The organism is Streptomyces sp. NPDC003077 (assembly GCF_040611095.1).
Classification (GTDB): domain Bacteria; phylum Actinomycetota; class Actinomycetes; order Streptomycetales; family Streptomycetaceae; genus Streptomyces.
On the sequence record NZ_JBEXNM010000040.1, the window covers coordinates 1 to 55,432 of the forward strand.

The 55,432-nt window shown below is 70.8% G+C and carries 52 protein-coding genes, 5 pseudogenes and 1 CRISPR repeat array (1 of these 58 cut by a window edge); of the genes and pseudogenes, 25 read left to right on the forward strand and 32 right to left on the reverse strand.

The window, feature by feature from the left end; genetic code table 11:
- Positions 1 to 89 precede the first annotated feature (89 nt).
- From ABZX96_RS24115 to ABZX96_RS24125, 3 genes are all read right to left on the reverse strand, one after another.
- Entirely contained in the window at positions 90 to 1,097 is a 1,008-nt protein-coding gene (locus ABZX96_RS24115) for a DMT family transporter (protein ID WP_355548008.1), read from the reverse strand.
- A gap of 69 nt (positions 1,098 to 1,166) precedes the next feature.
- Positions 1,167 to 1,472, reverse strand: coding sequence for a hypothetical protein (locus tag ABZX96_RS24120; RefSeq protein ID WP_355548011.1), 306 nt, complete (start codon positions 1,470 to 1,472; stop codon positions 1,167 to 1,169).
- 193 nt (positions 1,473 to 1,665) lie between these two features.
- Positions 1,666 to 2,488: a CRISPR direct-repeat array (repeat unit 29 nt; unit sequence GGGACCATCCCCGCACGCGCGGGGACCAC).
- A 182-nt stretch (positions 2,489 to 2,670) separates the two neighbouring features.
- Entirely contained in the window at positions 2,671 to 3,585 is a 915-nt protein-coding gene (locus ABZX96_RS24125) for an MBL fold metallo-hydrolase (RefSeq protein ID WP_355548014.1), read from the reverse strand.
- A gap of 564 nt (positions 3,586 to 4,149) precedes the next feature.
- On the opposite strand from ABZX96_RS24125, the gene ABZX96_RS24130 reads away from it, so the two are divergent.
- The 4 genes from ABZX96_RS24130 to ABZX96_RS24145 all read left to right on the forward strand — a co-directional run bounded on the left by ABZX96_RS24130 (position 4,150) and on the right by ABZX96_RS24145 (position 7,189).
- Positions 4,150 to 4,344: a hypothetical protein gene (locus ABZX96_RS24130; protein ID WP_355548188.1), complete on the forward strand. Its 195-nt coding sequence runs from the start codon at positions 4,150 to 4,152 to the stop codon at positions 4,342 to 4,344.
- On the forward strand, positions 4,331 to 5,758 hold the full coding sequence (locus ABZX96_RS24135) for an amidase (protein ID WP_355548017.1): 1,428 nt from the start codon (positions 4,331 to 4,333) through the stop codon (positions 5,756 to 5,758). Before ABZX96_RS24130 ends, ABZX96_RS24135 begins: the two co-directional genes overlap by 14 nt.
- Before the next feature lie 306 nt (positions 5,759 to 6,064).
- On the forward strand, positions 6,065 to 6,631 hold the full coding sequence (locus ABZX96_RS24140; RefSeq protein ID WP_355548020.1) for a TetR/AcrR family transcriptional regulator: 567 nt from the start codon (positions 6,065 to 6,067) through the stop codon (positions 6,629 to 6,631).
- 36 nt (positions 6,632 to 6,667) lie between these two features.
- Positions 6,668 to 7,189 (forward strand): GNAT family N-acetyltransferase, encoded by a 522-nt coding sequence (locus ABZX96_RS24145; RefSeq protein ID WP_355548023.1) that lies wholly within the window; start codon positions 6,668 to 6,670, stop codon positions 7,187 to 7,189.
- Positions 7,190 to 7,241: 52 nt separating this feature from the next.
- On the opposite strand, the gene ABZX96_RS24150 is transcribed toward ABZX96_RS24145, so the two are convergent.
- From ABZX96_RS24150 to ABZX96_RS24180, 7 genes are all read right to left on the reverse strand, one after another.
- On the reverse strand, positions 7,242 to 7,925 hold the full coding sequence (locus ABZX96_RS24150; protein WP_355548025.1) for a class F sortase: 684 nt from the start codon (positions 7,923 to 7,925) through the stop codon (positions 7,242 to 7,244).
- A gap of 9 nt (positions 7,926 to 7,934) precedes the next feature.
- Positions 7,935 to 8,978 carry a DUF4142 domain-containing protein gene (locus tag ABZX96_RS24155; protein ID WP_355548028.1) on the reverse strand — a complete coding sequence of 348 codons (1,044 nt, stop codon included), beginning with the start codon at positions 8,976 to 8,978 and terminating at the stop codon, positions 7,935 to 7,937.
- 386 nt (positions 8,979 to 9,364) lie between these two features.
- Positions 9,365 to 10,399, reverse strand: a complete 1,035-nt coding sequence (locus tag ABZX96_RS24160) for a DNA topoisomerase IB (protein ID WP_355548031.1) — start codon at positions 10,397 to 10,399, stop codon at positions 9,365 to 9,367.
- 211 nt (positions 10,400 to 10,610) lie between these two features.
- On the reverse strand, positions 10,611 to 12,851 hold the full coding sequence (locus tag ABZX96_RS24165; RefSeq protein WP_355548033.1) for an enoyl-CoA hydratase-related protein: 2,241 nt from the start codon (positions 12,849 to 12,851) through the stop codon (positions 10,611 to 10,613).
- A 349-nt stretch (positions 12,852 to 13,200) separates the two neighbouring features.
- On the reverse strand, positions 13,201 to 14,367 hold the full coding sequence (locus ABZX96_RS24170) for a GDSL-type esterase/lipase family protein (protein WP_355548035.1): 1,167 nt from the start codon (positions 14,365 to 14,367) through the stop codon (positions 13,201 to 13,203).
- A 495-nt stretch (positions 14,368 to 14,862) separates the two neighbouring features.
- Positions 14,863 to 15,300, reverse strand: a complete 438-nt coding sequence (locus ABZX96_RS24175; RefSeq protein ID WP_355548038.1) for a recombinase family protein — start codon at positions 15,298 to 15,300, stop codon at positions 14,863 to 14,865.
- Between the two features lie 52 nt (positions 15,301 to 15,352).
- Positions 15,353 to 16,573, reverse strand: a complete 1,221-nt coding sequence (locus tag ABZX96_RS24180; protein WP_355548041.1) for a helix-turn-helix domain-containing protein — start codon at positions 16,571 to 16,573, stop codon at positions 15,353 to 15,355.
- Positions 16,574 to 16,684: 111 nt separating this feature from the next.
- Here ABZX96_RS24180 and ABZX96_RS24185 point away from each other — a divergent pair, with 111 nt between their 5' ends.
- A complete protein-coding gene (locus tag ABZX96_RS24185; protein WP_355548044.1) occupies positions 16,685 to 17,359 on the forward strand; it encodes an HAD family hydrolase in 675 nt (224 codons plus the stop codon).
- A 187-nt stretch (positions 17,360 to 17,546) separates the two neighbouring features.
- Here the strand turns inward: ABZX96_RS24185 and cutA are convergent, their stop codons facing one another.
- The 4 genes from cutA to ABZX96_RS24205 form a co-directional block, all read right to left on the reverse strand.
- Positions 17,547 to 17,873 (reverse strand): divalent-cation tolerance protein CutA, encoded by a 327-nt coding sequence (gene cutA / locus ABZX96_RS24190; RefSeq protein ID WP_355548047.1) that lies wholly within the window; start codon positions 17,871 to 17,873, stop codon positions 17,547 to 17,549.
- A 176-nt stretch (positions 17,874 to 18,049) separates the two neighbouring features.
- Positions 18,050 to 18,517, reverse strand: a complete 468-nt coding sequence (locus ABZX96_RS24195; protein WP_355548050.1) for a DUF6188 family protein — start codon at positions 18,515 to 18,517, stop codon at positions 18,050 to 18,052.
- A gap of 84 nt (positions 18,518 to 18,601) precedes the next feature.
- Positions 18,602 to 19,240, reverse strand: a complete 639-nt coding sequence (locus ABZX96_RS24200) for an HAD family hydrolase (protein ID WP_355548053.1) — start codon at positions 19,238 to 19,240, stop codon at positions 18,602 to 18,604.
- A gap of 114 nt (positions 19,241 to 19,354) precedes the next feature.
- A complete protein-coding gene (locus ABZX96_RS24205) occupies positions 19,355 to 20,014 on the reverse strand; it encodes a class I SAM-dependent methyltransferase (RefSeq protein WP_355548190.1) in 660 nt (219 codons plus the stop codon).
- Between the two features lie 377 nt (positions 20,015 to 20,391).
- On the opposite strand from ABZX96_RS24205, the gene ABZX96_RS24210 reads away from it, so the two are divergent.
- The 3 genes and pseudogenes from ABZX96_RS24210 to ABZX96_RS24220 all read left to right on the forward strand — a co-directional run.
- Entirely contained in the window at positions 20,392 to 20,958 is a 567-nt protein-coding gene (locus ABZX96_RS24210) for a TetR/AcrR family transcriptional regulator (RefSeq protein WP_355548056.1), read from the forward strand.
- A gap of 323 nt (positions 20,959 to 21,281) precedes the next feature.
- Positions 21,282 to 22,667 (forward strand): carotenoid oxygenase family protein, encoded by a 1,386-nt coding sequence (locus ABZX96_RS24215; protein ID WP_355548059.1) that lies wholly within the window; start codon positions 21,282 to 21,284, stop codon positions 22,665 to 22,667.
- Positions 22,668 to 22,724: 57 nt separating this feature from the next.
- Positions 22,725 to 22,985: pseudogene (locus tag ABZX96_RS24220) on the forward strand (zinc-binding dehydrogenase); the annotation flags it as partial.
- Positions 22,986 to 23,158: 173 nt separating this feature from the next.
- Here the strand turns inward: ABZX96_RS24220 and ABZX96_RS24225 are convergent.
- Both ABZX96_RS24225 and ABZX96_RS24230 read right to left on the reverse strand, forming a co-directional pair.
- The gene (locus ABZX96_RS24225; protein WP_355548062.1) at positions 23,159 to 24,085 is read right to left on the reverse strand and encodes an SDR family NAD(P)-dependent oxidoreductase; all 927 of its coding nucleotides are present in this window, start codon (positions 24,083 to 24,085) and stop codon (positions 23,159 to 23,161) included.
- 294 nt (positions 24,086 to 24,379) lie between these two features.
- The gene (locus tag ABZX96_RS24230) at positions 24,380 to 24,988 is read right to left on the reverse strand and encodes a TetR family transcriptional regulator (protein ID WP_355548065.1); all 609 of its coding nucleotides are present in this window, start codon (positions 24,986 to 24,988) and stop codon (positions 24,380 to 24,382) included.
- Between the two features lie 340 nt (positions 24,989 to 25,328).
- Here ABZX96_RS24230 and ABZX96_RS24235 point away from each other — a divergent pair, with 340 nt between their 5' ends.
- Positions 25,329 to 26,468, forward strand: coding sequence for an NAD(P)/FAD-dependent oxidoreductase (locus ABZX96_RS24235; protein ID WP_355548068.1), 1,140 nt, complete (start codon positions 25,329 to 25,331; stop codon positions 26,466 to 26,468).
- 70 nt (positions 26,469 to 26,538) lie between these two features.
- A protein-coding gene (locus ABZX96_RS24240; RefSeq protein ID WP_355548071.1) for an IS5 family transposase occupies positions 26,539 to 27,356 on the forward strand; the annotation gives its coding sequence in 2 pieces (ribosomal slippage) (positions 26,539 to 27,241 and positions 27,241 to 27,356; 819 coding nt in all).
- A 67-nt stretch (positions 27,357 to 27,423) separates the two neighbouring features.
- Here ABZX96_RS24240 and ABZX96_RS24245 read toward each other — a convergent pair.
- The 3 genes and pseudogenes from ABZX96_RS24245 to ABZX96_RS24255 all read right to left on the reverse strand — a co-directional run.
- Positions 27,424 to 28,374 (reverse strand): annotated as a pseudogene (locus tag ABZX96_RS24245) (lantibiotic dehydratase); the annotation flags it as partial.
- 148 nt (positions 28,375 to 28,522) lie between these two features.
- On the reverse strand, positions 28,523 to 28,672 hold the full coding sequence (fxlA, locus tag ABZX96_RS24250; protein WP_355548073.1) for an FxLD family lanthipeptide: 150 nt from the start codon (positions 28,670 to 28,672) through the stop codon (positions 28,523 to 28,525).
- Positions 28,673 to 28,961: 289 nt separating this feature from the next.
- Positions 28,962 to 29,222 carry a hypothetical protein gene (locus ABZX96_RS24255; RefSeq protein ID WP_355548075.1) on the reverse strand — a complete coding sequence of 87 codons (261 nt, stop codon included), beginning with the start codon at positions 29,220 to 29,222 and terminating at the stop codon, positions 28,962 to 28,964.
- Positions 29,223 to 29,422: 200 nt separating this feature from the next.
- Between ABZX96_RS24255 and ABZX96_RS24260 the strand changes: the two genes are divergently transcribed.
- From ABZX96_RS24260 to ABZX96_RS24270, 3 genes and pseudogenes are all read left to right on the forward strand, one after another.
- Complete coding sequence (locus tag ABZX96_RS24260; protein WP_355548193.1) at positions 29,423 to 29,914, forward strand: DUF5753 domain-containing protein; 492 nt, start codon at positions 29,423 to 29,425, stop codon at positions 29,912 to 29,914.
- A complete protein-coding gene (locus ABZX96_RS24265) occupies positions 29,911 to 30,141 on the forward strand; it encodes a DUF397 domain-containing protein (protein WP_355548077.1) in 231 nt (76 codons plus the stop codon). Before ABZX96_RS24260 ends, ABZX96_RS24265 begins: the two co-directional genes overlap by 4 nt.
- A gap of 280 nt (positions 30,142 to 30,421) precedes the next feature.
- Positions 30,422 to 30,790, forward strand: a pseudogene (locus tag ABZX96_RS24270) (transposase); the annotation flags it as partial.
- Positions 30,791 to 31,431: 641 nt separating this feature from the next.
- Here the strand turns inward: ABZX96_RS24270 and ABZX96_RS24275 are convergent.
- Positions 31,432 to 32,022, reverse strand: coding sequence for a helix-turn-helix domain-containing protein (locus tag ABZX96_RS24275; RefSeq protein WP_355548080.1), 591 nt, complete (start codon positions 32,020 to 32,022; stop codon positions 31,432 to 31,434).
- Between the two features lie 68 nt (positions 32,023 to 32,090).
- Between ABZX96_RS24275 and ABZX96_RS24280 the strand changes: the two genes are divergently transcribed.
- Positions 32,091 to 32,864 carry an oxidoreductase gene (locus tag ABZX96_RS24280; RefSeq protein ID WP_355548083.1) on the forward strand — a complete coding sequence of 258 codons (774 nt, stop codon included), beginning with the start codon at positions 32,091 to 32,093 and terminating at the stop codon, positions 32,862 to 32,864.
- Between the two features lie 388 nt (positions 32,865 to 33,252).
- Positions 33,253 to 33,735, forward strand: a complete 483-nt coding sequence (locus tag ABZX96_RS24285) for a hypothetical protein (RefSeq protein ID WP_355548085.1) — start codon at positions 33,253 to 33,255, stop codon at positions 33,733 to 33,735.
- Here the strand turns inward: ABZX96_RS24285 and ABZX96_RS24290 are convergent.
- Positions 33,635 to 33,931 carry a PT domain-containing protein gene (locus tag ABZX96_RS24290; protein ID WP_355548088.1) on the reverse strand — a complete coding sequence of 99 codons (297 nt, stop codon included), beginning with the start codon at positions 33,929 to 33,931 and terminating at the stop codon, positions 33,635 to 33,637. The two genes, ABZX96_RS24285 and ABZX96_RS24290, sit on opposite strands and share 101 nt — an antisense overlap.
- Positions 33,852 to 34,307: pseudogene (locus ABZX96_RS24295) on the reverse strand (PT domain-containing protein); the annotation flags it as partial. The pseudogene ABZX96_RS24295 and the gene ABZX96_RS24290, both read right to left, overlap by 80 nt.
- Before the next feature lie 683 nt (positions 34,308 to 34,990).
- On the opposite strand from ABZX96_RS24295, the gene ABZX96_RS24300 reads away from it, so the two are divergent.
- From ABZX96_RS24300 to ABZX96_RS24315, 4 genes are all read left to right on the forward strand, one after another.
- Positions 34,991 to 36,247, forward strand: a complete 1,257-nt coding sequence (locus ABZX96_RS24300; protein ID WP_355548091.1) for a cytochrome P450 — start codon at positions 34,991 to 34,993, stop codon at positions 36,245 to 36,247.
- A 23-nt stretch (positions 36,248 to 36,270) separates the two neighbouring features.
- Positions 36,271 to 36,468: a ferredoxin gene (locus ABZX96_RS24305; protein WP_355548094.1), complete on the forward strand. Its 198-nt coding sequence runs from the start codon at positions 36,271 to 36,273 to the stop codon at positions 36,466 to 36,468.
- A gap of 350 nt (positions 36,469 to 36,818) precedes the next feature.
- The gene (locus ABZX96_RS24310) at positions 36,819 to 38,645 is read left to right on the forward strand and encodes a fatty acyl-AMP ligase (protein WP_355548097.1); all 1,827 of its coding nucleotides are present in this window, start codon (positions 36,819 to 36,821) and stop codon (positions 38,643 to 38,645) included.
- A gap of 183 nt (positions 38,646 to 38,828) precedes the next feature.
- On the forward strand, positions 38,829 to 39,029 hold the full coding sequence (locus ABZX96_RS24315) for a type II toxin-antitoxin system VapB family antitoxin (protein WP_355548100.1): 201 nt from the start codon (positions 38,829 to 38,831) through the stop codon (positions 39,027 to 39,029).
- Positions 39,030 to 39,066: 37 nt separating this feature from the next.
- Here the strand turns inward: ABZX96_RS24315 and ABZX96_RS24320 are convergent, their stop codons facing one another.
- The 5 genes and pseudogenes from ABZX96_RS24320 to ABZX96_RS24340 all read right to left on the reverse strand — a co-directional run bounded on the left by ABZX96_RS24320 (position 39,067) and on the right by ABZX96_RS24340 (position 44,426).
- Positions 39,067 to 39,963, reverse strand: coding sequence for a methyltransferase domain-containing protein (locus tag ABZX96_RS24320; RefSeq protein ID WP_355548103.1), 897 nt, complete (start codon positions 39,961 to 39,963; stop codon positions 39,067 to 39,069).
- Between the two features lie 489 nt (positions 39,964 to 40,452).
- Positions 40,453 to 40,910: pseudogene (locus ABZX96_RS24325) on the reverse strand (transposase); the annotation flags it as partial.
- Between the two features lie 195 nt (positions 40,911 to 41,105).
- The gene (locus ABZX96_RS24330; protein ID WP_355548105.1) at positions 41,106 to 41,711 is read right to left on the reverse strand and encodes an SMI1/KNR4 family protein; all 606 of its coding nucleotides are present in this window, start codon (positions 41,709 to 41,711) and stop codon (positions 41,106 to 41,108) included.
- Between the two features lie 6 nt (positions 41,712 to 41,717).
- Complete coding sequence (locus ABZX96_RS24335) at positions 41,718 to 42,398, reverse strand: DNA/RNA non-specific endonuclease (RefSeq protein ID WP_355548108.1); 681 nt, start codon at positions 42,396 to 42,398, stop codon at positions 41,718 to 41,720.
- Between the two features lie 234 nt (positions 42,399 to 42,632).
- Positions 42,633 to 44,426, reverse strand: a complete 1,794-nt coding sequence (locus ABZX96_RS24340) for a CocE/NonD family hydrolase (RefSeq protein ID WP_355548196.1) — start codon at positions 44,424 to 44,426, stop codon at positions 42,633 to 42,635.
- Between the two features lie 235 nt (positions 44,427 to 44,661).
- Between ABZX96_RS24340 and ABZX96_RS24345 the strand changes: the two genes are divergently transcribed.
- Positions 44,662 to 45,381 carry a TetR/AcrR family transcriptional regulator C-terminal domain-containing protein gene (locus ABZX96_RS24345; protein ID WP_355548111.1) on the forward strand — a complete coding sequence of 240 codons (720 nt, stop codon included), beginning with the start codon at positions 44,662 to 44,664 and terminating at the stop codon, positions 45,379 to 45,381.
- Between the two features lie 529 nt (positions 45,382 to 45,910).
- Entirely contained in the window at positions 45,911 to 46,339 is a 429-nt protein-coding gene (locus ABZX96_RS24350; protein WP_355548114.1) for a hypothetical protein, read from the forward strand.
- A 276-nt stretch (positions 46,340 to 46,615) separates the two neighbouring features.
- Here the strand turns inward: ABZX96_RS24350 and ABZX96_RS24355 are convergent, their stop codons facing one another.
- Positions 46,616 to 47,380, reverse strand: coding sequence for an NAD(P)-binding domain-containing protein (locus ABZX96_RS24355; protein ID WP_355548117.1), 765 nt, complete (start codon positions 47,378 to 47,380; stop codon positions 46,616 to 46,618).
- Positions 47,381 to 47,826: 446 nt separating this feature from the next.
- Complete coding sequence (locus ABZX96_RS24360) at positions 47,827 to 49,293, reverse strand: DUF2079 domain-containing protein (protein WP_355548199.1); 1,467 nt, start codon at positions 49,291 to 49,293, stop codon at positions 47,827 to 47,829.
- 671 nt (positions 49,294 to 49,964) lie between these two features.
- Here ABZX96_RS24360 and ABZX96_RS24365 point away from each other — a divergent pair.
- Both ABZX96_RS24365 and ABZX96_RS24370 read left to right on the forward strand, forming a co-directional pair.
- On the forward strand, positions 49,965 to 50,711 hold the full coding sequence (locus ABZX96_RS24365; protein WP_355548120.1) for a phosphotransferase: 747 nt from the start codon (positions 49,965 to 49,967) through the stop codon (positions 50,709 to 50,711).
- Positions 50,712 to 51,302: 591 nt separating this feature from the next.
- Positions 51,303 to 52,931, forward strand: coding sequence for an amidase (locus ABZX96_RS24370; protein WP_355548123.1), 1,629 nt, complete (start codon positions 51,303 to 51,305; stop codon positions 52,929 to 52,931).
- Positions 52,932 to 53,051: 120 nt separating this feature from the next.
- Here the strand turns inward: ABZX96_RS24370 and ABZX96_RS24375 are convergent, their stop codons facing one another.
- From ABZX96_RS24375 to ABZX96_RS24385, 3 genes are read right to left on the reverse strand one after another with little or no spacing between them, the layout of a single operon-like run.
- Positions 53,052 to 53,414: a hypothetical protein gene (locus ABZX96_RS24375; RefSeq protein WP_355548125.1), complete on the reverse strand. Its 363-nt coding sequence runs from the start codon at positions 53,412 to 53,414 to the stop codon at positions 53,052 to 53,054.
- 50 nt (positions 53,415 to 53,464) lie between these two features.
- Positions 53,465 to 53,686: a hypothetical protein gene (locus ABZX96_RS24380; protein ID WP_355548128.1), complete on the reverse strand. Its 222-nt coding sequence runs from the start codon at positions 53,684 to 53,686 to the stop codon at positions 53,465 to 53,467.
- Entirely contained in the window at positions 53,673 to 53,885 is a 213-nt protein-coding gene (locus tag ABZX96_RS24385) for a hypothetical protein (RefSeq protein WP_355548131.1), read from the reverse strand. The genes ABZX96_RS24380 and ABZX96_RS24385 overlap by 14 nt, the downstream gene beginning before the upstream one ends.
- A gap of 173 nt (positions 53,886 to 54,058) precedes the next feature.
- Between ABZX96_RS24385 and ABZX96_RS24390 the strand changes: the two genes are divergently transcribed.
- Entirely contained in the window at positions 54,059 to 54,811 is a 753-nt protein-coding gene (locus ABZX96_RS24390; protein ID WP_355548134.1) for a DUF6879 family protein, read from the forward strand.
- 14 nt (positions 54,812 to 54,825) lie between these two features.
- On the forward strand, positions 54,826 to 55,432 hold the 5' portion of the coding sequence (locus ABZX96_RS24395; RefSeq protein WP_355548137.1) for a helix-turn-helix transcriptional regulator. It continues 242 nt past the right edge of the window; the window shows 607 of its 849 coding nt (coding positions 1-607); its start codon is at positions 54,826 to 54,828; its stop codon lies off the right edge, out of view.

A 55,432-nucleotide genomic window follows, 5' to 3' on the forward strand; every position in this document is an offset into this window, starting at 1 on the left:
GTCCGCGCGCCCCCCCTGCGGGCGTCACCGCCGGCGCGGGGCCCGCCCCCCCCCCCCCCCCCGCGCGCCTCCGCACCCCCGGGGCCCCGTCAGCGCCCGTCCGAACCATCCGAACCGTTCGATTCGACCTGAGCCCCAGCCCTGCGACTGCCCGTACGCACCGCCCCCGCACTGGCCGCGATCACCAACGCGATCGCGACGCACTGCGGCAGCGACAGCCCTTGGTCCAGCACCAGGAAGCCCGCCAGCGCGGCGACGGCCGGGGCCAGGCTCGTCAGCACCGCGAACGTCGCGGCGGGCAGCCGGCGCAGGGCGAGCAGTTCCAGGGTGTAGGGAATGCCCGAGCTCATCACCGCGATCCCCAGACCCAGGCCGAGCACCGTCGGCTCCCACAGCGTCCCGCCCGCCGATCCGACGCCCAGCGGCAGGCTGACCAGCGCGGCGACGGACATCGCGATCGCCAGCCCATCCAGCCTCGGGAAGCGGGCGCCTGCGCGGGCGTTGAGGACGATGTACGCCGCCCACATCACCCCGGCACCCAGCGCGAAGGCCACGCCTGCTGCGTTGAGGTGTCCGAAGTCGCTACGGCCCAGCAGGTAGACACCGGCCAGCGCGAGACCGGCCCACAGCAGACTGGCGGCGCGGCGCGAGGTCACGACCGACAGGAGCAGCGGCCCGAGCACTTCCAGCGTGACCGCCGCCCCCAGCGGGATCCGGTCGATCGCCTGGTAGAAGAGCATGTTCATGCCGCCGAGAGCGAGGCCGAACCCGGCGACCACCGCCCAGTCGGCACGCGAGTAACCCCGCAGCCGGGGCCGGGTGACGACCAACAGCAGCAAGGCGGCGAACGTCACCCGCAGCGCGACCGTGCCGAGCGCCCCGGCACGAGGGAACAGCAACGCGGCAAAGGCCGACCCGAACTGGACGGACAACGTCCCGGCCAGCACCAGGCCGATCCCGCCGACGGTGCCGCGCCCGGCGGCGTGACGGAGAGGACCGGACGCGGACGGCCTCTTGGGCGTATCGGGAACTGGCGACGCCGCAGGCGAGGTGGGCGATGTGGGCGTTATGGATGAGCTGGGCTCCGTGGATGTCATGTCCTTCACACTAAGGACTGTCCCGTACCGCAACGACGAGTCGACGCCCACCGCCCACCGTTACGGCCATCACTCCACTTCCACTTCGAAGGCCGTGTCATCCTGCGGGTTCTCCACGGCCTCACGGATGCGCTCCGGCGTCCAGTACTCCCGCAGTCGGCGCTCCATCTCCTCCGGTTCCTCCGAAGACGTCCATATGGTGACCCCGTCCCGCTCAGTAACCGTGCCCGGCGGACCCTCGCCGTCATCCGCACGCCCGACGGCGAGGGCGGTGCCGGCCACTGCGGCGGCGAGCGAGACGGTCAAGGCGGTGATGAAGACCGGCCGTAACCAGCGTTTGGTCCGTGCGCGCCCACGAGGCGTGTCAGGTGTCATGCGGAGATCCTACGAACGCCTGCGCGTGACGACAGACCCGCCTGTGGCCAACTTGGGCGCTCTGGAGGGAAGTTCGATCAATTGCGGCCTGACGGGCAGCGAGGAGCGGTTCCGGTGCGGGATGGTGCGCAATGGCGCTTGTCCCGGTATACGCGGGGACCACGTTCCCTCGGCGGCGGCGATCGTGCTGCGCGTGGGACCATCCCCGCGCGCGGGGACCACCGCGAGGACGGCTTCCACGTCACCCGTCACACGGGACCACCCCCGCACGCGCAGGGACCACTCGCCGAGCTGCAGCATCTCCTCGCACATGCGGGGACCACCGCCGCACACGCGGGGACCACTGGAAGGCCGTCGTGGAGGCCGAAGAGCGGCTGGGACCACCCCCGCACACGCGGGGACCACAGCGCCGACGTCTCCCGCGCCCGCTCGAACGGGGGACCACCCCCGCACGCGCGGGGACCACCCTTCGTCCGGGATGATGCCGTCGGTGTAGCCGGGACCATCCCCGCACGCGCGGGGACCACCCGTCGACGGCGGCCTTGAAGGTGGGGTACCAGGGACCATCCCCGCACGCGCGGGGACCACTACCGCCCTCAGCCGGCCGACCCGCCGGCCGTGGGACCATCCCCGCACGCGCGGGGACCACTTGTCGTCGAGCCGCTTGACGGCGTAGTGCACGGGACCATCCCCGCACGCGCGGGGACCACACTTACAGGCTTTCACCCGCTCGATGGCGCCCGGGGACCATCCCCGCACGCGCGGGGACCACGAGGCACGCTCCCCTCGGCGGGTGGTCAGGCCGGGACCATCCCCGCACGCGCGGGGACCACACCGATCGCATGATCCACACGTACACGTACCTGGGACCATCCCCGCACGCGCGGGGACCACAGATTGGGTGTAGTCGACACGATTCTCAAGGTGGGACCATCCCCGCACGCGCGGGGACCACTAAGTCTGTAGGGACGGTGCGAAATTCGACGTGGGACCATCCCCGCACGCGCGGGGACCACAGGCCGCGACCTGCGGGTTTAGGCGAGCAACACCCGGATTTTACTCACTTCCAAAGAATTACTCATAACGGTCACTCCGCAGCTTCACGGCCAATAACCCCCGCAACGAGCCCCCGCCCCCTCCCCCAACAAGCACACCCGCCACCGAGTATGCCGACCGACCCCACCCCCGGCACAGCGGATCACCACCCCACCGGCAGCACAGGCACCAGCCGATACCCATCCCCCCGCCCGACCACACGCCCCGCCGTCGGAGGCGGGAAATGGGTCCCGAGGACGACGGTGGCCGTGTCGGCGAGGGAATCGAGCAGGGAGCGGCGGGTGGCCTCAGCCTGTGCCGGGTGGATGTCGACGCAGCTACCGATGGCGGGGTGGGCGAGCTGCACGGGGTGGTGGAGGCAGTCGCCGGTGATGAGTGCGGTTTCGTCGTGGCTGGTCAGCTCGACGGCAACGTGGCCAGGGGTGTGGCCGGGGGTGGGTAGCAGGCGTACACCGGGGACGAGCTCGGCGCCGGTGGCCGGAACGTCGACGAGGTCGAGCAGGCCCGCGTCCTCGACCGGGAGTACGGAGTCGCGGAACATTTGGCGCCGCGGCTCGTCCATGGGGTATCCGGCCCAGAATTCCCGCTCGACGCGCGAGGTGAGGTAACGGGCGTTGAGGAAGGTCGGAACCCAGGTGCCGTCCGGCGCTTCCCGGGTGTTCCAGCCGACGTGGTCGGTGTGGAGGTGGGTGAGGATCACCAGGTCGATGGTGTCCGGGTGGAATCCCGCCGCGGCGAGGCGCTGGAGGTAGTCGGTGCGCAGGTCGTGCCATGCCGGGTTGGCCCGGGTCTTGCCGTTGCCGATGCCGGTGTCTATGAGGATGCGCCGTCCGCCGATGGTCAGCGCGAAGCTGTGGCTATCGAGGCGCAGGGTGCCGGCGTCGTCCGCGAAGTCGGGGTGCAGCCAGTCCTCCCCGGTGACCACGTCCGTGGTGGCCGCGGGGAGCAGCCAGGGGCCGGTTTCGGGCGGTAGGGGGGTCTCGTCGATGCGGTGGATGGTGGCGTCGCCGATGGTCCAAGCGGTGGTGTGGGGGCTGTTGGCCGGGGTGGTGTTCATGGTCGCGGTGTTGCCTTTCGTCTGTCGGATGTCGGAGTGGCGGTTCGAGAACGGCGGGGGGCGTTCGAGAGCGGCAGGGGTCGTTTGAGCGCGGTGGGGCGGAGCCTTGGAGGGTTCGGTGGCGAGGCGGGGCCCGGAGAGGTTTGGCGGCCGGACTGACGGAACTCGGGGAGCCCGCACCCGGAACTCGGTAGCCCTGGCCGCCGAGTTCCGGGCGGCCTGCGACTGAGCGGCTCGGGTCGCCGACTGCTGATCCCGATCGGATTCGCTGATCCCGGTCGGATTCACGGAGCTAAACGCAATTGGTTTGCGTTTAGTCACCGTAGGACCTAACGTCTCCTAACGCAAACGGTTAGCTTTTGAGTCTGGCCGGGTCGGCGGGGTTCGACGACACACGCCCTGACCCCACCCACCCCCGATACCGCCCTCACCCCCACTCCGCCCCAAGAGAGGGAACAACTCCCCATGTCCCCCACAGACACCATAAAAGCCACATACGCCGCAGATACAGACATCACCGACACAGGCGCAGGCACAAGCACAAGCGCAGCCACAGCCACACCCATCACACCCCCAGAAGCCGCCCTCTGGTCCGCGCGTGCTGGGCTTCCCCTGACGGATGGCCGTCACGCCGCCGTGGCCGCCACCGCTCACCACATCCACACCGTCGTCTCGGTCCTGCGGGAGCTGGACTTCGGGGACGTTCCGCCCGCCGCCGCGTACCGCGCGGGAGAGGAGAAGCACGATGCAGCCGTATGAACTGTCCCTGGCCGCCGCCGCGGAGGAGATCCGCACCCGACGGCTGTCCCCGGTCGAGCTGGTGGACTCGGTGCTGGCACGCGTCGAGGAGGTGGAACCGCGGGTGGGGGCCTACGTGACCGTGGCGGCCGAGCAGGCGCGCCAGGCGGCACGCGAGGCCGAGCGCGCGGTGGCGGACGGCCGGCTGCGGGGCCCGCTGCACGGCGTGCCCATGGGGCTCAAGGACCTGGTGGACGTGGCCGGTTCGGCGACCACGGCGAGTTCGCGGGTGCGCGCCGACCACCGCGCGGACGCCGACAGCACGGTCGCCGCGCGCCTGGCGGCGGCCGGCGCGGTGCTCGTCGGCAAGACCCACACCCACGAGTTCGCCTACGGCCTGACCACGCCCCAGACGCACAACGCCTGGGACCACGGCCGGGTCGCCGGCGGCTCCAGCGGTGGTTCGGCGGTCGCCGTGGCGGCGGGCTCCGCGACGTTCGCCCTGGGGACCGACACGGGCGGCTCCATCCGGGTGCCCGCCGCGCTGAACGGGGTCGTCGGCCTCAAGCCGACGTACGGCCTCGTACCCCGGCACGGCGTGACGTCCCTGTCGTGGTCGCTGGACCACGTCGGCCCCCTCGCCCGGACCGTCGAGGACGCGGCGCTGGTCCTGTCCGCCATCGCCGGCCACGACCCCCGCGACCCCGCCTCGCTGCCCCTTCCCCATCCCCTTCCCCCGGCGGACTACCGGCCGACCTCCGGTACCGACCTGACGGGGCTGCGCGTCGGAGTGCCGAGCACGTACTACTTCGAACGGGTCGCCCCTGAGGTCGAGGCCGCGGTCCGGCGGGCCGTCGAGCGGCTGGGGGATCTGGGCGCGACGCTCGTCGACGTCGAGATCCCGATGACGCGCTACATCCAGGCGACGCAGTGGGGCCTGATGGTCCCCGAGGCGACCGCGTACCACGAGCGAACCCTGCGCGCGGTCCCCGATCTGTACGAGGCGGACGTGCGCGTCCTGCTCGAAGCGGGTGCGCTGATGCCCGCCACGGACTATCTCCGCGCGCAGCGGGCCCGCACGCTGATGCGGCAGGCGTGGGGCCGGTTGTTCGAGGAGGTGGAGGTGATCGCCGCCCCGACGGTTCCGTTCACCGCGGTCCCGGCCGGTCAGGACTCCGTCACCTGGCCGGACGGAACGGTCGAGAGCGTGTCCGACGCCTATGTGCGTCTTTCGTCCCCCGCCAACATCACCGGTGTGCCTTCGCTGTCCCTGCCGGTGGGCCGGGATTCGGCGGGGTTGCCGATCGGTATGCAGTTGCTCGGGCGTCCGCTCGGCGAGGCCACGATCCTGCGGGTGGGGCACGCGTACGAGCGGAGCGAGCCGCCCCGCCCGCTCGCGGCGCCGGTCCAGCCGCTCGCGTCGTCGGCGGTGTGAGCGGTCCCGGGCGTGGCTGTGCGTGCGTGCCCATACCGTGCGTGCTCGTATCGCGCGGCCCGCCCGTGCGGCCGACGGGCCCTCCGGCCGCACGGGCGGGCCACACAGGCAGGTCACACGGGCAGGCCGCACAGGCGGGTCACACAGGCGGGTCACACAGGGGCACACCGGCCTCCGGCGACGCGTCGGCGGAGTCGGAGGAGGGAGGAGGGAGGAGGGAGGAGGACGAACGCCGGGAGAGCGCGGAAGCCGTTCCCCTCAGAGGTGGTCACCCTTGAAGCAAGATATTTGCTTTAAGCTGATTCCATGAGTCGCAGACCGATGGTGCGCCCCGGAGGACGCAGTGCCCGGGTCCAGGAGTCCGTGCACACCGCCGTACGCGAACTGACGGCGGAAGTGGGCCGCGACGCCCTGACGGTGCCGATGATCGCCACGCGTGCCGGGGTCACCCCGTCGACGATCTACCGCCGCTGGGGAGACCTACAGGAGCTGCTGTCCGACGTGGCGGTCGAGCGCCTGCGTCCCGAGGCGCCCCCGGAGGACCTCGGCGACCTGGCCCGCGACCTGACGGCCTGGGCCGAACAGTTCCTCGACGAGATGTCCTCGCCCCCGGGCCGCGCCTACATCCGCGACGCCCTCCTCGGCGACCCGGACGGTGACAACGCCGGCCAGTGCTCCGCGTACGCGGCCGAGCAGGTCGACGTCATCCTCGCCCGCGCGGCCGACCGAGGCGACGCCCCGCCCGCCCTGGAGACGGTCGTCGACCGCGTGGTGGCGCCCATGATGTACCGCATCCTGTTCCGGCCCGGCGGACTCGACTCCGCGTACGCCCGTCGTCTGGTGGCCGGGCTCCTGGGCGCGCAGGATCGCTGACCCTGAGGGGCGGCAGGCCGCGGGGGGCCGGGCGCGGTGGTCACCAAGGCGGTCGGGCTCGACGCGGCTGGCGCCAACGCCGGGCCCGGCCCCTGGGACGCGGACTTGGCGGACGTCGCCGCCCACTACCCGCCCGACCGGGGCGACTTCGTCGTCGGCTCCGTCGGTGGCTTCCTCGTCGCCATGGGGGCGCTGCGTCCCGCCGCGGACGGCGCCGGGGAGATCAAACGGATGCGGGTGCACCCCCGTTGGCAGGGCCGGGGCTTCGGCCGTCTGGTCCTGGCGCACCTGGAGCGGCGCGCCGTCGAACTCGGCTACCGGCGCCTCGTCCTGGACACCACCGAGGGCCAGCACGCCGCCCTCGCCCTGTACCGGCGCCACGGCTACCGGCGGATCGGCGAGGCGACGGTAGCGGAGTGGGCTTGCCGTCCCTGCTCTTCGAGAAGCGGCTGTGAAGCGCTCGACGCTCGGCACTCGTCGCGAAGCAACGGTGAAGCACTCGGCACTCGACGCGAAGCAACGGTGAAGCGCTCGACGCTCGTCGCGAAACAACGGTGAAGCGCTCGGCCGTGCGGAGGGACGGCCGTCCTCACGGGAGAAGGCCGTGGCCTCAGGGCGGGCCGGAGGGTACGGGCGTCGCGTAGAGGACGAGGTTGCGCGTGTAGCGGTGCCGGGCGTGGTCGTACGAACCGGTGCAGGTGACCAATGCCAGGCGGGCGGGGCCGGTGGCGGTGAACAGGTCGGCGGGCAGGTCCTGTCGGTGGTAGGTGCGGCGGGCGGTGACGCGGTAGGCGTGGGCGGTCCCGTCGGCGGTGGCCAGTTCCACGCGCTGGCCGAGGGCGAGTGGGCGCAGGGCCGCGAAGGCCGCGGGTCCGGCCGGGGTGTCGAGGTGGCCGGCGATCAGGACCGTTCCCCGCTCGTCACCGGGCGCCGCGCCCAGGGCCCACCAGCCGGCCGTATCGCGTCCGGGCGGGATGTTCAGCGCTCCGCCGGCGGCGGTGGCGACCGGGACGACGGTGGCCGACAGGTGGTGCGGTCCTCTCAGACGGCGCGGCGGGGAACCGGGCGGCCGGTAGGCGGAAACCGTGGAGGAGGGCAGCTCTCCGGGCAGACCGCGCGGCAGGGAAGCGGGCGGCCGGTGTGCCCCTGCCGTGACGGGAACGGTGCGGGAGGGCAGCTCTCCGGCGTCCCCCAACGGGTCGTCCTCCGGACCGATGCCCGCCAGCCATCCGGCACCGGCCACCACGCACAGGCTCACCGAAACGATCCGGGCGCACCGGAACGGGCGGCCCATGGCGGCGGATCAGCGGCCGGACGCCCGGCGCCGGGCGCGGCGGAGCCAGAGGACTCCGCCGACGGCCACCACCGCGCCGCCGCCGGCCAGGGCCAGTGCGCCACGGTGTCCGACGGCGGCCGGGTCGGCGGTGGCCAACTGGCCGCCCGTTCCGGTGGGGATGGTGCCGGCGGACGCGCCCTCCCGGCAGGTGCCGCCGCGCACCGCCTCCAGGTGCATCGCCACCACGGGCCGGGCCGTGTGGGCGGCGGCCCGCACCTCGGCGTTCCGGCCCGTCCGGATCGCCTGGTCGATCAGGGCCAGCGTCTCCGTGTGCGCCGTGGCCTGTGCCGTCAGCCACTCCCCGTCGTACTCCGGCGTGCCCGCCTGGGCCTGGACCGCCACCAACGCGTCCTGCTGCTCCTGGCTGGGCGCCGACGGCAGGGCCACGTTCAGCCTGTTGGCCAGCGCCTTGGCGTCCGCGTCCAGTTTCGTGTGGTCGCGGACGAGCATGGCCCCGACCTTCCGCACACAACTCGTGGTGGCGTTCTGGTCGGCGTCCTGACCGGCCGCGATCTCCGCCAGGTTCCCCTGGTGCACGGCTCTCAGGAAGGTTGCGTCGGGGTCGGAGGGGGAGGTTCCGTTGGGGTCTGAGGGGGACGTTCCGTTGGGGTCCGAGGGGGACGTTCCATTGGGGTCCGAGGGGGACGTTCCATTGGGGTCGGAGGGGGAGGTTCCGTTGGGGTCCGAGGGAGAGGTCCCGTTGGGGTCCGAGGGGGAGGTCGGGTCGGGGGTCGCCTCGACGGCCGCCTCCGGCATCTCCCCGACAGCCGGGTCCGGCATACCCCCGACGGGCGCCTCCGGGACCTCCCCGACAGCCGCCTCCGGCATCTCCCCGACAGGCGGGTCGACGGTCACCCCGGCGGTCGCCCCGACGGTCGAAGCGGAGGTCGCCTCGGGGGTCGCCTCGCCGGTGGGCCCGCCCCCGCCCAGGGCGACGGCGGCCGGTGCGGACATGCCGGTCATGGCCGCCAGCAGGGTGGTGGTGGCCGCTGCCCGTCGTACGGAGATCATGCTCACTGTTCCTCTCGTTACCGCCCGGCCCCGCGTGCCCCGCGACGAACCGGCTGCCCACGGGCACCTGCACCCGCACCGCTCACATACCTCCCACGCCACCTCGCACCGTCACCGCGAAGACCGCCACATCACACGAACGGACCGCGCGTCACACTGGACGCACGGTGCGCCCGGGCTCCCCTCCCCACTGCGGACGGGAACGGGCACAGGGACGGGAACAGGAACGAGCACGGGGACGAGCACGGGGACGGCGACGAGTACAGGAACGGGGTACGCACACCCGTCACCGCCCTGACCGGCGGAAGGCACAGGACCGCGCAAGTCACAACCCGGCACAAGGCACAACACGGGTCGGCACAAGCCACAACCTGGCCCGGCCAACCTCAGACGTCCTCGGGCGGGCGCCCTGTCCGGAGCATGTGCAGCACGGCCCGTTCGGCGGGCCCCTGGGTGGCGGGGATGCCGAACGCCCCCTCGTCCCCGAGGCGCGGCAGCGCGGCGGCGACGGTGACGCCCTCCTCGTACAACTCGATCACGCGCGGGTTGATGTAGGAGGCGCGGCAGATGGCGGGGGTGTTGCCGAGGTACTCGGAGACCTCGCGGGCCGCCCGGGCGATGGCGCGCCTGCGGGCGCTCTCGCTCCGGGCGACGGACTGCGAGACGGCCAGGGCGACGGCGGCCATGACGGTGGCGTGCCACGTGCGGAAGTCCTTGGCGGTGACCTCCAGGCCGGCGAGTTCCTTGAGGTACGCGTTGACGTCGGCGCTGGTCACGTCGTGCCAGGTGGAACGGTCCCAGTAGGCGAGGAGCCGGTCGCCGCCGCCCCGGCGGCGCAGCAGCGCGGTGAGGCTGCGGCAGGCGGCGGGGTCCGCGACGGTCTGGATGATCTCCTTGCCGTGTTTGCCGGTGTAGGTGAAGAGGACCGAGCCGCCCTGGCAGCGGGAGTGCCCGCGCAACAGCGTGGTGAGGCCGTAACTGTTGTTCAGTTCGGTGTAGCGGTCGCTGCCGATGCGGAAGAAGCCGAGGTCGAGCAGGCGCACGGCGGTGGCCAGGACCCGTCGCCGGGTCAGTCCGCGATCGCCCAGGTGCTCCGCGACGGTCTCGCGGACGGTGGGCAGCGCCTCGGCCACGTCGAGGACGTGTTCGTGCTTGGCCTGCTCCTGTTCGGCGCGGAACTGGGGGTGGTACAGGTACTGGCGGCGTCCGGCCGCGTCGGTGCCGACGGCCTGAAGGTGGCCGTTGGGCCGGGCGCAGATCCATACGTTCCGCCATGCGGGCGGGATGACCAGTGCGCGAATCCGGGCCAGCTCCGGGCGGTCGTGCAGCGGCTGTCCCTCGGCGTCGAGGTAGCGGAAGCCGCGTCCGTGACGGAGGCGGGCGTACCCGGGGTCGATAGGCCGGCTGTGGTAGAGACGCAACCCGACCTCCCGGCCTTCTGACCTTCTGACCTCCTGGCCTCCTGGCCTTCTGACCTCCTGGCCATCTGACCTCCCGGCCTTCTGACCTCCTGGCCTCCCGGCCTCCTGGACGCGCATCAGCCCCCGGGGCCGACCGCCCCCACTGGGCTGCCTGCCCTCCGGTCGTGGACCGCGTCCCCCCGAAAAGTAACCCCGTTACCCCTTTCCACCCTTATCCACGCTCTTCACCGCTGCCCGTGACAGTCGCCCCTGCTCCGCCCCGGCCGGGGAGCCCATCACCGATCTCCGCTCCTCCCCCGCCCTCCGCACCATCCGACACCGACTCCGCCACCGGCCCCGACGAGGGCGTGGCCAACGCCGACGGAGGCATGACCAAGGCCGACGGCGACGTCACCGGCCCCAACGGAGGCATCCCCGACACCGACGGAACGACGACCGACCCCGACGAAGACGCCCCCGACACCGACGGAACGACCACCGACTCCGACGGAGACACCCCCGAAACCGACGGAACAACCCCCGACTCCGACGAAGACGTCCCCGACTCCGGCGAAGACACCCCCGCCCCCCACGGCACGGCCACCGCCCCCCACACATGCCCCGACGCCACCGGCCGGGGCGAACCGCTGCCGGGGACCTTGCGGACGAACGCCGAGCGCAGCGCGTGGTAAGGCGCGTCGGGGTCGAAGAAGGCGCGGCGCATGAAGTCGAGTTCCGCCTGGCGGTAGTCGGCCAAGGGGTGCGCGGCCTCGTCCCGCTCCCGTTCCGCCTGCTTGGCCGCGAGCCGCTGCGGCAGGCCGGGATCGCGCGCCACCTCGGCCGCCAGCCGCACCACCTCCGCCGGGAACTCCTGCGGAGGGACGGGGACCAGGCGGTCGACCAGCCCCCTCCGGACACCGGCGGCGGCGCTCAGCGGCAGCGCGTCCGCCATGAGCCGCTCCGCCGTCCCGGCGCCGACGCGGCGGGGCAGCGTGTAGGTCCACAGTTCCGATCCGTAGAGCCCGATCCGGCGGTAACGCGGGTTCAGGACCACGCCCGTGCGGCACCAGACCTCGTCCGCCGCGAGGGCCAGCATCACGCCGCCCGCCGCCGCGTTGCCGCCGAGGGCGGCGATCAGCAGGCGGTCCGTCGTCCGCAGCATCGCCTCGACGAGATCGTCCATGGCGTTGACGTTCGCCCAGGACTCGGCGGCGGGGTCCTTGGCGGCCTCGATGACCCCCAGGTGGATCCCGTTGGAGAAGAGGTCGCGGACGCCTCCGACGACCAGGACGGAGGTCGGCCGGGTCAGTGCGAACCGGTACGCGGCCAGGAGCCGCCGGCACTGCTCGGTGCTCATGGCACCGCCCGGGAAGCCGAAGTGCAGGAACCCCACGTCGCCGAGTTGCCGGTAGCGGATGTCGGCCCAGGTCCGGCGGTGGGCGGGCACTTCCAGCGCCGCCGGTTGCTCGGGCACCCTCCGCACGAGACGGTCGCCGAGGACCAGCGTCGCGGGAAGCCGGAACGTGGCCGGGCCGCCGTCCCGGCGCTGCGGACGCAGTTCCGGAATCCACACCGCCCCGTCCCGGGTGGCCCGGCAGATCCCGCCCGCGCGCGTCGCCAGCAGCTCGCCGGGCCGCCCGCGCAGCCGGCCTTCGAAGTGCCCTCCGTGCAGGTGGAGATCCTTGCCGCAGAGGGTGTCCGCCACCCCCGGCCAGGAGTCCGCGCCGCGCAGTTTCCGCAGCACCACCTCGGTGGTGTCCTCCTGCCAGTCGATCCGCCGCGCCTCGTCCGGGAAGGCGTCCGGCCGGATGGCGGCGATCGCGGGATCGTCCCCCGGGGGCCGGGCTTCGTACGAGTCGCCGACGCGCCGCTCGTCGGCGTCCTGCGCCCGGGACTCGTACGAGTCACCGGCAAACCGCCCGTCAACACCCTGCGCCCGAGGCTCCCCCGCACCACCGGCGAACCACTCCCCCGCGATCGAGGAACCGTCACCCTGCGGCTGAGGTTTGTACGACCCACCGGCGTACCGCTCCACGGCCAGGAGGACGGCCCGCACGGCGGCGTCGGCGGCCTCGTTGCGGTACACGTCGCTCTTGCCGGCCGGTGGCACGTCGAAGGGCGCGGTCGCCCAGATGGGTCCGGTGTCCGTGCCCGCCTCGGCCTGGAGGACGGTCACCATCCAGTGCCGGGCGCCGGTGGTGACCGCCCAGTCCAGGGACGAGCGGACGCCGCCCCCCGGCGGACCCATACGGACGATCAGACACGGGCGCCCCATCCACATGCCCTCCGGCAGCGCCGTCTCCCACCCGAGCGCGATGACCAGCTCGGGACGTACGTCGTGCACGGCCTCCCGGACCGCCTCGTCCCCGTGCGGGGTGAGCACGACATCGAGGCGGTGGCCACGGTCGGCGAGCTCGGCGTACACCCGCCGGGACAGGCTGTCGAAAGCGCCGGCGACGAGCAGGATGTCCATGGAGACCCTTCGCGGAGTGCGGACCCGGCGAGGCGGGACGCGAGGCCCCACGGGACGGCACGCCGGATAGGGAAGATCGTCGCCGATACGACCGCCAACGCGAAGGACACCGCCCCCGACGCCCCGAAATTCCGCCGGACGGACGCCCGGGCCGGACCGCCGAGTCCGTCGGCGCGACGCTGACGAGGGCGGGGAACACGTACCCGTCGGCGCGGCGCTGACGAGGGCGGGAACACGTGTCCGTCGGACCGGGCCGCGCCGAGGGACAAAGCGATGCGGCCCTGCCACCCCGCCCCCGGTCACCCCGTCACCCCGCCACCGCAAACTCCCCAGGTCAGGTCAGGTCAGGTCAGAACCTCAGCACCGCCCCGGCATCCACCGCCCCGGCACCGACCGTCGCGGCACCGACCGTCGCGGCCACGACCCGCGCCCCGGCGTCGTTCAGATGCATGCCGTCCCCGCTGTCGAACGCGGGGTGGAGGTAATCCGCCCTGGCCGGGTCCTCCACCGCACGGGCCACATCCAAGACCGCGTCGAAAACGCCACACGTACGGATCCACTCGTTCACCTGGCGCCGCGCGGCGAGGCCTTCGGGGGTGCTGTGCCCCGGGTAGACGGCGCCGGCGAACGGGCCGATGGTCGCGGCGTGGATCGTCAGCCCGGCGTCGTGCGCGCGATGGGCCAACTCGGTGAACCCGGAGATCAACTCATCGGCCGTGGCGGGCGGCAGCCCGACCATCCCAGGCAAGCCGAGATCGTTGACACCGAAGTGCGCCAGGACGTGACGGGCGCCCGGCACGGACAGCACATCCCGCTCGAAGCGCGCCAGGGCGTGCTCGCCGATCTCGTCGGTCAGCAGCCGGTTCCCGGCGATGCCCTGGTTGACGACCCAGCCGTGCCCCAACCCCCGGTTGAGCGCGTCGACGGAACGCCGGTTGACACCCGCGACGGTGCCCGCCCCCTCTAACCACGCGTCCCCGAACACGACGGCCACCCCCGTGCCCTCGTCCGCGAGAACGTCGACTCCCGTCACGTAAAACCGGGCCCGGACGGGCCGCGCACCGGGGAGAGCCGCCGCCCCGGCCCGGTTCCCCTGGGCGACGTAGGCCGCTTCGACGGGCATGTGCGAGAAGGTGGCCGGACCGGTCTTCTCCGGCAGGTAGAGACTGAGGACGAGTTCGGTGCCCGCGCGGACGGCCAGCGCGACCGGATCGCTGACCACCTCCTCACCCACCGGGATCGTCAGCCGCACGGAACCGTCGAAACGCACCCCCGTACTGCTCTCGGTGACGATCTCGTCAGCGGTCTTCCGCACGGCCACCCGGGCGTCGGCGACGGTCAGGGGACACCGGCCGTAACGGTTGGAGAGCCGCACCCGTATCCGCTCACCCCCGCCGGCCACGCGCAGGACCTGCCGGACCGTCTGATCACGGAACGCGTACGGCTCGGTACGCCGGATCCGCTCATACGGGCTGATCACCGCACTGCGGAACCCGGCCACCCACCGCTCGGTCATGATGTTCCTTCCCCCGTGTGTGGTGAGCACGGTCTCCTGCCGTCCCGCCCACCCGCGCCGTACGCGTTCCTCGTCGCGGTGACGCGCCTCAAGGCGCCCCGCCAGTCCGTGGATCGCCAGAGGAACACACGTTTGAATTGACGCGCAATCACTTTCCCGAAAAGCGCGGCTCGGCCGAAGGAGCCTTTCGGTGAGCGGCGGCCCGGCGAAGGCGGACGGCGCCGGTCAGTCGGCTGGCCTGCGCGGGAGCCGTAGGGAGTGCGTGCGGGACGGCGGCTGCCCCCGGGTGAGGTGGGTCGGGGACAGCCGCCGATGGCGCCACGGATCCGGATCGCGGCGCCGCGGGTGGCGCGCCGGAGCGTGCGGACCACCCGTCCACGGCAGACCACCCGTCCACGGCGGGCCGGCCGCCACCCTCCTCTCCGGTCCCCTCTCGGCCGGCCGGCCCGTCCCGCACCGTCCCCAGGGGGAAGGAGACGCCGCGGGAGCCATGCGTCAGCGGGACCGCTGCTCGCCGACCAACGCGACGACGGCGCTCTCGTCGGTCTCGTCGGTCTCGTCGAACGTGGTCGCCGTGTAGCCACCGGCCAGGGCGACGCGCTGCTGGAAGGTGGTACGGGACGGGCGGTCGTGGGCGTACCGGTCCCAGTTGTGGATCAGGCACAGCGCCGTCCGGCCTCGTGACGCTTCGAGCATCGCGTGGAGGAGGCGGTCGAACCCGGGTCGCCGGTCGGAACTGAGGGCGTCGTCCCCGTGGTCGGTCCACGTTCCGGCGACGTCCCAGCCCTGCCGTTCGGCGTAGGTGCGGCAGCCGTCGAGTCTCATGTCCAGCAGCCGGTGGTTGACGGTGGCGTTGCGGTCGTAGATGAAGGCGAGGGGCGACGCCTCAACCGAGCGGATGGGGTCAGTGCTCCGAAACAGGACCGTAAGCACACAGGGCACTGGTCACCCGGACTCACAGTTCGGGCGTACCACGGGCTCGGCTCTACAGCACGCCGAGCCGGTGGGCCAGGCTTTCGGCCCGCCGCGCGTGCATGGCCCGTGCCCGGCGCACCAAGCTCAGCACCAGCGCGCCAGCCATGGGCGTTCGCGCCAGGTCTTCCGGGGCCAGCGCCTCAAGTCGCAGCACGTGCAGCAGGGTCGCAGCGTCTTCCCGTCGCAGGTCGTAGCAGCGCGCCACCTCCAGCGTGAAGGTGAATTCCCGCTCGATCGACTGCACCCCGGCCGTGTCGATCTTGTCCGCCAGGTGAAGGGCCTCACCGGTCTCCCCGGCCTCCGTCTCGACGGAAACCCCGTGAAGGCCGACGTTCGTGGGGCCGAACACCGTCCACAAGAGGTTGCCCTCGCCGACCACGGCAGCGGTCGGCGCCGCCTTCTCACGCAGCCGGTCGCGTGCCGCGTCCCAGTCCCGGTACCGGGCTGCGGCGACGACCGTGACCAGGTGGAGCGCCCCCGTCATGGTCGCGCGTTCCGCGCTGTCCGGGGCATCCGCGCGCAGCTTGTCGATCCCGTGCATGGCGACGTGCTCGGCTCCCGCCACCTCGTCCGAGGCGAGCAGGACATGCCCCATATGCCACTGCGCCGCGGCCACGCGGAGCGGATCGTCCGCGTCTTCGGCCGCCCGTACCGCCCGGTCCGCAACCATGAGTGACAGATCCAGTCGGCCGGTCCGACGCAGGTAGGAGCGGAGCAGGAAGTACAGGTCGGCCGCTGCCTGGAGCACCTCCCGACGCGCCTGTGCGTCCGAGCCCGCGCGGTGGGCGCGTACCGAGTGTTCGACCTCGGCGATCAGGGTGGGCAGCGTCCGCGCGGCATCGCTGAACCGCGTGGGGGATTTCCGCCAACTGCGCCAGGCGGCCTCGATGCGCTCGCGCAGGTCGCGTGGGCCCACGGCGGGTGTGCTCAGAGAGGGGCCACAGCCCATGAGAGCCCGCACCACGTGGGTCTCGGCCGTGGACGGCGGGGCCGGGGCGGAGACGGCTGCCTCCGTGAGCGGGGCCGCTTCCTCCGGGAGCAGGGCCGCGATGGGCACTCCGAGCTCCCGGGCGATGGCGTAGAGGATGTGCAGGGACGGCACTTTGAGGCCGCGTTCGATCTGTGAGAGGTAGTCGGGCGTGATGCCGACGAGACCGGCTACCACGTCTTGTCGGCGGCCCTTGCGGCAGCGGCGAATCCTGTCCCCGATGGGCAGACCCGGAGCGACCATGCTCCGCTCCCTCCGTTCATGATGGTTCGCGTTGCAGAGTAGGAGCCTGAGCGCCTGCGCGTAGGGCATTCACCAACGTGTGCGGCAGACGGCGGACCGAGGAGGGCACTGATGACACAGCTCGTGCTCTGGGATATCGACCACACCCTCGTGGACACACGCGGCGTCGGGCGGTCCCTGTTCGCGGAGGCGTTCCGCAAAGCGACCGGCCAGGAGATGCGGGAACAGGCGAAGGTCGACGGTATGACGGACCCGGTCATCTTCCGCGAGACGGCCAAGCTGCACGGCCTGACCACCACCCGTGCGGATTTCCAAGCGTTCGCGCAGACCCTCGGCGAGGAGCACGTTCGGTGCGCGGCGGCGCTGCGGGAGCGCGGGCACGCACTGAAGGGCGCGGCATCGGTCCTCCGTGCGTTGTCGGCTTACGGCCTTCGGCAGACCGTCGTGACCGGCAACATTCGGGCCGCGGCCGAGGTCAAGATTGCCGCCTTCGGCCTCGACCACCATCTCGACCTGTCGATCGGCGCGTACGGCGAGGACGCCGACGAGCGCGCCGAGTTGGTCGCGCTCGCATTGGAACGCGCCGACCGGCAGGCATCCGTTGCCGTGCTCGTAGGCGACACGCCGGCAGATGTGAAGGCCGGCCTGAGTGCCGGTGTCCGCGTCATCGGCGTGGCAACCGGCCGGAGCAGCGCGGATGACCTGCACGAGGCCGGTGCCATCGAAGTGCTGTCCGACCTTTCCGACACGTCCAGTGTGCTGCGGGCCCTTACCCGGCGCGCGTGATCCGCTCAGCCCTGTGTGTGCCCGCCCCGTCCCGCTCAGGCGTCCGGATATCGCGCGGCAAGCGCCGGAGCTCCCACTCCGGTCCGAAACCACCCTCGGACGGCAGAGACTGACCGCGCTTGCCGGGCGGCTGCCCACCAACCACGCCGCAGCGAGGCGGCTGCGCGACGAGTCGGCGGCGTGGTGATCAGTGAGTCGTCTCCGTGCGCAGCCACGAAAGGTATTCGTCACTGCCTGCCGTGATCGGAGTCGCGATGATCTCAGGAGTGTCGTAGGTGTGGGTTGCCTTGATGTGCTCGGCGAGATCGCTGTAGCGCGCGGCGGTGGTCTTGTAGAGGACGCGCCACTCGGCTTCGGTCTCGATCTTCCCTTGCCACTGATAAACGCTCTTGATCGGTCCGTCGATCTGCGCGCAGGCGGCAAAGCGCTTTTCGACGGCGGTCGCCGCGAGGGTCTGCGCCCGGTCTTCGGTGTCGGTCGTGGTGAGTACCGCGAGGAATTCGGCGTCGGCCACGGTGCCTCCTTCTCGGATTGGTCCTTGCCGGATTGGCCCTTGTCGCCGACAGCATCGCAGAACGCGACAGCTCCGCGCGTTCGGCCTCCCTCACATCCGAGTGCTTCGGTCTCCCTCACATCTGGGTGCGGGGAGACGCTGATCCACCACAAGGGCGACAAGTGACCCAGCGAGAGTCACCAGCAACCACCGCCACCCTCCCCCCTCCCCTCAGCACCGGACCACACCGCAAGCTCACCTCCCGGCAGCGATACGAATCGCCATCCTCCGAGCCCTGTCAACTGCCAGGCTTCAAAGGAGGAATCGGCCTGGCAATCGAGATGCAGCCCGTTCTCGAAAACCAGCCGCAGTGACCCTGTCTTGAAGGCCACAGCCGACACGACCTTGACCCCGAAAAGAGCCAAAGCAGGAGCTACTTCCTGCCGTTCCGGAACCAGCATGTCGTACAGGACTTTTCCTCCGGCGGACCCGTGAGAGAGTCGACAAGGAGCTTCCAGGACCACCCGGGAATCCGTCCCGAGCAGAAGCGACAACTGGTGATCGACGCTGATTTTCGTGACGGCCAACCCCCGCAGGCCCAAGATCCAGCGGTCATCGTGCTCGGTAAAAACAGATTCATCCACCTCGGCACGATGCACCGTCATACGCTCATCACGCCACTCGAATTCGCCCCAGAAGTTTTACAGGCATCACAAAGTGGGACCGGTACTCACTGGTGGTTGAGCAGCTCAGGCCGTCAGGAGCGGCAGAAGCTCGTGCAGGCTGTCGATGTGCCAGTCGGCCGCTGCCGCCTCTGGGGTGTCGGCCCACAGGTGACCCCAGGGGCCCCGACGGATGTGCGCGGTGCGCAGTCCGGCCATGGTGGCGGGCGCGACGTCGTTGGCGGGATGGTCACCGACATACACGACGCGGTCGGCCGGGGCTTCCGCAAGCTCGACCACCTTCTCGAAGAAGCCGTGGTTCGGCTTGGCGACGCCCCACTCTCCCGAAGTGGCGATCGCGTCGGCCGGAAGCTCCAATGCACGCAGCAGTTCGCCGGCGCGGGCGGTCTGATTGCCCGCGATGACGACGCGGAGGCCGGCGGCTCGGAGATCGGCCAAGGCGGGGCGGACGTCAGGGTAGAGGTCGGCCTCTTCGATCCGTTCTCCCTGGCCGGCCGCGTCGCGAGCGCGGTATTCGGCTGCGAGGTCGATGTCCGGCTTGAGGAGTCGTACGGCGTCGGCGTTGTCGCGGCCTTGGGCGACGACGGCGCCGACGAGGGCGGACAGCGTGTGCCGGGGGACGTCGAACCAGTCGGCCCATGCCGCCCAGTACCGGTCGTCGCTGGTCAGAGTCTCACCGACGTCGAATGCGACCGCTTCGATCATGCGGAACACCCTACGGCCGGGGACGGGAGAGGGCCCCTTCCGACTGGCCACTGGCCATAAGAGCCGTGACAGCCAACAGCCAAGGAGGTCCGGCCCCGCCCGTCCGCGCCCCCCTCAGCCCAGCGTCTGCGTCACCCGCCACAACCGCCGCGGCAATTCCCCCTCCTCGAAGGGCTGGACCTCATCGAGGACCCACCCTTCGGCGAGGGCATCGACCAGGCGGCGGGAGAAGAAGTGCACGGCGAAGCCGCCATGTTCATAGATGTCGTCACCGTGCGCGGTGCCGGCGCCGTAGTGGGCGTCGCCGGTGTGCCGCACGGTGTAGACGAACGTCCCGCCCTTCCGCAGGACGCGGCGGACCTCGCCGACCAGGGCGTGGATCTCCGCGGTGGTCAGGGCCATGCACAGCAGCATGTGGGCGAAGACCGCGTCAACCGAGGCGTCGGGCAGCGGCAGCGGATCCCGCACGTCGTGCACCTCGGTACCGACCCGCTCGGCGAGGCCGTGCTCGTCGGCCGCGGCCCGGAGCTGTTCCAGGCCGACGGGGCTGAAGTCGGTGGCCTGGACGGTGAAGCCCGCCCGGGCGAAGAACAGGGCGTCGCGACCGTGGCCGGCGCCGAGTTCGAGGACGTCCTTCGTCCCGGCCGCACGGAAGACCTCGGCGGCGTGGACGGCCGGGGCGGAGGGCTGTTCGCCGTACATGCCGGGGTGGGCACGGTAGGTGTCCTGCCAGTGCCGCCGCTGGCCCTCCGCCAGTCGTCCGTCGTCCGCCATCGCGTCCGTTTCCTCTCCTGCCCCGGCGTGCCACCGGATGCCCGCCAGCTTAGGTGCAGTGGTCACGCTGTTCGCTGTGGGTGGGGTTGGGGGTGAGTCTTCGGCGGGCTGGGGAGCTCCTTGCCATCGATCGGCGCGGCCATGGGTGACCAGGCGGCGGACGGGCGGACTGTTCACCGCCTGGTGGCGAGGCGGGTACGGCGGGTCAGGACGAGGGTGCGCCGCGGATGCGAGTGATCTCTCCCCTTCCCGCCAGGCCTTGGAGGCAGGAGGAGGAGGTCGGCCATGAAGTGGGCGAGGTCGGTACAAGCCTCGGCGCGTGCTTCGACGTCGTGGGCGGGGTTGACACCCCAAGGTGTGAGTGGTTAATTACACATATGAACGCCGAACGTCCACGCCAGCTGTCCACGGCAGAGGAGCGCCGGGAGACGGTACTGCGCACCGCCATCGGCACCTTCGCGGCCCGGGGGTACTTCGGCACCACGACCACGGAGGTCGCCAAGGCCGCCGGGATCTCCCAGGCGTACGTCTACCGGCTCTTCCCGAACAAGGAGGCGCTCTTCACCGCGGTCGTGGAGCACTGCTTCGTCAGGGTGCGAGCGGCCCTGGAAGGCGGTGCGGCCGAGGCTGCGAGCAGTGCGCCGGAAGCAGTCCTCGACTCGATGGGCGACGCGTACGCCCGCCTGATCACGGACAACGACCTGATGCTGGTGCAGCTGCACGCGCAGGCGGCGGCCGTCTCCGAGCCGGCGATCCGGGAGGCGGTGCGGGCGGGGTACGCGCGCACGGTCGAGTATGTGCGCGGCGCCTCGGGTGGCAGCGAGCGGCAGGTACAGGAGTTCTTCGCGACCGGCATGCTGTGCCATCTGCTGGTGTCGATCGACGTCGGCACGATCGACGCCCCATGGACGCGCACGCTCACGGCGGGCATCGCGCACTACTGATCTCACAGTGGGCATCAGGACCACTGATCTCACCGCGAGCATCTCGCGCTACTGATCGCCGCACGCTCACCGCGGTGCGGGCATCATGCACCACCGACCACCGACCACCGACCACCGCACGCGCACCAAGGGCGATCGACGGGCCCTCTTCCCGCCCGGCGATCGCCCACCTTCCGGACCAAAGAGTGAGTGGTCAACCACTCAATCGCAGCGGCATCACGCCCACCTCACATCCCGCAAACCTCACCTCGCACCCACATCACGCCGCGCCACCACGAACACACTCACGCCACCACGAACACACACCACAGGAGACCATCCTCATGACCATCAAGCCCCCCTACCTCACCGACTACTACACCCCGGTCGCCGACGAGATCACCGCCACCGACCTCACCGTCGAGGGCAACCTGCCGCCCGAGCTCACGGGCCGGCTGATCCGCAACGGCCACAACCCGAAGCCCGGCGTCACGCCCACCCACTGGTTCAAGGGCAGCGGCATGGTCCACGGCATCCGGCTGCGCGAGGGCCGCGCCGAGTGGTACCGCAACCGCTGGGTCCGCACGCCCGCCCTGGACGGCGCGCCCTACATGACCGAGCGCGGCCCCGACCTGACCGCCAGCACCGCCGGCACCCACGTCATCGAACACGGCGGGCGGCTCCTGGCGCTGTGCGAGTCGGCGTTCCCGTTCGAGCTGACCGCCGACCTGGAGACCGTCGGCGCCTACGACTTCGGCGGCAAGCTGACCTCCGCGATGACCGCCCACCCCAAGGAGGACCCGGCGACCGGCGAACTGCACTTCTTCGCCTCCTCGCCGTTCCCCCCGTTCCTCATCCACCACGTCGCCTCCCCTGACGGCAAGGTGCTGGAGAGCCAGGAGGTGCCGGGCGCCACCGCCGCGCTCAAGCACGACTTCGCCATCACGGAGCACCACGTCGTCTTCCTGGAGGGCTCGGTCACCTTCGATCCGTCCGAGGAGTCCGGCATCCCGTACACGTGGAGCGACGCCCAGCCGACCCGGATCGGCGTCATGCCTCGGGGCACGGGCGGGGCCGCGCGCGTCCGGTGGTTCGAGGTGGAGCAGGGGTTTGGGATGCACTTCGCCAACGCCTACGAGGACGTCCGCGGTCACATCGTCGTCGAAGGCCCGACCGTCGGCCGCGAGGGCTGGCAGCGCTCCTGGAACTGGTGGGTCGGCGCCTCCGACCGCGGCCCCGACCCCGTCTCCCGCTCGCACAGCCGCCGCTGGATCGTGGACCTGGCGGCCGGGCGGGTCAAGGAGGAGCAGACGGACGACCTGATCGTGGAGTTCCCCACCATCAACGATGCCCGCATCGGTCGCGAACACCGCTACCAGTACGCGCTGTCCTTCCCCGACGACCACGGCGCCGGCGACCACGCCCTGGTGAAGTACGACCGGGCCACCGGCGGCCGGCAGTTGCTGCCCTTCGGGGCCGGGCAGCTCGCCAGCGAGGCCGTCTTCGTCCCGGCCGCCGACACCACGGGCGGCGATGCGACCGACGAGAACGCGGCTGACGAGGACGCCGGCTACCTGCTGACCATCGTCGGCGAACGCGACTCCGACGCCTCGAAGATGCTCGTCCTCGACGCCTCGGACCTGTCCATCCCGCCGATCGCCACCATCCACCTGCCGCACCGGGTACCCGCCACGATCCACGGATCGTGGATACCCGACACCGAGATCTGACCCTCGCCTGGCGCGCCGCGTCCCCGCCCTCCGGCCAACCGACCGGAGGCGTGGGGGCGCGGCGGGCCCCTGTTCCCCGTGTTCTTCGGCGCATACGACGCATACGACGAGGAAGAGATCGCCCGGCTGGGCGTCACGGTCTCGGGCACCCAGGTCCGCTCGAACGGCCCGCAGCTCGCCGAAGTGGGACGCCTGCTGGACGCGGGCACGGTGCGCGTCGCGATCGACAGCACCATCGCGCTCGCGGATGCCCAGGCGGCACACGAACGCGCCTCGCGTGGGCACATCCAGGGAAAGATCGTGCTCACGGTTGCATAGGGACCAGCCGTTTTCCCTGCGCGTCCGGCGATCGGCCCCGGGTATCGCGTAGCTGTTGATCGGTCTGGACGACACCCAATGAAGCGGCCCGGCCGTGAGGCCGCCGGGTTCACCGTGCTTCTCGTCATGACCCGGCCGCGACGCCGCCGAGCTCACCGCGCGCCCCGGCCACCTCACCGCTCACGGCTTGATCCTGGCTCGTTCTCAACACTGTGAACGCCGTGAACGCCGTGCAAGGGCGCCAGTTCGCGGCTGAGTTTGAGGACGTTCTCGACGTTCCGAGGGTCGGTGGCGCCGCGGAAGACGGGGACCGGCCGGCTCTGGGGCCCGATGACGATGCCGGTCCGCCCGTCGAGCGAGGCGTCGGTGGCGGCGAAGACGGACGACCTGGCGGCTTCCGACGCGGGACCGGCGGTGGAGCGCGCGAAGAGCCGGCGCACCAGAGGCCAGAGCAGCCGCAGGGGCGGGGAGACGATCTTCGGTGAGGTCATGGTGCCGTCGGTCATGTCGGTGGTGGCGCCGCCGGGGTCGGCCGCGAACACCGTGGTCCCGGTGCCACGCAGGCGCTCGGCCAGGTGCAGGGTGTAGGCGAGGTTGGCCAGCTTGGCTCGGCCGTACCAGTGGAAGGCGTAGTAGCCGCCCGGCGGCTCCGCCGCGTCGAAGGTGCGCTTGGCGGCCTTGACGGCACCGGAGGTGACGTTGACGACGCGGCTCGGTGCGCCTGCTTGGAGCTGGTCGAGCAGCAGCTCGGTCAGCAGGTAGGGCGAGAGGTGGTTCACGGCGAACGACGCCTCGATGCGGTCGACGGTCCGCTCTCGCTCGGGGAACATCGCGCCGACGTTGTTGACCAGGACTTTCAGCGGACCTTCCGCTGCCAGGCGCGCGGCCAGCGCGCGGACCTGGTCGAGGGATGAGAGGTCGGCGGCCGTGAATCGCGGTGCGGCTCCGGTCGCGACCGCCGCGATCTCCTCGACGGCTCTCGCGCCGCGCTCGGCGTCGCGGCCGACCACCGTGACGGCGAACCCTCGCCGAGCAAGTCCTTTGGCGGTTTCCAGACCGATGCCCCCAGTACCCGCCGTCACCACTGCCCGCTGACTCATGGCCCCGCCCTTTCGCCGCCACATGTTAAGTGGATAGCTATCCGCTTCGATGGGCGCACGTTAGCACAAGCGGATAGCTATCCGTTTAGTGCGAGGCGGAGAAGAGGCGGAGAAGACGAGAAGGCGAGAAGGCGAGAGGAATACGAGAAACCGGGCGGGCTTCCGTCCGCCGTCCCACGCGAAGGCCCCCTGGCCGCGCGAAGGCGTCGCCCCACGCGAAGGCCCGTGGCCGCGCGAAAGCCCCGTGGTCACACGAAGGCCTCGTCCCGCACGAAGGCCGCAGGCGTACCGCCCTCAGCAGGCCGGACGCAGACCCTCCAGCAGAACGCCGAGGTACAACCCGCGACGCCCGCCGTCAGCGGAATGCCCGTTACCACCGGAACGCCCATCGTCACCGGAACGCACGGCGTGCGCCACGCCGCACAGCAGGCGGCGCACGTCCTCCGCCTCGATGTCGCCGCGGATCGCGCCGGTCAGGCGGGCACGCTCCAGCAGGCCGTTGACCGCCTGGCCGAGCTCCGTCCTCATTTCCGAGAGCTGCGCTCCGACAGCGCCCGCGGATTCCAGCACGGCCGCGAAGTCGGGGTCGTCCAGCATCCGGTCGAGCGCGAAGCGCAGCAGCCGGCGCAGGCCCGCGAGCGCGTCCTCGGCGTCGGCCGCCGCCCGCGCCTCTTCGACCAGTTCCCGAAAGCGTTCCGCCGAGAGCGCCTCGACCAGTGCGTGGCGGTTGGGGAAGTGCCGGTAGACCGTCCCGACGCCCACCCCGGCGAGCCGGGCGATGGCGTTCAGCTGCAACGAGCTGTCACCGGCGGCCAGCTGCCCGCGGGCGACCTTGAGGATCAAGGCACGATTGCGCGCCGCGTCCGCCCGCAGCTCCGTCCCCCGCCCCGCTCTCGTCGTCACGACCTCAGCATAAGCAACCCCGGCAACGACTCGAATGCCGCGGCCTGCCGGTTGACCAGGAGCGGTGCCGGGGCTGGGACTGGCGCCCGGGACCAGTGCCGGTATCGGTGTCCGCTGGTTGTCGAACGGTTGTCGACCGGTTGTCGGTGGTGATCCGCAGGGATCGGTGGTCTGTCGGTGCGCTGTCGACGGCCGCCGGGACATTGGTGCAGGTCGGCGCCGGTCATCCACGGCACCGGCGCCACCGGCACCGCATCGTCCCGGCTTACGGGAACGGCGCCCCCGGCATGACCTGCCAGGGGCCGTCCGCCCAGCGGTCCACGAACAGGAAGGAAGCCCCATGACCACTCACGTCACGATCATCGGCGCCGGACTCGGCGGCCTCACGCTCGCCCGCGTCCTGCACGTCCACGGCATACCGGCCACCGTCTACGAGGCGGAGCCCTCCCCGACCGCGCGCTCGCAGGGCGGGATGGTCGACATCCACGACTACAACGGGCAACTCGCTATCGAAGCGGCCGGCCTGATGGACGAGTTCCGCGCTCACATCCTGGACGGCCGCCAGGCGATGCGGGTCCTCGACACGGACGGCACCCTCCTGTTCGAGAAGGCCGACGACGGCACCGGGGGGCGCCCCGAGGTGCTGCGCGGCGAGCTGCGGCAGATCCTGCTCGACTCCCTCCCGGCCGGGACCGTCCGGTGGGGCCACAAGGTCAGCGGTACCCGTTCCCTCGGCGAGGGGCGCCACGAGGTGACGTTCGCCGACGGCGGCACCGTCGTCACCGGCCTGCTGGTCGGCGCGGACGGCGCCTGGTCGCGGGTGAGGCCGCTGCTCTCCCCCGTCACCCCCGAGTACACCGGCAAGTCGGTCGTCGAGACCTACCTGTTCGACGCCGACAGCCGGCACCCCGCCCTCGCGAAAACGGTCGGCGGCGGGTCGATGATGGCACTCAAGCCGGGCCGGGAGATCTTCGCCCACCGGGAGAAGGGCGACACCCTGCACGCCTACGTGGGATTGGCCGAGCCGCGGGACTGGTTCGCCGCCATCGATTTCACCGATGCCGCTGCCGCGTCCGCGCGCATCGCGCGCGAGTTCGACGGCTGGGCGCCGGAGCTCACCGCGCTGATCACCGACACCGACACCGTTCCGATCCTGCGCCCCCTCTACGCCCTGCCGACCGGACACCGCTGGGACCGGGTGCCGGGGGTGACGCTGCTCGGCGACGCCGCCCACCTGGCGGCCCCCAACGGCGAAGGCGCCAACCTGGCCATGCTCGACGGCGCCGAACTCGGCCAGGCCCTCGCCGCGCACCCCCACGACATCGAGGCCGCCCTCACCGCATACGAGCAGGCCATGTTCCCCCGCAGCGCCGAGACCCCCACCTTTGACGGTGTCGAGGCCCACGGAGCCGACTCCGACAACGACCCGATCCACGAGCTGATCGCCGCGTTCACCCGGAACGGGCGGCAGTCCGAGTAAGGAGTCCTTGCAGAAAGATCTTGGTGTGGCACGTTGGAAGGGCAGGTGGTCTCGTTCCTTGGGAGTGAGGATGGACCGGCGTAAGCCCTGGGAGGTCAGTGCCGGGTTGTGGGCGGTGATCGAGCCGTTGCTGCCCCGGCATCCGCGCCGGTACCGGTATCCGGGCCGCAAACGGATCGATGACCGCAAGACGCTGCAGGGCATTTTGTTCGTCCTTTACACCGGCATCCAGTGGGAGTTCCTGCCGCAGGAGTTGGGCTTCGGCTCGGGTTCGACCTGCTGGCGGCGCCTGGCCGAGTGGCAGCAGGCCGGCGTGTGGGAGGAACTGCAGCGGGTGCTGCTGGACCGGCTGCGGGCGGCGGATCGGCTGGACTTCTCCCGGGCCACCATCGACGCCTCCCGTGTGCAGGCCAAGCGGGGGCGCGGCCACCCAAAAGTCGGTCCGAGTCCGGTTGACCGGGCGCGGCCGGGCTCCAAGCACCATGTGCTGACCGACGGGGGCGGTATTCCGTTGCGGGTGTCGCTCACCGGCGGCCACCGCAACGACGTCACCCAGCTGTTGCCGTTGGTCGACGGGCTGGCGCCGGTGCGCGGCAAACGTGGCCGACCGCGGCGCCGGCCTCGAACGCTGTATGCCGATCGCGGGTATGACCACGACATCTACCGGCAGCGGCTGCGGGAACGGAACATCGTCCCGAAGATCGCGCGTCGCGGGCAGCCGCACGGCTCCGGGCTGGGCCGCACCCGCTGGGTCGCCGAAGCCGCCCTCCCCACCTTCATGGACCACGCCGGTTACGGACCCGCTGGGAGACCCGCGACGACATGCACGACGCCTTCCTTCAGCTCGCCCACTGCATGACCCTCGCCCGCAAACTCCCAGCATTCTGAAAGGACCCCTCAGCCGGATAAGCGCCTCGGCCGCGGCGGCGGCTTCCCTCCCCACCACTTCCGGCAACACCAGGGCGCAGCCGAGGCGCAGGTCAACCGTCAGGGGCTGGGCAGCGGCGCGGGAGAGCGCCCGCATCCGCCGGGCGGTCTCGCGCCTGGCCTGCCCTTCGGCCCAAGGGACCGCACGGTCGGCTTCCTGTAACCGCTCGTGGATCGCCTGCAGTTCGCTGACCAGCGACTCGATGGGCGTCAGATGGGTCGCGTTCGCCCCGTGCAGCCGGGACAGGACATGGGCCAGTGCATCGGTGACGGTGGCGGGAGGTCGCAGGCCGATGATCAGAACGCGCCGGACGACCAGTTCGCCCATCAACGTCTCCAGTCCCGAGACCGGGGCGCCCGGGTGCTCGGCGACAAGCTTCTCCACCAGGTCACCGGCTCGCAGCGGCGTGCGCGCCAGACTGAGGACCGACCGTACGACCGGGATGAGCCGCACCGACACCTCGGCATGCGCGCCACCGGCACTGGCGTGGGGCGCGCATGCCACAACCAGCCGATCACCGCGCACGACGGCCAGATCGTTCATCATGACCGGCAACCGGCACCGTAGCTCCAGGCACGCTTCGAGGCGCTCGATCACAGCGGAGAGCCAGAAGGCATCGGCGCGGGTACGGACCGTGTGGTCGTCCGTCCACCGCGCCGACACCGTGGAGCCGAAGCCCGCGAGGTTCACCCCGGCGAAGCCTCCGAACGGTGTCGCCCGACCGCGCATCCGCACCAGGTACCGGGCCAGCGTCAGCGCCATACTCCGCACCTGCCCGGCTGCGGCCGTACGGCCAGTGAGTGCCGTCTCGATCCGCTCGGCCAGAACCGGGCTGGCGATCGCCACGGCTTCGGCCACCGGCTGCCGCCCCCATACCTCGGCGAGCCATCCGCGCCATTGCTCCTCGGCACCGTCTCCATACGAGCCGGGCCAGGGCGGCACAACCACCACATCGCTGTGCACGCTCGCCCGTACCATCGGCGCCCCGGCTTGCCGGTAGTACGGCACACCCCCACCTGCCGTCACCCTCGTACCTCCCGCACGGCTCGTCCTCCGTCACCCGCCGCACCGTCGGCAAGGGGTGTCCGCGGCGGAGCGCAACCGCGGACACCCCTTGCCGATCAGGTCAGCAGTCGCCGTTCATATCGGTGTCGCAGCCGTCGTCGGTGCTGCTCAGCAGCGCCGCCGCCACGGGCCCGGCGGTGACGATCCTGACGTTCAGGTCGAGGTCGACCGCGTCGGCCTGCGGTCGCGACTCCCGCGTGCTGGTGTTCATGGCGAATCCTCCTGCGCATAGAGATGGTGCTCCTTGCGGTGGTGCTGATGACCCGGCCCCACCGTGCGGAGCGCAGTGGAATGCCGCCGCCCTGGGAGCGGATCCGGGCCATCCCCGGCACGCGGCGACTGCGCCGCGCGCGGAGGCATGTCGGCAGCCTGTTCTGCCTGCCTGGCGGAGCTGCCCGGACCGAGCAGCTGGGTCGGAGATCAGCCCGGAGCCTGCTGCGGTGGCGTGCTGTACAGGATCTGACGGACGGGAACCTCGCTGGTTGGGTCGGACAGCGCCCTTACCGCGGCGTCCGACCGGGCGTGATCCGCACCGAATGCTGGATCGCGGCGGCGGCCAGGTGCTCGGCGAGCCGGGTCTGCAGGAACGCCTCGTGGCGGTGCTCGGCGGTCGCGACCACGAGGGCCTCCAGTGACGGTATGGCTTTGCGGCGCTCCGTCTGCTGCGGCGGGACACCGTAGGTCATCGCCACCACGAGCCCACCCGTGGCAGCGTCGAAATCAATCCGGAACGGCAGCTGACCGAGTGCTGATTCAGGCATTTCTTCCTCCTGGGGGCTCCGGCCGTGGGGTGTTGGAGAGCGGGGCCGGTGCCCGCGGCGCCGGCCCCGCCTCCCGTGTCAAGGCCACGGGGGAGTATCGGCCGCCGCCAACTGATGTGCGGGGAGAGGCAAACGGACGGTGACCGTCTTGCCGAGCCCGTCCGCGTCCGGCAGCGCACTGGTCTTGCCGCCCGCCTCCGCTGCAGACCCAGGACTACGCCAGGGCCGTCATCGGCGCCGCGCGGCAAGGCGAACTCGACGAGATCGACCGCCTGGTGAGGTTCCGCAAAGAGCGTCAGATGCGGCTGACCAGCAAGCCCGAGCCCCTGGAACTGTGGGTAGTCGTAGAGGAGGCCGCGCTACGCCGCCCGGTCGGCGGGAAGGAGGTCATGGCTGCCCAGATCGAGCACCTCATCGAGGCCGTGGCCATGCCGAACGTGACGATGCAGATCATGCCGACGGCCAAGGGAGCCCACATCGCGATGGCCGGGACGTTCTCGCTGCTGGAGTTCGAGCCGCAGACCCCCACCGTCGTGTACGTCGACTCCATCGCAGGCAACGTGTACCTGGAGAAGGAGCGCGACGTCCGCAAGTTCATCCAGACCTTCGACCTGGTGCGGGCCGCAGCTCCCGACCCGCAAGAGACCCCGGCAATTTTGGAAGAACTCGCAAGGGAGATGCACAAGAAATGAGTACGCACAACAAGCGCCCGGTCCCCGAGGTCGACCTGAGTACCGCCGCCTGGCGGAAAAGCAGCCACTCTTCCGGCAACGGCGCATGCGTCGAGGTCGCCTTCGTCGAGGGGAGCGTCGCCATACGCGATTCGAAGGACATCAGCAGGCCCGGACTGCTGTTCTCCGCGGACGAGTGGCACGCTTTCCTGGGCGGAGCCACCGATGGCACGATCCGCCGGCCCTGACACGGCCACCCACCACCGTGACTGGGTGGTCTGAGCGAGCCTTAAGCGGGTGTTTCCTCCTGGTTGAGGGTGGTGCGGGCGGACGAAACGTCGTCGGGGTCGGTGCAGCGGCGCCGCAGGGGCGGCGGGGCCGGTGGCGGAGACGGCCGGCCCCGGCATCTGCCGCGCCCGGGTTTGGGGTGGTGGCCCGTCTCATTCGGTGGTGCTCCGCCGCTGCCGGTTTCCGCCGCCGCCCCGGGCGGGGCTGGCGCGGGGTTGGGCAACGGGATACGCCGGGAACATGAAGCCGCGCAAGCCCAGTCCGAGCGATCTGTCCGACGCGCGCGGGGAACCGGTCGAGCCGGTGCTCAGCGCCTGGCGGGCCGGGCGGGGCGAGCACGCGCTGCCCGGCGGGCGCCCACCGCGGTAGGGCCTGCGGGAACTGCTGAACGCGATCCTGTATGTGGACCGCACCGGCATTCCCTGGCGCTGCCTGCCCCACGAGTTTCCGCCCTGGGAGACGATCCACCGCTACTTCGCAGGGTGGCGGGACGAGGGCGTCTTCGGACAGCTCGGCGGCCCGCTGCGCCGGCCGGCACGCACGAAGGCGGGACGGAACCAGGAGCCCAGCGCGCCGATCACCGACGCGCAGAGCGTACAGACCTCCTCTCAGGCATGCACCCGGGGTACAGGCATGCACCCGGGGTATCCGTCCTCGTGCGGGCCTCGGACGCGAAACGAACCGGCCGAATTGGTTCCGGTTCGTCCCGCGTCCGAGGCCCGCCGTGGTGTCGCCCCTTTCGCCGGTGGTCACGCTGGTCCGTCCCTGGTGACCAACTACCAGTCCCCCGAATTCACCGGGGAATTCCGCTGCGGCGACCTGGCTCATCGACCCTGTTTGGCGAAGTAGGCACGCTGTTCCCAGATACCCACGGAACGACCGGGAACCAATCGGCTTTCGATGGCTGATCCTGAGGTCTCGGCGGTGAGGTCATGTGAGAAATACCATCCGTAATCGTCACGTTCAGGCCTCGCGCGCTCTCGCGCAAGGAATTCCGTCGGCCTGGGAAGCGACGATGTTCCACGGCCGGTCCGCGAGGCTCACAGGCATGAGAGTTGCAGGGCCCATGGCTCTGAAATCCGCGCGGCTGACGGGCTTGAGAAGCATGTCTGGCTCTGTTCACGAGGTCCGACAGCAGATGTTCACCAGTTTCGACAGCACTTGCACTGCCCGTTGTTCGATCAGAGGCCCGGGCTGATTCTCCGGACCGCCGCGAGGCCGCGGCACTCGGCTTCCGCTGGAGGGGCAGCTCACGTTGTCCGTGGGGCGCCGAAGCGCAGGCCGTCGAAGAGGATGGTGGTGATCTGTCTGGCTTCGCCCTGCCAGCCCTCCGTGGCGCGCATTGCGCAGATGCCGCCCAGGGCACGCAACAGGGTGGGTCCGGTGACGCCGGCGCGGATGGTGCCGGCTGTGGTGCCTGCGTCGAGTAGCTGGGTGAGGGCGTTCGCCATCCGGGTGCGGGCGTCGTCGAAGACCGATGAGTCCGTTGTCATGATGCTCTCCAAGGTGGCGGCCATCCCTTTGCTCAGGGCCGCGTGGTCCACAAGCAGCAACAGGAAGCGCCTCAGGGCCTCGTCCGGGGCGTGTTGGTGCAGGAGCTCTGCGGGAGCGGCGCACAGTCCGTCGACTTGCTTGCGGTAGACCTCCTCGACGAGGGCTTCGCGTGTCGCGAAGTGGCGGTAGAGCGTTCCGACGGCCACTCCGGCCCTGCGGGCGATCTCCTCGACGTGCGCGTCGGCTGCGCCGCCGAGGAAGGCGTCCCGCGCTGCGGCAAGGAGCGCCTCGCGATTGCGTCGCGCGTCGGCGCGCAGCGGACGTGATGACGGCAACAGAACCTCCATAAGGTGAGTCCGGTTCCGGTTGTGTATGGTTTCCGGAATCGGACTCACCTTATGGGAGAGGGGTACTGATGACGGTTCCAGGAGAAGGACTGGACGGCCTTCGTGTGCTGGTCACCGGTGGCAGCCGCGGCCTGGGCGAAGCGACGGCCCGCCGCTTCGCCGCAGCGGGTGCGAGAGTACTGACAGCTTCTCGGAGCAGGCCCAGCAAGGACTTGCCGGCCATGTTCATCCAGGCGGACCTCGCAACGGAGCAGGGCGTGGCGGAGCTCGGCCGGCAGGTCATCGACCGTGTGGGCGGGGTGGACGTGCTCGTGAACAACGCCGGCGCGCCGAGCGCCCCGGCGCCGACCCTGAGCCGGTCGGACGAGTCCTGGCATGCGGATCTGGAGATGAATCTCCTCAGCGCCGTGCGCCTGGACCGGATCCTGGTGCCGGGAATGGTCGACCGGGGTTCCGGCGTGGTCGTGCACGTCTCCTCGATCGCGAGCCGCCTGCCGCAGCGCACGCAGGTGTCCTATGCCGCCGCCAAGGCGGCGCTCAACGTCTACAGCCGCGAGCTGGCGACCGAGGTCGGCGAGCACGGGGTGCGCGTGGTGTGCGTCCTTCCCGGCTTCGTTGCCACCGGCGGCGCCACTGCCCACCACCAGCGCCTCGCCGACCAGCAAGGCGTCGGCCTGGAGGAGATGCAGCAGCAGCTCGCGGACCAGCTGAAGGTACCCATGGGCCGCCCCGGCGAACCCGAGGACGTCGCCGAGATGATCGCGTTCCTCGCGTCCGGCCGGGCAAAGTGGCTCACGGGGGCGGAGTTCCGTGTCGACGGCGGCATCATCCCGGTGGTCTGAACGGCGGCAGCACAGCGCGAGGAAAGAGGCCGGCGCCGTCGCCGTGACCGGCCTTGCCACCGCTCACCGGAGCCGGTGCCAGTCGGCTGCGGCCCACCGACGGCGTCCATCCGGATTTCCCGAAGGGCAGCCGGGCCTACGCCGGACCGGCCGGACACCCCGCCTGCGAGCCGTGGGAACGGCCGACGCTTTGCCGGGCTGAGAAGCCGTGAAACATCCGATCGCGGAGACAACAGGATCGTCCGAATAGCTGGACCGCACCGTGCTGTCGAAACTGATGAACATCTGCTGTCGGATCTCGTGAACAGAGCCACATGTCTCCCCGCAAAGGATTCATCCACCGATAACGCGTTGGCCGCCCCGCAGAGGCGCCCCTATCGTGACGTCCGTGATCGCCCTTCCCGTCCCCGTCCCCGATGTGTCCGTCCGCGTGAGGCTGAACATCGGTGCCTGCGGACCGTACGCACACATCGTCGCGTCCTTCGAACCGCCCGGGCCGGACAGCGATCCGGGCGGCGGACTGGACAGCGGATTGGACGGTGGATTGGACAGCGGATTGGGCAGCGGCGCGGATGGCGGGCTGGAACTGCTCAATGCCGTACCGCCGCGGCGCCTCCCCCCAGAATACCTTCCGGCACTGCGCGAAGGGCTGCTCGAAGGGCTCGACGGTGTGGCGGCAGCCGTGCTGCTCACGGACGGCACCTATCACGAGGTGGATTCCTCCGAACTCGGCTACACGATCGCCGGACGGCAGGCGGGCCGGGCCGCGCTCATCGGCGCGGGACTGCTGCCGCCGGAGGAGGCGGACGCGCTCCGCTGGGCGACCTGGCCGGGCCGGCACCGGCCGCGTCGGCGTCACGGCTCTCTCTGACGCCCGGACGAGCAAGGCGCGCGCACCGGCGACGGGTGGCACCCTCGGGTTCGTAAGCCGGGCCTTGTGCGTTCCGCCGGTGTGGTGAGTGGGGGACGGCAGGCCGGTCGGTCGGCCGGTCGGTCGGTCGGCCGGTCGGTCGGTCGGTCGGTCGGCCGGTCGGTCGGTCGGCCGGTCGGTCGGTCGGTCGCGTCATGGCTGCCCCGTCCCGTCTCGTCCCGTAGTCCTCGGAGCGAGGGACACCGGCGGAGACCAGCCACCGAACAGCCCGCCTCTCCCCACGCGTTCGCGCTCGTTCCCACGCGCTCGTTCCCGCGCGTTCGTGCTCGTTGACACGCGCTCGTCCTCGTTCTCACGCGTTCGGGCGTGTTCACGCGCGCCCGCGCGCCGTCGGGTATGTTCGCGCGCGTCGCCGGGGCTCGTCCGTGGGGTAGGCGGACGCGGCCGTGGGCAGGAGTTGCGGGGGCTCCTCGGGAACCCGGTCGTGGTCCGAACCTTTCCGGCGGTCCGTTGGGGGACGCGTGCGCGGCCCGGCCCTGCGGGGAGACGAGCAGCCAACACCTGTGACCCACATCACTAAGGAGATTCCTAAGGGCAGGGCTGGCAATATTTTCGCACCGCCCCTGCCTGAAAACCGGGCGATACGGAGACCGGACGGGAACCCAAAACAGTACCCGTGACGGTCGCCCGGCAATCCTCGACCGCCGACTCTCGCCCCACGACCCCGACGGCGAGAAGTCACCGACCAGCGAGACCGACGAGTGGTTCCCTGATGAACAGTCCCCGAGGTGTTCCCGGGCGAGTGAGCCGAACTCGCATGAGAGGAGCCCCCTGACCGTTGCCCCGGCACGAGCTCCGATTCACCTTGTGCCGAAACGAGTTGCTCTGCGCGAGCCGGTTCCTTTTCCCGCGCGCTGATTCCGCTCACGCAGCAACTTTTTCCCTTCCGTAAGAACTGATTCCGCGGCGCATAGGGCCGAGTTCACCGGAATGCCCCGCGCCCGCGCCCGCGCCACCCATTCGCACGCCGTACAGCACATCGCAGACCGCACACCGCATGCCGTACAGCCCACCGCGTCCCGTACACCACACCGCAGCACGCCATACAGCGCAGCCCCGTACCTCCGCACCACCCACGGCTCACGATCACGAGTCGTCGCCCGTCAGCCGATCACGTTGTCAGCGGATATGAGCCCGGTTCGGACGCGTCGTCCCGCCGGCCGCGTGGCAGTTCCCCACAAGAGGACTCCTTTTCATGACACATTCCCCGGAAACACCGGTCGTCGACGCGCTCGCGGATGCGGTCGGCGGGCCGGTGCCGACCACGGAGCGGCCGTTCCCGACGGAGCGGCCCGCGGGCTGCCCCTTCGATCCCCCGGCCGCCTTCGCCGAGGCGCGTGCGGAGCACCCCATCAGCCGTCTGCGGTACCCCGACGGGCACCTCGGCTGGGTGGTCACCGGGCTGGAGGCGGCGCGCGGGGTGCTGGGGGACATCCGGTTCAGCTCGCAGCCCCCGGGGAAGCGTTCGCCGGTCATCGGGCCCGAGGACGCTCCGGATCCGTCCGTGCTGCCCAAGGGGATGTTCGTCAACACCGACCCGCCGGAGCACACCCGTTACCGGCGGCTGCTGAGCAAGCACTTCACCGTTCGCCGGGTGCAGGAAATGCGTCCGCGCGTCCAGGAACTGACCGACGGACTGCTGGACGCGATGGAGCGGGACGGCGGTCCGGTGGACCTGGTCGAGGCGTTCGCCAAGCCGCTGCCGACGCTCGTCACCTCCGACCTGCTCGCCCTGCCCGAGGCGGAGCGCCCGCAGTTCAGGGAACACGTCGACGTCCTGTTCAGCCTGTCCAGCACCGGTGACGAGATGGCGCGGGCGCTGACCGGCGTCAACGCCATGCTCAACGAGCTGATCGCGGCGGCCCGCGCGAACCGGGGCCCGGACCTCCTGGGCCGGCTGGTCGCCGAGACGGAGCTGACCGACGAGGAGTTGTTCGGCGTCAGCCTGATGCTGCTCATCGCCGGTCTGGAGACCACGACGAACATGCTGGCGCTCGGCACCTACGCCCTGCTGCGCCACCCGGACCAGCTCGCCGCGCTGCGCGCCGACTGGTCGCTGATCGACGGCGCGGTCGAGGAGCTGCTGCGGTACCTCAGCGTGGTGCAGGTCGGCCCGATCCGCGTCGCCGCCGAGGACTTCACCTTCGAGGGGCAGCCCATCCGCAAGGGCGAGGTGGTCACCGTGTCGCTCCCCGCGGCCAACCGCGACCCGCTCGGCTTCGCCGACGCCGACACCCTGGACATCCGTCGCGCCGCGACCCGGCACGTCGCGTTCGGCAGCGGGCCGCACCAGTGCATGGGGCACCATCTGGGGCGGCTGGAGCTCGCCGTCGGTTACGAGTCGCTGCTGCGGCGCTTCCCCGGGCTGGAACTCGCGGTCCCCGTCGAGGAGATCGGCAACCGGGAAATGATGGTCACCTACGGCGTGCACGCGCTCCCGGTGAAGTGGTGAACGGCCAGAAAATGAGTGGAACGATGCGGATCGAAATCGACCAGGACCTCTGCTGTAGCGCGGGCGCCTGTGTGCTGGAGGCACCGGACGTCTTCGACCAGGACGACGAGGACGGCACGGTGGTGCTGCTCGACGCCACCCCGGACGAGGGCCAGCGGGACGCCGTCGAGCAGGCCCGCGTCCGGTGTCCCGTCAGAGCCATCGCCGTCCACGAGAACTGAGCCCGGGGGCGCTCCGCCCGGGGCGCCCCCTCCCTCGTTCTCCACCGTTCTCCGCCCGGCGCGGTGCGGAGAACGCCCCTTGAGACGTCCCTTGAGACGCTCTTGAAACGCCCCTCCACACGCCCCTTGATCAGCTGCCGATCGGCCACCACTCGGTTGGCGCCCGGCTGACGCCCGGCCGAGTCGGTACGAGAACCGCCGCGAGCTCGCGGCAGACGTGCTCCCCGGTGCCGGGACGGGGGCCGGCCATCACCCCGGGCGCGACGGAGCCCCCGACCCCATGCCATGACGAGAACGCGAAGCCGCCGCGGCGCGAGGCCGCCGGTTGCCCAGGAAGGGTGGAAGCAAGCATGTCCAGCGCCATCGAATCGAGCTCGCCCCTGGGGCTCGTACGCACGCTTCCCGACGCCTTGCGGGTGCGCAGCGAGAAGCAGCCCGACGAGGTCGCCTACGTGTTCCTGCGTGACGGCGAGGAGCCGCAGGAGAGCATGACGTACGGGCAACTGCACGAGGAGGCGCGCCGGAGAGCGGCGGCGCTCACCGCCCGCGGGCTGGGCGGGGAGAACGTGGTCCTGCTCTACCCATCGGGGCTGGAGTTCGTCCGGACGCTGCTGGGCTGCATGCTGGCGCGGGTGGCCGGGGCTCCGGTGCAGGTGCCGCGGCGGCTGCAGGGCGTGGAGCGGCTGCGCCGCATCGCCGACGACGCGGGCACCACCACCGTGCTCACCACGGAGGAGGTCAAGCGGGACCTGGAGGAGCGGTTCGGGGAGACGGCGGCGCTCGCCGGACTCACCCTGGTCGCCACCGAGTTGCTCCCCGCACCCTCGACCGACGACGCCGGGGCGTGGTCGCCGGAGACGGACCCCGGCCCGGAGGACATCGCCCTGCTCCAGTACACCTCGGGCTCCACCGGCGACCCCAAGGGCGTCATCGTCACGCACGCCAACTTCCTCGCCAACGCCGCCGAGACGGACGAGCTGTGGCCCTGCGAGCCGGACGGCACGATCGTCAGCTGGCTGCCCCTCTTCCACGACATGGGCATGCTCTTCGGCGTCCTCATGCCGCTCTGGGCGGGCATCCCGTCGTACCTGATGGCGCCGGACGCCTTCATCCGCCGCCCCGCGCGCTGGCTGGAGGCCATCGCCCGGTTCCGCGGCACGCACGCCGCCGCGCCCAGCTTCGCGTACGAGCTGTGCGTCCGGGCCGCGGCCGAGGGGCGCACCGCCAATGTCGGGGACCTGTCCTCGTGGCGGGTGGCGGTCAACGGCGCCGAGCCCGTCCGCTGGCGGACCATCCGGGCGTTCACCGAGGCGTTCGCGCCGCACGGCTTCGCCTCCCGCGCGATGTGCCCCGGCTACGGGCTGGCCGAGAACACGCTCAAGGCCACCGGCACCCGACCGGACCAGGAACCCGCCACGCTGTGGCTGTCGGCCGACGCGCTGCGCGAGGCCCGGGTCGAGGTCGTCACCCGCACGACGCTGGAGCAGGACTCGGACCCGGCGGACGAGGGCCTGCTGCCCATCGTCAGCAGCGGCGTCACCGTCCCCGGCACCGACGTGCGCATCGTGGACCCGGACACCCTCCGGTCCCTGGCCCCCGGCCGGATCGGCGAGATCTGGATCGACGGCCCGTGCGTCGCGGGCGGCTACTGGGGCCGCGACCAGGCCACCGAGGAGACCTTCCGGGCCCGCGTCCTGAACGCCGACGGGACGCCCGAGAACGAGCAGACCTACCTGCGCACCGGCGACCTGGGGTTCCTGCACGACGGCGAACTCCACGTCACCGGGCGCCTCAAGGACGTCATCATCCACCAGGGCCGCAACTACTACCCGCAGGACATCGAACTCTCGGCGGAGTCCTCGGTCCTGGGCCTGCACCCGAACTGCGCCGCGGCGTTCTCCGTGGACGACGGCGGCGCCGAGCGGCTGGTCGTCGCGGTCGAGACCGACGGGCGGGTGCTCAAGGCCCACCAGCCGGACGAGCTGCGCCGCCGCATCGCCGAGGCGATCTACGAGAACCACCGCCTGAAGGCCGACACCATCCTCCTGCTCCGCAGGGGCTCCGTGCCCAAGACCTCCAGCGGCAAGGTCCAGCGCCGCGCGTGCCGCAAGCTCTACGAGGACGGTGTCCTCACGGATGTGTCGGCGGTCTCGGCGTCGTCCGCCCTGGCGGGGTGAGCGGAGGGTGGGGACGGGCGGACCGACGCGACGCCGGTACGCCCGTCCCCACCCCGTGCGTCGGCGCGTGCCCCGACGGCACCCCTGACAACTGTGCGTTCCGAACACGGTTGCACTTCCATGGTGTTGAGTGTCGGTAGTCCGCACGCGAGCGCGACGGGGAAGACGGGGAAGGGGACTGCCATGGCCCAGGTTCAGATCAGCCTTGACGCCGAACTGGTGGTGGAGGTGATGGTCCTGTCCGGGGTGAATTCCCCCCAGGACGCCATCGAGGTCGTCGTCCGCGACTACATCGCCCGCGGCCACCGCACGGAGGCCCGTACCGATCTCACGGACCAGCGCCTGCGCGAGGCGGCGGCCGAACCGCAGGAGCCCCAGGGCTGACGCCCACCGCCCCGCCCCGCCGCACCTCGTCTCGCCTTCAGCTCTCCGGCCCCTCCGGCTTGCGGAGCAGCAGCAGGTAGTACTCCAGGTGATCGCGGGAGAAGGAGCGGAAGCCCACCATCAGGTGCTCGCCGTGTGCGGTCGTCTCCTCGCCGTACCGATCGGCTATCTCCGCACGCCGGTCCTGGTACAGCGCGCCCATCAGCTCGGAGCAGAGCACCATGTTGGCCGTCATCTCCTGCACCCGCGTGAGGCGGAATCCGGCCTCCTCGGACTGGGTGACGAGCGTGGCGAAGGACGTGGGCGGCGGGCAGGCCCACAACTCGGTGAAGGCGCCCAGTTCCGCGTCGTCGGGCGTCCCGCGCACACCGAAGTCCGTCATCAGGAAGACCCCGCCGGGCCGCAGCACCCGGAACACCTCGCGGAATCCGGCGGTCCGGTCGGACAGGTGCGGAAAACAGTCGATCGACCAGGCGGCGTCGAAGGACGCGTCCGGCCAGGCCAGTTCCATGGCGTTGCCGTAGGCGAAACGCACCCGGTCCGCCAGGCTGTCCCCGTCCTCGTCGCGCAGCCGCTGCTCGCACGCGGCGAGCTGCTGCCGGCTGACGGTGATGCCGGTGACCCGGCCGCCGCTGCGCCGCGCCAGCCGGAGCGCGGGGCCACCGGTGCCGCAGCCGACGTCCAGAAGGTGGCCGTCGGGGCCCAGGCCGACGGTGTCGATCAGGAAGTCGGTCTGCCGGTCCTGGGCGAGGTCGGCCAGCGCGGGCAGGGAGGTGACGGGCGCGCGCTCGCCGTGCGGCACGAACATGCCGATGTGCAGGGCGCTGCCGCCGAGCGTCATGGCGAGCAGGCCGCCGAACCGGTCGTACATCGCTCCGACGTCCTCGGGCGTCGGTGAGGTGCTCTTGTTCGCGCCGTGCGGTGTCGCTGCCATGGTGTTCCCCTTACGACGTGCGGACGTGAGCCGGTCATGGAAGAGGGGCGAAGCAGAAGACGTGGCCGTGCGGACGACGGATGACGCGCCCTGGTCGGCGACACCCTTCCCGCTGTCTGGGCACCGTTCCCGCCGTATCGGCACCGATCCCACCGCCTCGGCACCGATCCCGCGCGTCGTCCGGAGCGTCGGCGCACCACCGTACCCGTCTTGCCGCCTGGTGACACGGGCGCGGGGGTGGAGGAGGGCGCTGGGGGCCGGAAATCGGCAACTGGTGGTGGTCGGCTTCGGTGTGCCGACCGGGACCGCGTCTGCGAACTCGTTCACCATTCCGCGTTGCGGGCGGCAGCGGGCCGCCGATGCGGACCGGCCGGGTCCGCATCGATATGGCTCGCTCGTATCCGTGGAGCGGGAATGACGATGCGGCCTTCCGTAAGGGGTGTCCCGTAAATGATCTACGGCGTGCCGGTTGGCCAGCTTGTTTTGCTGTTACCCGGCCAATGTGAGGTTGTGCAGGCGGGCGATGCCGAGCATGACGTGGTGGACGCCGTCGCCCCTCAGGCGGCAGTCGCGCAGGATCTTCCAGCTCCTCATACGGGCGAAGGCGTGCTCGACACGGGCGCGGACGGTGCGGTGCGAGCATGGTGTTCGTCTTTCCCGGCCGTCAGTTCGGTCTGACCGCGCTTGCGGCGGTGCGGGATGATCAGGCCGGTACCCAGGTAGCCGCCGCAGGCGATGACGGTGGTGCGGCCGACAGCGCCTTTCGCACCCGACAGCTCCCACGCCGTGCAGTCGTTGCGGTTGCCGGGGACCGGCCGGCCGACGGCGACCACGAGCCGGGTGTCGGCGTCGATGACGACCTGGTGGTTGGTGGAGTAGCGGTAGTTCTTCGACCGCTCGGCCACCGCGTGGTCCCGGGTGGGGCCCAGGGTGCCGTCCACGGCCACTTGGCCACCGTCGCCGACCAGCTCAACCGCCGCTCACGCAAAACGCTCGGCTGGGAAACCCCAGCCGAGCGCTGCATAAACTCCTCACGGCCTGATCAAACCGACCACTTGTTGCAGCGACTCCTGGAAACCGCCGCCTCGACCTTCAGTTGATGGGGACTATACGGCGCTCCATATGGCTGAGTCTTCGCAAAATCACATGCCTCGGTCCGGCCCGTGCCATTCAGAGCTGCGTTCGTGGACGTCCATGGGGAGACTTTCGAATCTGACAGGGCCCGGACAGAAAGCGGAGCTGTTCGGCCCTGTCATGTCCTCGCCGATCAGGTAGCGGTACAGCCACTCGGCGAAGTCCATGGGGTATTCAAAGAACTCGTCGTCGCGCGAGACGAAGACCCGCCAGTTTTGTTGTTCAGCACCTTGCGCGAGGAAAACGGCCTCGTCCCGGTCGCTCGCAACCGCGGGAAGGAGGCCGTCCGCAGTGCCGAAACGCATGTCGGGGATACCGAGGGACGGCCTGGGGTCCGCTTCGAGGTCGATCTCACCCCAGGGCACTTCCGACCATGCTTCCACAGTCTCGCGAACCCACTGCCTCAGGTTCCACCTTTGCGTCGCGGGGTGGTGCAGCACCAGGTGCCCGTTAATTTTCACCGGTCCGTAGGCGTCGATGATGGCCTTGTAGTCCTCAGGCAGTCGGAATCCCAGTTCGCCTTCGAGAACTTCCCACGCTGCGAGGTCTTTGTGGCCGGCAATCGGCTGGCCGAGCATGGAGAGGACGGATGTCAGATAGGTGGTCTGTGTCATTTTCGTTTATCTCCTGGGGCAGTCGGCGCTGCCTGTGGTCGTTCCTCCGGACGGTGACTGGTAGATAACGCAGTGTTCGGCAGAACCGTCCTCCAGCACAGCGTAGTTGCACTCGATGCCGGTCGGAATGCCCGAGTCAGGCCGGTTGTAGTGCGGCGCCACAGACAACTGGAGGTGTTTTCCGGACTTGATGGCGGCTCTGATTTCCTTTTCCACTCCCCAGTTGAGGTATGGGGTATTTGTCTTTTCGTACTCAGCCACCAGGTTACGCAGGTCGATACCGGATCCGGTGGCCGCTGCGGGAATCAGGTGTCCGTTCGCTGGAACGTGTCCCTGTGCCGCTATTTCGTCCATTCCCGGAGGCTTGGTGGAGCCATTGGTGTTCGTCCCCGGCGCCTTGCGTCCCTTGTTGTAGTCGCTGCTGTCCAGCAGTCCGTACACGCCGGTCGCCCGGCACTCCTCTTGCTGGGAGAAGAAGTCGTAATACCGCTCACGCGGCAGGTAGACCGAGTGGCCGTTGGCGCTAACACCCGGTCCGTCGTCGCAGAGGTGCCGGCCTTCAGGACCTTGTCGCCGGAAAAGTTCTGGTTGTACGGGGTCTGCACATACGTGCTGGAGGTCGCGCCGACCGCCTTTACCGACGGGTCGACCTTCACTGGGAAGACGCGCTCGGGAGCGGTCAGCCACTTCTCGTCCAGGTCCACCACGAGCGTCTGCCTGCCGTGGTCTTCTTCGAGGCGGTAGCGCACCTCGGAGGAGATCTCCCTCTGGTGGGCGTGCTCGTCCTCGGCGGAGTCCTCCATCCAGCCCGGCGGCATCCAGGCGCGCTCGGCGCCGGATGCGTCCGTCAGACGGCTTTGTTGGCGATTCGGCCCCACCCCCCGCGCGCCCGGTGCCCGGAACACCGCTGTTCGGGGCCCGTTACCCCGAAGCCCGTTCCCCGGACCACGGATCGCCGCTCTCCGCGGCCGCAGCGGGCAGACGCAACGCCGAGCCCGCATACAGCGTGATGCGTACCGGTACCAGGCGCGTCGCATCGAGCGACGGCTCCCCCGTCCCGGGATCGCGGGCGAAGCGCGGATGGGCGCCGCCGCTGACCTGGAGGCGCACACGGTGTCCGGCGGCGAAACGGTGGACGGTGGAGCTCATCGGCACGGTGACCTCCGAGGAGGTCTCGCCGGTGGTCCGTACCGGGGACAGCCCGTCACAGACGTTGCGGGAACGGCCTCGCGCGTCCACGTCGCAGAGGCGGGCGAAGACGTCGGCGTGGCCGGTGTCCGTGGAGATCCGCAGGCGTGCGGAGACGGGGCCGCGCACGTCCACGGGTTCGGCCAGCGGCGGGCTGGTGAACGTCAGGACGTCGCCCCTGGCCTCCAGTTCGCGGTTGTCGCGGGGCCCGGCGGTACGGGAGAGCAGCGGCCCGCCCAGGGAAGGGGTGGGATCGGCCGGGTCGTAGAGGATGGACGCCAGTGGGGAGGGCGGGTCGGTGGCGGGCTGCGGGATGTCGGGCCGCTCGGATTCCGGCGTGAGGCGCCCGCCGGAACTCGATGCGGGACCCGACGCGGAATCCGACGCGGAATCCGACGCGGGACCCGCCTCCGGCTCCGACGCGGGACCCCCCTCCGGCTCCCTCGCGAGGCTCCCATCCGGCCCCCTCGTCAGGCTCCCATCCGGTCCGGGAATCCAGGACACCGCGCCGAGGGGCGGCGGCCAATCGTCGAGGTCGTCCCACTCCCCCGCCCCTCCCACATGCACACGCACCCTGGTGGGGCGCAGCCCGGAAGCGTCGTCGCACAGGTGGGCGCGCAGCCATGCGAGGCTTTCGGCGAATACCTCAGGCCAGCCCTGCCCCAGCGCGGAGGTGTGCGTCCAGGGTCCGACGAGCAAGGAGGTCGCGCATCCGGCCCGGCGCAGCCGGTGGTACTGCTCGATGTTCCGGTCGAGCAGCGCGTCGTGCCACCCGGCGATCAATGAGGTGGGCACGCTCAGACCGTCCGCCGCTTCGGCCAGGGAAGCGCCGTCCCAGTGCGGGTCGTCGGCGTCCGGGTGCGCCAGGGCGTCGTCCAGCCAGGGCACTTCTCCGAGTGCGGGCACGTACGCCCGGCGCAGCGGTCGCGCGGTGGTGATCGCGCGCAGCCCGCGTTGCAGGCGCGACACGGCCTTCACGAAAGGCATCAGCCCCTGGTGCTGGTACGTCATGCCGAGGCCCTGGACGAGGGCGTTCTCCAGGTGGAGCGCACCGCCCGCGTGGTAGAAGGCGTGCGGGTCGTGCAGGCCGATCTGGATCACCATGGCCTTCAGTTCCGGCGGCGGGTCCGCGGCGAGCGCCCACTGCACGTACCCGAGGTAGCTGGGGCCGATGGTGCCCAGCCGGCCGTTGAACCAGGGCTGTTCGCGGAGCCAGGACACCGTTGCCCGGCCGTCGGCGGGCTCGTTGCGCCACAGGTCGAACCGGCCGCCCGAGCCGCCGGTGCCTCGGCAGCTCTGCAGCACGACGTGGAACCCCTGCTCGGCGAAGAGCACGCCGAACAGAGGCGACCACGGCAGGCCCCTGCCGTACGGCGAGCGCACGAGGAGGGTGGGGAAGTCCCCTTCAGCGCGCGGGAAGTAGTGGTCCGTACGCAAGGGGCTGCCGTCCGCGGCCGGAACCTTCAGCCCCGGCTCCCAGCCCGCCTTGTGCCGTCGCGCCGGAATGCCGCGCCAGGTCGCCCGCATCATGCGTGCGGACAGGGGCGGCTTCCCAGGTGGTGCGGTCCATCCGGATGTGGTGACGACGTCGTGGGCGTGCGCTGTCATCGTTCCCCTCCACTCTATTCTCGTACTGTGTACGAGAATAGAGGATGCTTGGATGGCTTCCGCAAGTCGCGGCGCCGTCGCAGCCGCATGGACGACTCGATGTTTCAGCGCGCGTGATCGCCGCGATCGGGACGAGGAAGGGAACGAGGAGACCGTGACCGCAGGTGACGGGGCCGGCGCCGCGGGCGTGGACCCCCAGGAACTCTGGCTGCGGCCCGCGCGGCCCCGCCGGGGGCGCAGGCCCGCCTTCAGCCGCGAGGCGATCACGGCCGCGGCCGTCGCCCTCGCGGACGCGGAAGGGCTGGAGGCCGTCACCATGCGGCGGGTCGCCTCCGAGGTCGGGGCCGGCGTCATGTCCCTCTACAGCTACGCCCCTGACAAGGAGACCCTGGTGGACCTGATGGTCGACCACGTCAGCGGCGAACACCCGACAACGGACCCGCTCACCGGCGACTGGCGCACCGACCTCAAAACCATCGGCCATCTCCAGCGCGCCCTGATGCTCCGGCACCCCTGGCTGCCCGCCGCGCTGTTCGCCCGCCGCACGCTCGGCCCCAACGCGCTGGCCTTCCTGGAACGCGCGCTCGCCGCCCTGCGCCCCACCCGGCTCGACGGCACGGCGAAACTGGAGGTCTTCAGCCTGCTCACCGGCTTCGTCGCCAACCACGTCGCCTACGAGGTCACGCGGGCCGCCGTCGCCGACTCGCCCGAACGGAGCGCGGCCGAAGCCCGCTACCTCGCCGCCGTCGCCGCCGACGGCCACCACCCGGAACTGGCCGCGGCACTCGCCACACCGCCGGGGCCACCCCGGTCCCCCGACGCGGTGTTCGCCCGGCTTCTGGGCCGGCTGGTGGACGGGCTGGATTCCGAGTGACCTCGCCCGTCGCCGGGGCACAGGGTGGCCGCCCCGCCGGGTGCGCCGGGTGAATTCGTCCGCCGGGTGCGCCGGGTGAACTCGTCCGCCGGGTGCGCCGGGTGAACTCGTCCGCCGGGTGCACCGGGTGAACTCGTCCGCCGGGTGCACCGGGTGAACTCGTCCGCCGGGTGCGCCAAAGGAAACCTCAGGCTTTGTCGTCCCGCCTCACCGCGATCCGATTCCCTTCCGTTCTCACACTGCCGGAAGGCATACTCCCCAGTTCACGAACCCGCTCGCACACTTATTTCCAGCGTTGCCATTCCGCCGTTGTCGACAGCACATGATTGACGCAAGGGAATCGATCGCGATCGTGGCTCGATTCCGGACTTGCGTGTCGAGCGCACCGCAGTACTTTTATGGTCCGTTCCTGTCGGCGGCACATCCACCGTGAGTGCCCGCCTCCGTGCCCGTCCCTCGGGCACCTCAACCGCCCCCCTCTGTGCCGTCCCGCCACCACTGCGGGCGCACGCTCCAGGGAGCAGTCACCATGGCCGATACGACGATCACCGTCGGTTCAGCGGGACATCTGCTCATGGCAAATGAGCCCACCCGCGGAGTCACTTTCGAGGTCTGGTCCAGCTGGGACTACGCGCTGTTCGCCAACGACGTCAACAACCCCGGCACCCCGGTGGTCTTCCGGCAACAGGGAAACGGCTACATCGTCGAAATGACCAACTCCAACTATGGCGGCTATGTCTACTGGACCTTCGGGCTGAAAGGCGACATCTACCTCGTCAACAGCACCAGTGACGCGAGGATATGGACCGTGTCTCCCGCCGCCAACGGCTTCAAGCTCACAAACGGTTCGCAGACCGTCGGATGCAATCCCACTGCCGACAAACGCTGGCTCAGCGTCATATCCGACGAGTACTCGGACGCCAGGAAATACGTCGTCTTCCAGTTCAGCAAGGTATGACGCGGGCACTGTGGGTTTTCCGTTCCGAAGCCCGCATGTGATGGTGAGGGAGGATGGCCTTCGGGACCTTGACGCGGCGAGGTTCCCGACCGTTGCGCTGATTGTGCTGGTTGCGGCGGTCGGCGGTCGGCGGTCGGAGCTTCGTCGGTGGCGGCGGCCTCGTTGGTCTCGGAGCCGGGTGACCCGACGATCCGGACGGCCCTGACCGCCTGGTCGACCACTCGTCCGAGATCCTCCTCGCCAGGTTGAGAGTGCGAGAGCCTGTGCCCGACGCGCCTATGCGAGGTGGGCGAGGAGCGCGTCGAGCGCCTTGGTCAGCGCCTCGGAGTTGGCCGCGTCGAACCAGGTGGTGCGGACGCGTTCGTTGCTTCCGTTCGGCGTCTCGTGGTCGGCCGCGAGTTGCTGGAGGGAGCGCGTGCCGTCGCCCAGCGAACGCCCGACGCCCTGGAAGAGCCCGCGGACGTAACGTTCCGCGTCCTCGGCGGGGATGCCCTGCCGGGAGGCCCAGGCCGTGAGTGTGGCCAGGTATGCGTAGTGGCTGGTCAGGGTGCCCGTCAGGGTGGAGAAGACGCTGAAGGCCGCTTCGTCCGCGATCGGGAGCGCCTCGCCCAGGCGGTCGAAGAGGGCGTCGGCCACCGGGTGGGACGGGTGGGTGACGGTGACGGAACGGCGCTCGCGCACGGTGGGCAGCGGAATGGCGCGCACCAACGGAGCGTCGGTGCCGAGCGTCTGGCGCAGTTCGCCGATGCCGACGCCGGCGACCACGCTGACCACGACGCGGTCTCCGCCGATCCGGAGCCCCGCAAGCGCCTCGGCGCGATCCGCGGGGCGGACGGCGATGATCACCACGTCGGAACGGTCCACCACGTCCTGATTGTCGGCGCACACCCGTACGTTCGGATACTGCCGGGCCAGCGCGGCGGCTGTACGGGCCCCGCGCGGCGACAGGTGAATCTCCGGTGGCTCCTCCACGCCGTCGCACAGGCCCGCCACGATGGCCCGGCCGATCTCGCCCACGCCGATGATCCCGATGCGTTCCACTGCGCCTCCCTGTCGTCCTGCCGGGCGGTGGCCCGCGCTTCGGTGCGCGGTCCGGCCGCCGCCACTGAGGGTAAGGACGAGCGGAGGACGCTCACTGTTCCGGCCGTTCCGCCTGGCCTTCCTGGACTGTCCGCCTGGACTGTCTGCCCTGGCCTGCCCGTCCTGCCTGTTCCGGCCGTCCTGCCTGGCCTGCCTGGCCTGTCTGTTTCCGGCCGTCCCGCCCGTCCTGTCCGTCCTGTCCGTTCCGCCTGTTCCGCCTGTTCCGCCGAGGGGTGCGCTGGACGGCTGCCGCTGTTTCGCCTGCGCCGAGAGGGCGCGTTGCCGGTGCGGCCGGGGGCAGCGCCTTTCGCCGGTCGCGTTGTCCATGAAAAAAGTGGTGACTCGGAAACTCAGAAAGCGGTCATCTTCGGAGGCGGCGTTCCCGGAGGCGGCATTCCCGGACGCCCTCATCTCTGGAAGAGATCCGTCCCCACGTCCGAAGGCGATCGGTCGTGGATCGGCACGCTGTCCGGTCCCGGGAGGCGCATGCCGGGGATCGGGACCGGGCGTTCGCGACGGAGCAGCACCACTCCGTTCTGCTTCCAGACCTCCGTGTAGCCGTGGTTCAGCAGGAGAGCGACGCGCTGCCGCTGTTCGTCGGGCGAGAGGAAGGGGAACGTCCGGTCCGCTGTGCGCAGCAGGACCCATTGCGCGCCCCGTGGTGTCGCGTCGGCGATGACCACGTCCGTACGCGCGGTCAGACGGGGTGCGACGGCGTTGTCGGCCTCCACCGTCGCACCGTCCGGGATGAGTTCCGCGGCCGTTGCCAGGGCCCGTTTGTCAGGGCTGGGCTGCCAGGCGCCCGGGATGACGAGGAACCGCAGGCCGAGGGCGACGGACGCTGCCGAGCTGACGGTGACCGCCGCGATCGCCCACCAGCGCGTGAGCGCGCGGCGCCCGGTGCGATGCAGGCGTCCCATGGTTTCCAGGGAGGCGACGAGGAGGATCGGCCACAGGAAGGCGTCGTAGTGGTTGATCACCGGCCAGTGGTTCGGATTGTCGGAGAGGAGCCGTTCCGCCAGCAGGGGCAGCGCGAGCAGAGAAGTCGACGAGCCCAGCGGCAGCAGGGCGAGCGCGCCCAGGATCCACATCAGCATGGCCACCTTGACGAACGGGGTGAAGGCGACCTGGAACACCACCCACGGCTCGGTGAGCACGTGGGCCAGGGCGGCACCCGGGTCCGCCCCGAGGCGGTCGTAGGACCAGTAGTAGCCGTCCGGCCCGCCCATCGCCGGCAGAAACCAACCGATGATCACGGCGGACGCCAACGGACCGGCCAGGGACAGCACGACCCCCGTGATCCGGCCCGCCCGCTCCCCCGAGCGATGGGCCCGCACGCCCAGTACCAGGCCGAACGCGCCGACGACCAGCCCCATGTCCTCCTTCGCCGTACACAGCAGGAACGCCCACACGGCCACCGCCCCATACCGGCGCGCCAGCCCCCGTTCCAGCATCAACAGGGTGAACGGCACGGCGAAAGCCACCTCGTGGAAACCCGCGTAGGACGAGTTCAGCAGCGGCCAGCCCAGCGCGTAGACCAGCCCGCCGATATCCGCGGCGCGGCGCACGACCACGGGAGCGGCATCCGCGAAGCAGTACCGGGCGACGCGTCGAACCACCGGCACACCGCACGCGAAGAGCCCCGCCTGGGCAAGGACGAGAACACGGGGGTCGTCCCAGACCCAGTACAGCGGCGCGAGCAACATGAGGGCCGGTGTGAAGTGATCGCCCAGTAAGGAAAAGCCCGGGGGAAATTCGTGGTGCACGTTCTTTATCGGCGACCTCGGCAATTCGAAGTGCGCGTAGGCGCGCACCGCTTGGTCGAATATGCCGAGGTCGAAACCGGTGACGCGGAGGCCCGCCCAGGACTGCATCCCCAAGCCGCAGCACACGAGGAAGCACAGCGCTACGAGGACGATGCCTCGTTTGCGGCTTCGGGCGCCTGTCTCCGGGGGTGACGCCCGTAAGTGTTCCGACGAGGAACGCGAGTGTTCCGACGAGGGCCGCAGCTGTCCCGACGGGGGCCGTAATCGCTCTTTCTGGACGGGTGTCGCTGTTGTCGCTGTTGCCGCTGTTGTCGCTCCCCGGGCCTGCCCCTGATGGGGTATCCGGCCGGTGCCTTCGCCCTGCTTTCGTGGCGAGCTCGTTCTCGTCCCCGTCTTCGGGCTCGTTCTCGGCTGCGCGCCCGTGCTCTTCCTTGCGCTCGTGCTCTCCCTCGTGCCCGCCTTCGCGCTCGAACTCGAACTCGGTCTCGATCTCGTTCCCATGATCGTGACGGTACGTTGCGGCGTCGTCCGCCACAGAAGGCGCGGGGGTAGCGCGGCCCATCGCTCTTCTCGACGGTTGTCGCTGTTGCCGCTGCCCGGGCCTCCCGCTGATGGGGCACCCGGCCCGTAAGGACTCCTGACAGAAGTGCTGGGCCTGCCCCGGCCCGAGGTCGGTGTCGTCGTGCACGAGGCCGCCGGGTGGCGGAACGCGGTCAGCCGCGTGATCGCACGCGAAAATCCGGCGACGTCGGCGATCATTCCCGGAATACTGGTCGTTCATGGATGAGCTCGAAGTCGTCGTCGCCCATTCCGAACGTGCGACTCTGCGCGTCGGCGACGTGTTCTTGAAGGTGGACACCGATCAGGCGCGTATCGACGTCGAGGTCGAGGCGATGTCCCTCGCGCCGGTCCCGACCCCGGAGATCCTGTGGCGCAAGCCGCCCGTGCTCGCGATCGCCGCACTGCCGGGGACGACGCTCGGGCGCCTCGGCGGGCCGTCGGCCGGGTCGCCGGCGGCGTGGGCCATGGCGGGCGCCGCCATCCGGAAGCTGCACGACGCGCCGCCGCCATCTTGGCCGGGCCGGGCCGGGCGGAGCATCGTCGCGCTGGCGGCGGAACTCGACGACGAGTGCGAGTGGCTGGTGACCAACGGCGTCCTGCCCGCCGACCTGGTCACCCGCAACCGCCAGGTCGCCGAGACCGCACTGCGGCCGTGGACCCCGGCGTTCACCCACGGTGACCTACAGATCGCGCACGTCTTCGTCGACGGCGACGAGGTCACCGGCATCATCGACTGGTCCGAGGCGGGCCAGGGTGATGCCCTGTACGACCTCGCCACCTTCACACTCGGACACGAGGAGCATCTCGACGACGTCATCGCCGGCTATGGCACCGCCGTCGACCTCGACGTGATCCACGCGTGGTGGTCATTGCGAAGCCTGCTGGCCGTTCGCTGGCTGATCGAACACGGCTTCGACCCCTTCGCGCCGGGCTGTGAGGTCGACGTGCTCAAATCCCGGATGTGAGGCCGCGCGGGCCCGACTACTCCGTATGCGTCGTATGCACTGTGTGCACTGTGTGCACTGTGTGCGTTCTGACGCATCGAGCAGGTCATCCGCTGGTGGGATCGCCCGCCCTTGCTCTCGACAGAGTGCGGTACGCAGTCGTCGCCGGCGGATGACGGCGTGGCCAAGGGTGACGAACGTGCGGCGGAAGCCGTCTCGGATCTCCCAGCAGATGTGCTGGCGGCGGAACCAGTTCAGCAGCGCGATGCGCGCCCCCAACCCGTCGTCGCTCTCCCACGGTCCGGCGGCGGTCTTCCCCTCGTCTCGGCTGGCTCGCGCCCTCTCCGGCCAGCGTCAACGGGAACTGACGTACTCCCTTCGCGGCGATCCGACCTCGTTCTCGTTCTCGACCTCCTTCTCGTTCTCGTTCTCGTTCTCGTTCTCGACCCCGACCCCGACCCCGACCCCGACCTCATGATCGTGACGGCACGTTGCGTCGTCATCCACCACAGAAGGCGCGGGGGCAGCACGGCCCATGGTCGGGTGAGGTGTTATGCGTGGGCCCGGTGGAATCCTTGCGTCAGGCGGACGACATGTAGTCGGCTGGCCCGCATGGTGAAGAAGAGCATCATCACGCTGATTTCCGCCCTGGCGGCGGGGTCGCTCGTGACGGGCGCGGCGCAGCCGCAAGCGGAAGCCGCTGGGAGCGGCGCCGGAAGCCCGACACCGGCCGGTTCGGCATCGGGGCTCGGAGTCGATCTCGACACGGTGACGATTCCGGAGTTGCAGGCCCGTATGGAGGACGGTTCGCTGACCTCGTCCGCCCTGACCAGCGCCTACTTACGACGGATCGAGGCCGTCGATCCGAAGATCAACGCGGTGCTGCGCACCGATCCGACGGCCCTGCGCCAGGCCGCCGCCAGCGACGCCCGGCACCGGCACGGTCGCACCCGTGGTCCGCTCGACGGCATACCCGTCCTGCTGAAGGACAACGTGAACACCCGCGGCACGCCGACGACGGCCGGTTCGCTCGCGCTGGCCGGGAGGCCGCCGGCCACCGACGCCGCCCTCGTGACCCGGCTGCGGGACGCGGGGGCGGTGATCCTCGGCAAGACCAACCTGTCCGAGTGGGCCAACTTCCGCGCGGCGAAGCCGACTTCGGGGTGGTCGGCGGTGGGCGGGCAGACCAACAATCCGTATGTACTGGACCGCAACCCGTGCGGGTCGTCCTCCGGTTCGGCCGCCGCGCTCGCCGCGTCGTTGGCGCAGGTGGCGATCGGCACCGAGACGGACGGTTCCATCGTGTGCCCGGCCGGGATGAACGGGGTGGTCGGGCACAAGCCCAGCCTCGGCGTGGTCAGCCAAGCGGGCGTGGTGCCGATCTCGGCCGAGCAGGACACCGCGGGGCCCATGGCGCGCAATGTGATCGACACCGCGCTCACGCTGTCCGTGCTCAGCGAGGACGACGCCTTGCGCTCCGGCGCACGTGCCGGGCTGACGAACGTACGGTCATATGGGCTGTCGGACGGACCGACGCGCTCCGGCGGGCTGCGTGGCAAGCGGATCGGCCTGTGGCGGCTGCCCTCGCTCGGGGCGGAGGTGGACGCCCTGATGACGCGTACGGCGCAGCGGCTGCGCAAGGCGGGGGCGCAGGTCGTCGAGGTGACGTTGCCGTACCAGGAGCGCTTGGCGGAGCTTGAGTTCCCGGCGCTGCTGAGCGAGTTCCACCGGGACATCGACGCCTACCTCGCCACGCGCAAGGGGCCGCGGAACCTCGCCGAGCTGATCGAGTTCAACCGCGCCCACCCGGCCGAGCGCACCTGCTTCGCCGGTCAGGAACTGTTCGAGCAGGCCCTCGCCGCGCCTCCCACCACCGACCCGAAGTACCGGGCGATGCGCGCGGAGCTGAAGGACCTCTCCCGGCGTTCGATTGACGAGGCCATGGCCGCCCACCGCCTGGACGCCATCGCCTCGCCGGCGAACCCGCCCGCCTGGACGACCGACTGCGCGCGGGGCGACAACGACGTGATCCCGTCCTCCACCCCGGCCGCCGTGTCCGGGTACCCGTCGTTGTCGGTACCGGCCGGGTTCGTGGGCGAGCTGCCGGTCGGGCTGCTCCTGATGGCCGGTGATCGTGAGGACGCCGAGTTGCTGTCGCTGGGGGCCGCGGTCGAACGTCGGCTGGATGCGTGGCGGGCGCCGCGGTATCTGCCGACGGTGGGGGGTGCCGCTGGTCGGTGAGCGGTGGTGCGGTTTCCCTTTCGGGCTCAGCCGCAAGAGACGGGATGAGCGCCCTCCCCGCCCGGCTGGGGGGCCGGTGAGGGGTTGCGGGGAGGGCGCGTGCCCCGTCCGGGCCGGTGGTCATCCTTCGCGCGGCCGGGACGGGGAGCCGGGGGGTGGGGGAACGGTGCGGCGGCGGCCCGGGCGTGGTTCCGCGTCGCATCGTGGGCAGCGCCAGAGGCTCAGGTAGGCCCGGCGCCCGGTCGCGATCATGGCGACGGCGATCGGGCGGCCGGTGGGGTCGTGGTGCTGGTGGCACGTCGGCGGGGTCTGCCGGCGTCCGTCGCGCTGGACCGCGGCGGCCTGGCGGAGCGCGGCCACGGCCGGGCAGGAGGGGGCGCAGGCCCACAGCGGCACGCGGGCGCGCCGGCCCCGGACGGCCACCTCGAACTCGCCCAGCAGCCGGTCCCGGAACAGCGGGGCGTCGCACAGCGCGCAGCGCAAGCCCGCCACCTGGAGGGGGGACGGCCGCAGCGCATTCGGCGGTCGGGGCCTCACCGCCGGCCCCGGCTGCGTGCGTCGCGCGCCGCCAGGCGGGCCGTCAGCTCCTCCAGGGCGGTGGCGGGGCGCACGTCTTCCGGCTGGGCGTCCCACTCGACTCCGCCGCCGAGTGGGCGCAGCTGGATCCGGGTGCCGAGGCGGTCCATGACGTGGCCGACGCGGTGGCGGGCGGTGTCGAAGGCGAGAGACCCGAACGGCACCTCAGTCACGGTCACCGCCCGCCCCTCGCTCGATGAGGTCGGCCAGTCGCAGGGCCACGTCCGCACGCACCCGGCCGAGCTGCACCAGACCCAGTTCCGGGGAAGCGGTGTCGACGGTCAGGGAGGGCAGGACGATCCCCGCCTTCGCCAGTGCCGCGCACAGGGTGTCGGTTGCCGTGTTCGGGGCAACGGTCGGAAAGTCCGGAGTCGTCATGGCTCGGACGCTAGACCTGGGCTGTTCGCGAGGCCGGGTGATTTTCTCGCTTTTTCTCTTGATCCAGACGGTATTTCACTGTTTTTCTTCTACCGGCTGGCAGATGCTCTGGCTGGGACGGGTGCTGCCCCCGACGATGAAGGGGACCCGACTCTCAAGGAAAAGGAACGGCCATGGCGCGACGCCTGCGTTTCACGGGCACCGACAGCAAAATCGCCGGCTGTCCGGCTCTCCACGACGATCTGGACACCGGGGAAGTCGTCGTGCAGGGAACACCGCTGACCGATCCCGCCGACCTCGCCCAGCTCCGGCACTTCAGCCCGGGAGACTGCGCCGTGGTCGTACCCCGGCATCTGCTCGTCCACTGGGGGCCGAAAGACATGACACCCGAACCCGAATTGATCACGCCGGAGGAGTTCCACCACCTGTTCGCCGTCTTCGAGCACACCGCCTGGCGGCTCGAAACGCGCCGGGGCTACGCCTCCGACCGTCGGGACGAGAGTTACGAGGAGTTCTTCGAGACCGGCACCGTGCGGTGGGACCTGACCGATGCGTGGAGCACGAACATGCGGGCCCAGACAGCGGCCGGCAAGCAGGTCGGGCGGGTGCGCATCGTGGACCGCCCGCCCACCCCCGGCCAGAGGTTCCTCCTCGGCTGCGCCGAGGGGAACGCGGCCACCGGCGAGGACGTCCGCAACCTCTGGCGCGCGGACGCCCTCCGGATCGGCCTGCCCGAGGAGGATTTCTGGATCTTCGACTCGCGGCTCGTCGCACTGCTGCACTTCGACGACGCGGACGAGCTGCTGCACATCGAGCTGATCACCGAGCCCGCACGGGTCGTCCGCTACCTGCAAGCCCGGGACGCCGCCTGGCATCACGCCGTCCCGTACACCGACTTCGCGGCGGAGGTGGCCGCCGCCGAGTAAGGAGGCGCGCCGCGGTGAGCACGGATTACCAGCAGGCCCGGGCGGCCCTCGGAGCACGACTGCGGGAACTGCGCCTGTCCTGCCCCGACGGCCGGCTCACCGGAGTCCAGCTGGCCGGGCGGCTCAACTGGCCGGTCTCGAAAGTCTCCAAGCTGGAAAACGGCAAGCAGACCGCCACGCCTGCGGACCTGCGCGCCTGGGCCCAAGCCACCGGTCGGCCCGGCAGCGAACAGGAACTGCAAAGCCGCCTGAAGGGCTTCGAGTCCCACATCCGGTCCTTCCGCCGGCAGCTGGCCGCCGGGTTCCGTCCCGTCCAGGAGACCCTGAACCAGGAGATCGCCCGCAGCAGCGTCCTGCATCTCTGGGAGGAAGCCGTCGTCGTCGGCATGCTCCAGACAGCCGACTACGCCCGGCATGTGCTGACCCGGTACGCCCGCCTGCACCAAATGTCCGCGCAGGACATCGAGGACGCCGTCCGGGCCCGGCTCCAGCGCCAGGAATGGCTCTACCAGGCGGGCCGGATGCTGCACGCGCTGATGTGGGAAGCGGCGTTGCACGCCCGGGTGTGCCCGCCCGGCGTGCTGGCCGCCCAGCTGGACCGGCTGGCCGGCACCATCGGCC

Bases quoted from the DNA above. Each gene is read 5' to 3' on its own strand.
- ABZX96_RS24275 (WP_355548080.1), bottom strand. From the start codon at position 32,022: ATGGAGGTTCTGTTGCCGTCATCACGTCCGCTGCGCGCCGACGCGCGA.
- ABZX96_RS24290 (WP_355548088.1), bottom strand. From the start codon at position 33,931: ATGACGCGACCGACCGACCGACCGGCCGACCGACCGACCGGCCGACCG.
- ABZX96_RS24200 (WP_355548053.1), bottom strand. From the start codon at position 19,240: ATGATCGAAGCGGTCGCATTCGACGTCGGTGAGACTCTGACCAGCGAC.
- ABZX96_RS24155 (WP_355548028.1), bottom strand. From the start codon at position 8,978: ATGATCTCCGTACGACGGGCAGCGGCCACCACCACCCTGCTGGCGGCC.
- ABZX96_RS24305 (WP_355548094.1), top strand. From the start codon at position 36,271: ATGCGGATCGAAATCGACCAGGACCTCTGCTGTAGCGCGGGCGCCTGT.
- ABZX96_RS24195 (WP_355548050.1), bottom strand. From the start codon at position 18,517: ATGACGGTGCATCGTGCCGAGGTGGATGAATCTGTTTTTACCGAGCAC.
- fxlA (WP_355548073.1), bottom strand. From the start codon at position 28,672: ATGAACACCAGCACGCGGGAGTCGCGACCGCAGGCCGACGCGGTCGAC.
- ABZX96_RS24180 (WP_355548041.1), bottom strand. From the start codon at position 16,573: ATGGTCGCTCCGGGTCTGCCCATCGGGGACAGGATTCGCCGCTGCCGC.
- ABZX96_RS24370 (WP_355548123.1), top strand. From the start codon at position 51,303: ATGGTGAAGAAGAGCATCATCACGCTGATTTCCGCCCTGGCGGCGGGG.
- ABZX96_RS24120 (WP_355548011.1), bottom strand. From the start codon at position 1,472: ATGACACCTGACACGCCTCGTGGGCGCGCACGGACCAAACGCTGGTTA.
- ABZX96_RS24340 (WP_355548196.1), bottom strand. From the start codon at position 44,426: ATGCGGGCGACCTGGCGCGGCATTCCGGCGCGACGGCACAAGGCGGGC.
- ABZX96_RS24170 (WP_355548035.1), bottom strand. From the start codon at position 14,367: ATGACCGAGCGGTGGGTGGCCGGGTTCCGCAGTGCGGTGATCAGCCCG.
- ABZX96_RS24125 (WP_355548014.1), bottom strand. From the start codon at position 3,585: ATGAACACCACCCCGGCCAACAGCCCCCACACCACCGCTTGGACCATC.
- ABZX96_RS24205 (WP_355548190.1), bottom strand. From the start codon at position 20,014: ATGGCGGACGACGGACGACTGGCGGAGGGCCAGCGGCGGCACTGGCAG.
- ABZX96_RS24315 (WP_355548100.1), top strand. From the start codon at position 38,829: ATGGCCCAGGTTCAGATCAGCCTTGACGCCGAACTGGTGGTGGAGGTG.
- ABZX96_RS24140 (WP_355548020.1), top strand. From the start codon at position 6,065: ATGAGTCGCAGACCGATGGTGCGCCCCGGAGGACGCAGTGCCCGGGTC.
- ABZX96_RS24350 (WP_355548114.1), top strand. From the start codon at position 45,911: ATGGCCGATACGACGATCACCGTCGGTTCAGCGGGACATCTGCTCATG.
- ABZX96_RS24255 (WP_355548075.1), bottom strand. From the start codon at position 29,222: ATGCCTGAATCAGCACTCGGTCAGCTGCCGTTCCGGATTGATTTCGAC.
- ABZX96_RS24215 (WP_355548059.1), top strand. From the start codon at position 21,282: ATGACCATCAAGCCCCCCTACCTCACCGACTACTACACCCCGGTCGCC.
- ABZX96_RS24150 (WP_355548025.1), bottom strand. From the start codon at position 7,925: ATGGGCCGCCCGTTCCGGTGCGCCCGGATCGTTTCGGTGAGCCTGTGC.
- ABZX96_RS24390 (WP_355548134.1), top strand. From the start codon at position 54,059: ATGGCGCGACGCCTGCGTTTCACGGGCACCGACAGCAAAATCGCCGGC.
- ABZX96_RS24365 (WP_355548120.1), top strand. From the start codon at position 49,965: ATGGATGAGCTCGAAGTCGTCGTCGCCCATTCCGAACGTGCGACTCTG.
- ABZX96_RS24225 (WP_355548062.1), bottom strand. From the start codon at position 24,085: ATGAGTCAGCGGGCAGTGGTGACGGCGGGTACTGGGGGCATCGGTCTG.
- ABZX96_RS24115 (WP_355548008.1), bottom strand. From the start codon at position 1,097: ATGACATCCACGGAGCCCAGCTCATCCATAACGCCCACATCGCCCACC.
- ABZX96_RS24210 (WP_355548056.1), top strand. From the start codon at position 20,392: ATGAACGCCGAACGTCCACGCCAGCTGTCCACGGCAGAGGAGCGCCGG.
- ABZX96_RS24320 (WP_355548103.1), bottom strand. From the start codon at position 39,963: ATGGCAGCGACACCGCACGGCGCGAACAAGAGCACCTCACCGACGCCC.
- ABZX96_RS24360 (WP_355548199.1), bottom strand. From the start codon at position 49,293: ATGCAGTCCTGGGCGGGCCTCCGCGTCACCGGTTTCGACCTCGGCATA.
- ABZX96_RS24280 (WP_355548083.1), top strand. From the start codon at position 32,091: ATGACGGTTCCAGGAGAAGGACTGGACGGCCTTCGTGTGCTGGTCACC.
- ABZX96_RS24265 (WP_355548077.1), top strand. From the start codon at position 29,911: ATGAGTACGCACAACAAGCGCCCGGTCCCCGAGGTCGACCTGAGTACC.
- ABZX96_RS24330 (WP_355548105.1), bottom strand. From the start codon at position 41,711: ATGACACAGACCACCTATCTGACATCCGTCCTCTCCATGCTCGGCCAG.
- ABZX96_RS24135 (WP_355548017.1), top strand. From the start codon at position 4,331: ATGCAGCCGTATGAACTGTCCCTGGCCGCCGCCGCGGAGGAGATCCGC.
- ABZX96_RS24165 (WP_355548033.1), bottom strand. From the start codon at position 12,851: ATGGACATCCTGCTCGTCGCCGGCGCTTTCGACAGCCTGTCCCGGCGG.
- ABZX96_RS24300 (WP_355548091.1), top strand. From the start codon at position 34,991: ATGACACATTCCCCGGAAACACCGGTCGTCGACGCGCTCGCGGATGCG.
- ABZX96_RS24310 (WP_355548097.1), top strand. From the start codon at position 36,819: ATGTCCAGCGCCATCGAATCGAGCTCGCCCCTGGGGCTCGTACGCACG.
- ABZX96_RS24235 (WP_355548068.1), top strand. From the start codon at position 25,329: ATGACCACTCACGTCACGATCATCGGCGCCGGACTCGGCGGCCTCACG.
- ABZX96_RS24385 (WP_355548131.1), bottom strand. From the start codon at position 53,885: ATGACGACTCCGGACTTTCCGACCGTTGCCCCGAACACGGCAACCGAC.
- ABZX96_RS24185 (WP_355548044.1), top strand. From the start codon at position 16,685: ATGACACAGCTCGTGCTCTGGGATATCGACCACACCCTCGTGGACACA.